The sequence below is a fragment of the Paeniglutamicibacter sp. ORCA_105 genome (genome assembly GCF_045798545.1).
Taxonomy (GTDB): Bacteria; Actinomycetota; Actinomycetes; order Actinomycetales; family Micrococcaceae; genus Paeniglutamicibacter; species Paeniglutamicibacter sulfureus.
In genome coordinates this window covers 1-47,161 of record NZ_JBIXLM010000034.1, presented here as the reverse complement: position 1 = coordinate 47,161, position 47,161 = coordinate 1, and the positions used below count along the sequence as shown (strand labels likewise).

41 protein-coding genes and 3 tRNA genes are annotated in these 47,161 nt (G+C 60.1%); 7 read left to right on the top strand and 37 right to left on the bottom strand.

Annotated elements, in window-relative coordinates:
* Positions 1-41: 41 nt before the first annotated feature.
* From rpmF to ACIPUB_RS15470, 4 genes are all read right to left on the bottom strand, one after another.
* Positions 42-245 carry a 50S ribosomal protein L32 gene (gene rpmF, locus ACIPUB_RS15485; protein WP_007273166.1) on the bottom strand — a complete coding sequence of 68 codons (204 nt, stop codon included), beginning with the start codon at positions 243-245 and terminating at the stop codon, positions 42-44.
* Between the two features lie 2 nt (positions 246-247).
* Entirely contained in the window at positions 248-811 is a 564-nt protein-coding gene (locus tag ACIPUB_RS15480; protein ID WP_217390510.1) for a DUF177 domain-containing protein, read from the bottom strand.
* A 92-nt stretch (positions 812-903) separates the two neighbouring features.
* Entirely contained in the window at positions 904-4,419 is a 3,516-nt protein-coding gene (locus tag ACIPUB_RS15475; protein WP_407608175.1) for a CDP-glycerol glycerophosphotransferase family protein, read from the bottom strand.
* Positions 4,420-4,554: 135 nt separating this feature from the next.
* The gene (locus tag ACIPUB_RS15470) at positions 4,555-5,961 is read right to left on the bottom strand and encodes a stealth conserved region 3 domain-containing protein (RefSeq protein ID WP_407608174.1); all 1,407 of its coding nucleotides are present in this window, start codon (positions 5,959-5,961) and stop codon (positions 4,555-4,557) included.
* 131 nt (positions 5,962-6,092) lie between these two features.
* Here ACIPUB_RS15470 and ACIPUB_RS15465 point away from each other — a divergent pair, with 131 nt between their 5' ends.
* On the top strand, positions 6,093-7,316 hold the full coding sequence (locus ACIPUB_RS15465) for a CDP-glycerol glycerophosphotransferase family protein (protein WP_407608173.1): 1,224 nt from the start codon (positions 6,093-6,095) through the stop codon (positions 7,314-7,316).
* 145 nt (positions 7,317-7,461) lie between these two features.
* Here the strand turns inward: ACIPUB_RS15465 and ACIPUB_RS15460 are convergent, their stop codons facing one another.
* The 10 genes from ACIPUB_RS15460 to coaD all read right to left on the bottom strand — a co-directional run bounded on the left by ACIPUB_RS15460 (position 7,462) and on the right by coaD (position 17,525).
* Complete coding sequence (locus ACIPUB_RS15460; RefSeq protein ID WP_407608172.1) at positions 7,462-9,525, bottom strand: acyltransferase family protein; 2,064 nt, start codon at positions 9,523-9,525, stop codon at positions 7,462-7,464.
* Positions 9,526-9,801: 276 nt separating this feature from the next.
* A complete protein-coding gene (locus ACIPUB_RS15455; RefSeq protein ID WP_264269776.1) occupies positions 9,802-10,263 on the bottom strand; it encodes an adenylyltransferase/cytidyltransferase family protein in 462 nt (153 codons plus the stop codon).
* Between the two features lie 53 nt (positions 10,264-10,316).
* Entirely contained in the window at positions 10,317-11,159 is an 843-nt protein-coding gene (locus ACIPUB_RS15450; protein ID WP_407608177.1) for a glycosyltransferase family 2 protein, read from the bottom strand.
* Positions 11,160-11,214: 55 nt separating this feature from the next.
* Positions 11,215-12,036, bottom strand: a complete 822-nt coding sequence (locus ACIPUB_RS15445) for a CDP-alcohol phosphatidyltransferase family protein (RefSeq protein WP_407608171.1) — start codon at positions 12,034-12,036, stop codon at positions 11,215-11,217.
* Positions 12,033-13,082: a glycosyltransferase family 2 protein gene (locus tag ACIPUB_RS15440; protein ID WP_407608170.1), complete on the bottom strand. Its 1,050-nt coding sequence runs from the start codon at positions 13,080-13,082 to the stop codon at positions 12,033-12,035. Before ACIPUB_RS15440 ends, ACIPUB_RS15445 begins: the two co-directional genes overlap by 4 nt.
* Positions 13,079-13,942: an ABC transporter ATP-binding protein gene (locus ACIPUB_RS15435; protein ID WP_407608169.1), complete on the bottom strand. Its 864-nt coding sequence runs from the start codon at positions 13,940-13,942 to the stop codon at positions 13,079-13,081. The genes ACIPUB_RS15440 and ACIPUB_RS15435 overlap by 4 nt, the downstream gene beginning before the upstream one ends.
* On the bottom strand, positions 13,926-14,798 hold the full coding sequence (locus ACIPUB_RS15430) for an ABC transporter permease (protein WP_407608168.1): 873 nt from the start codon (positions 14,796-14,798) through the stop codon (positions 13,926-13,928). The genes ACIPUB_RS15435 and ACIPUB_RS15430 overlap by 17 nt, the downstream gene beginning before the upstream one ends.
* A 110-nt stretch (positions 14,799-14,908) precedes the next feature.
* A complete protein-coding gene (locus ACIPUB_RS15425) occupies positions 14,909-15,886 on the bottom strand; it encodes an LCP family protein (protein ID WP_407608167.1) in 978 nt (325 codons plus the stop codon).
* Between the two features lie 217 nt (positions 15,887-16,103).
* A complete protein-coding gene (gene galU, locus ACIPUB_RS15420) occupies positions 16,104-17,000 on the bottom strand; it encodes a UTP--glucose-1-phosphate uridylyltransferase GalU (protein ID WP_302265917.1) in 897 nt (298 codons plus the stop codon).
* A 42-nt stretch (positions 17,001-17,042) separates the two neighbouring features.
* The gene (gene coaD / locus ACIPUB_RS15415) at positions 17,043-17,525 is read right to left on the bottom strand and encodes a pantetheine-phosphate adenylyltransferase (RefSeq protein ID WP_407608166.1); all 483 of its coding nucleotides are present in this window, start codon (positions 17,523-17,525) and stop codon (positions 17,043-17,045) included.
* Between the two features lie 114 nt (positions 17,526-17,639).
* Between coaD and ACIPUB_RS15410 the strand changes: the two genes are divergently transcribed.
* Both ACIPUB_RS15410 and ACIPUB_RS15405 read left to right on the top strand, forming a co-directional pair.
* Positions 17,640-18,851: an aminotransferase class I/II-fold pyridoxal phosphate-dependent enzyme gene (locus tag ACIPUB_RS15410; RefSeq protein WP_407608165.1), complete on the top strand. Its 1,212-nt coding sequence runs from the start codon at positions 17,640-17,642 to the stop codon at positions 18,849-18,851.
* Positions 18,852-18,853: 2 nt separating this feature from the next.
* Positions 18,854-19,633 carry a spermidine synthase gene (locus ACIPUB_RS15405; protein WP_407608164.1) on the top strand — a complete coding sequence of 260 codons (780 nt, stop codon included), beginning with the start codon at positions 18,854-18,856 and terminating at the stop codon, positions 19,631-19,633.
* Here ACIPUB_RS15405 and rsmD read toward each other — a convergent pair.
* Genes rsmD through ACIPUB_RS15385 form a run of 4 tightly spaced genes read right to left on the bottom strand, consistent with a single transcriptional unit; the run spans position 19,595 to position 24,435 of the window.
* Positions 19,595-20,194, bottom strand: a complete 600-nt coding sequence (rsmD, locus tag ACIPUB_RS15400; protein ID WP_407608163.1) for a 16S rRNA (guanine(966)-N(2))-methyltransferase RsmD — start codon at positions 20,192-20,194, stop codon at positions 19,595-19,597. The genes ACIPUB_RS15405 and rsmD overlap by 39 nt on opposite strands.
* Before the next feature lie 6 nt (positions 20,195-20,200).
* Positions 20,201-22,414, bottom strand: coding sequence for an ATP-dependent DNA helicase RecG (locus ACIPUB_RS15395; protein ID WP_407608162.1), 2,214 nt, complete (start codon positions 22,412-22,414; stop codon positions 20,201-20,203).
* Positions 22,404-23,366 carry a DAK2 domain-containing protein gene (locus ACIPUB_RS15390; RefSeq protein WP_407608161.1) on the bottom strand — a complete coding sequence of 321 codons (963 nt, stop codon included), beginning with the start codon at positions 23,364-23,366 and terminating at the stop codon, positions 22,404-22,406. The genes ACIPUB_RS15395 and ACIPUB_RS15390 overlap by 11 nt, the downstream gene beginning before the upstream one ends.
* 22 nt (positions 23,367-23,388) lie before the next feature.
* Entirely contained in the window at positions 23,389-24,435 is a 1,047-nt protein-coding gene (locus ACIPUB_RS15385; protein WP_407608160.1) for an LCP family protein, read from the bottom strand.
* 149 nt (positions 24,436-24,584) lie between these two features.
* On the opposite strand from ACIPUB_RS15385, the gene ACIPUB_RS15380 reads away from it, so the two are divergent.
* The gene (locus tag ACIPUB_RS15380; RefSeq protein WP_407608159.1) at positions 24,585-25,052 is read left to right on the top strand and encodes a DUF3515 domain-containing protein; all 468 of its coding nucleotides are present in this window, start codon (positions 24,585-24,587) and stop codon (positions 25,050-25,052) included.
* An 83-nt stretch (positions 25,053-25,135) separates the two neighbouring features.
* Here ACIPUB_RS15380 and ACIPUB_RS15375 read toward each other — a convergent pair whose 3' ends face one another.
* From ACIPUB_RS15375 to leuC, 6 genes are all read right to left on the bottom strand, one after another.
* Positions 25,136-26,260 (bottom strand): D-alanine--D-alanine ligase family protein, encoded by a 1,125-nt coding sequence (locus tag ACIPUB_RS15375; protein ID WP_407608158.1) that lies wholly within the window; start codon positions 26,258-26,260, stop codon positions 25,136-25,138.
* On the bottom strand, positions 26,257-27,288 hold the full coding sequence (locus ACIPUB_RS15370; RefSeq protein WP_407608157.1) for an NAD(P)H-dependent glycerol-3-phosphate dehydrogenase: 1,032 nt from the start codon (positions 27,286-27,288) through the stop codon (positions 26,257-26,259). Before ACIPUB_RS15370 ends, ACIPUB_RS15375 begins: the two co-directional genes overlap by 4 nt.
* Positions 27,285-28,058 carry a lysophospholipid acyltransferase family protein gene (locus tag ACIPUB_RS15365; RefSeq protein WP_407608156.1) on the bottom strand — a complete coding sequence of 258 codons (774 nt, stop codon included), beginning with the start codon at positions 28,056-28,058 and terminating at the stop codon, positions 27,285-27,287. Before ACIPUB_RS15365 ends, ACIPUB_RS15370 begins: the two co-directional genes overlap by 4 nt.
* Positions 28,059-28,077: 19 nt before the next feature.
* Positions 28,078-29,406: a UDP-N-acetylglucosamine 1-carboxyvinyltransferase gene (murA, locus tag ACIPUB_RS15360; RefSeq protein ID WP_407608155.1), complete on the bottom strand. Its 1,329-nt coding sequence runs from the start codon at positions 29,404-29,406 to the stop codon at positions 28,078-28,080.
* Positions 29,407-29,615: 209 nt separating this feature from the next.
* A complete protein-coding gene (gene leuD / locus ACIPUB_RS15355; RefSeq protein ID WP_407608154.1) occupies positions 29,616-30,218 on the bottom strand; it encodes a 3-isopropylmalate dehydratase small subunit in 603 nt (200 codons plus the stop codon).
* Positions 30,219-30,227: 9 nt separating this feature from the next.
* Complete coding sequence (leuC, locus tag ACIPUB_RS15350; protein WP_407608153.1) at positions 30,228-31,685, bottom strand: 3-isopropylmalate dehydratase large subunit; 1,458 nt, start codon at positions 31,683-31,685, stop codon at positions 30,228-30,230.
* Between the two features lie 112 nt (positions 31,686-31,797).
* Between leuC and ACIPUB_RS15345 the strand changes: the two genes are divergently transcribed.
* Complete coding sequence (locus ACIPUB_RS15345) at positions 31,798-32,517, top strand: IclR family transcriptional regulator (protein WP_407608152.1); 720 nt, start codon at positions 31,798-31,800, stop codon at positions 32,515-32,517.
* A 75-nt stretch (positions 32,518-32,592) separates the two neighbouring features.
* Here ACIPUB_RS15345 and thiL read toward each other — a convergent pair whose 3' ends face one another.
* From thiL to ACIPUB_RS15285, 12 genes are all read right to left on the bottom strand, one after another.
* The gene (thiL, locus tag ACIPUB_RS15340; protein WP_407608176.1) at positions 32,593-33,594 is read right to left on the bottom strand and encodes a thiamine-phosphate kinase; all 1,002 of its coding nucleotides are present in this window, start codon (positions 33,592-33,594) and stop codon (positions 32,593-32,595) included.
* Between the two features lie 4 nt (positions 33,595-33,598).
* Positions 33,599-35,239 carry a GTPase gene (locus ACIPUB_RS15335; RefSeq protein WP_407608151.1) on the bottom strand — a complete coding sequence of 547 codons (1,641 nt, stop codon included), beginning with the start codon at positions 35,237-35,239 and terminating at the stop codon, positions 33,599-33,601.
* Positions 35,236-36,975: a dynamin family protein gene (locus tag ACIPUB_RS15330; RefSeq protein ID WP_407608150.1), complete on the bottom strand. Its 1,740-nt coding sequence runs from the start codon at positions 36,973-36,975 to the stop codon at positions 35,236-35,238. The genes ACIPUB_RS15335 and ACIPUB_RS15330 overlap by 4 nt, the downstream gene beginning before the upstream one ends.
* Before the next feature lie 184 nt (positions 36,976-37,159).
* Positions 37,160-37,235: transfer RNA gene (locus ACIPUB_RS15325), tRNA-Glu, on the bottom strand.
* 49 nt (positions 37,236-37,284) lie between these two features.
* Positions 37,285-37,357, bottom strand: a tRNA-Glu gene (locus ACIPUB_RS15320).
* Between the two features lie 67 nt (positions 37,358-37,424).
* Positions 37,425-37,496, bottom strand: a tRNA-Gln gene (locus tag ACIPUB_RS15315).
* A 113-nt stretch (positions 37,497-37,609) separates the two neighbouring features.
* Positions 37,610-38,380, bottom strand: coding sequence for an HAD family hydrolase (locus ACIPUB_RS15310; protein ID WP_407608149.1), 771 nt, complete (start codon positions 38,378-38,380; stop codon positions 37,610-37,612).
* A 19-nt stretch (positions 38,381-38,399) separates the two neighbouring features.
* Positions 38,400-39,905, bottom strand: coding sequence for a glutamate--tRNA ligase (gltX, locus tag ACIPUB_RS15305; RefSeq protein WP_407608148.1), 1,506 nt, complete (start codon positions 39,903-39,905; stop codon positions 38,400-38,402).
* 131 nt (positions 39,906-40,036) lie between these two features.
* A complete protein-coding gene (locus tag ACIPUB_RS15300; protein WP_407608147.1) occupies positions 40,037-40,798 on the bottom strand; it encodes a fumarylacetoacetate hydrolase family protein in 762 nt (253 codons plus the stop codon).
* A 3-nt stretch (positions 40,799-40,801) separates the two neighbouring features.
* Complete coding sequence (gene galE / locus ACIPUB_RS15295; RefSeq protein ID WP_407608146.1) at positions 40,802-41,917, bottom strand: UDP-glucose 4-epimerase GalE; 1,116 nt, start codon at positions 41,915-41,917, stop codon at positions 40,802-40,804.
* Positions 41,918-42,016: 99 nt separating this feature from the next.
* Positions 42,017-43,111, bottom strand: a complete 1,095-nt coding sequence (locus ACIPUB_RS15290; RefSeq protein ID WP_407608145.1) for a branched-chain amino acid aminotransferase — start codon at positions 43,109-43,111, stop codon at positions 42,017-42,019.
* 99 nt (positions 43,112-43,210) lie between these two features.
* The gene (locus tag ACIPUB_RS15285) at positions 43,211-44,269 is read right to left on the bottom strand and encodes a 3-isopropylmalate dehydrogenase (protein ID WP_407608144.1); all 1,059 of its coding nucleotides are present in this window, start codon (positions 44,267-44,269) and stop codon (positions 43,211-43,213) included.
* Between the two features lie 129 nt (positions 44,270-44,398).
* Between ACIPUB_RS15285 and ACIPUB_RS15280 the strand changes: the two genes are divergently transcribed.
* Together ACIPUB_RS15280 and ACIPUB_RS15275 are read left to right on the top strand one after the other, a co-directional pair.
* Complete coding sequence (locus tag ACIPUB_RS15280; RefSeq protein WP_407608143.1) at positions 44,399-45,622, top strand: histidine kinase; 1,224 nt, start codon at positions 44,399-44,401, stop codon at positions 45,620-45,622.
* A 5-nt stretch (positions 45,623-45,627) separates the two neighbouring features.
* Positions 45,628-46,317 (top strand): response regulator, encoded by a 690-nt coding sequence (locus ACIPUB_RS15275; RefSeq protein ID WP_407608142.1) that lies wholly within the window; start codon positions 45,628-45,630, stop codon positions 46,315-46,317.
* A gap of 81 nt (positions 46,318-46,398) precedes the next feature.
* On the opposite strand, the gene wecB is transcribed toward ACIPUB_RS15275, so the two are convergent.
* Positions 46,399-47,161, bottom strand: a 763-nt coding sequence (gene wecB / locus ACIPUB_RS15270) for a non-hydrolyzing UDP-N-acetylglucosamine 2-epimerase (RefSeq protein WP_407608141.1), incomplete at its 5' end; no start/stop codon positions are given.

Below are 47,161 nucleotides of genomic sequence, written 5' to 3'. Positions count from 1 at the left end.
CCACGCTTCAAAAGCTCTTCTGTTGAAGGCATCAGACAGACTTACGCGTCTGCGACCTTGCGACCCTTGTATTCAAGGAACAACTCGGTGCCTGCGGAATCCGTAACGACCTTTGCCTGGTGCGGCAAGCTGTAGGTGACGCGACCGTTTTCCATGGTCTTCACCAGGGTAGGCGCGGTTGCCTTCCACTGGGCGCGACGGGCGCGAGTGTTTGAGCGGGACATCTTCCTCTTCGGGACAGCCACGGCTACTTCTCTTCTCTCTCGACTGAATGTGTACTCTGTGTCGCGTCCTCTGCGACGATGTCGGTCAGCCCGGCAAGCGCTGCCCAACGAGGATCCAAGACCTCATGGTGATGCTCAGGATCCTCATTCAGGCTTTTTCCACATTCGGAGCAAAGCCCTGCACAGTCTTCCCGGCATACCGGTTGGAACGGCAGCGCGGTCACCACTGCATTCCGGAGCACCGGTTCGAGATCAATACGATCATCTACAACCTGGTACTGGTCAAGCTCTTCTTCTTCGGTGAACTCGTGTAAGCCCTCGTAGTAGAAGAGTTCTTGAATGTCGGCATCGAAGTCGTACGCCATGGCTTCCAAGCACCGTCCGCATTCACCGCTGATTTCAACAGTGGCGGTTCCGGAGACCAGAATGCCCTCGTGCACGGCTTCGAATCGCAGATCCAGATCAACTTCCGATCCTTCACGGACTCCGATGAGTGCCACACCGATTTCAGCGGGTGCGGCGACCACCTCATCAAGGGTCGTCATGTTTCCTGGGCTTCGCCCAAGATCCTTGGTTAAGAAAACCAGGGGCGAACTGCGATCGATGCCGTGTGACGACGAACGATCTGAACGCTTTTCGCTAATGATGACTCCTGTAGAACATAGACCGACATTACATCCTAGCGCGGTTTGCGACGGGAGCCAAAACCATTGAGGAACGCGCGTTGCGTCACAGGCTGGCCCGGGCCGAATAATTCATCGACTACCCTGCCGGCAGATTCTCCGTCGTCATGGGGAGCAAACCTGGAGATGAATTCTTCGCTGGGACCGGTCTGCCCCAGTTCTCCGTCCAGTGCACTCCCGAGTGCCGCCCACAGCTGGTCCTCGTCGGTGACGATGGGCCCCGGGAGTTCCTTTTCGTAGTCCAAGTAGAAGCCGCGCAGGTTGTCGCGGTAGTTCTCAAGATCGTACGCGAAGAAGAGGATCGGCCTGCGCAGGAGGGCGAAATCAAAGAAGACCGAGGAGTAATCGGTTATCAGGACATCGCTGGCAAGGTAAAGGTCCTGGATCTCGGGGTAGGCCGAAGCGTTGATGATTCTCCCCCGGAGCTCCTCGGGAATCCGCAGCCCTGAACTGACCAAGACGTGCATGCGTAGCAGCAGCACAGTGTCTTCCCCAAACCGCTCATTGAACGCCTCGAGGTCGAATGGAAGCTCAAACGTGAACCGGCCCTTGCCGTTGCTGGCATCGTCCCTGAACGTTGGTGCGTAAAGGACGACCTTGTGGCCTTCGGGGATGCCCAGGGCGGCCTTTATCTCTTGTGCCCTCACGCTCGACTCCGGCCGCAGCAAGGGGTCGTTTCGCGGGTAGCCGAGCTCCAGGATCGGTCCCTTGTAGGCGAAGGCACTTCTCATCGCCTCCGTTGCGTATGGACTTGGCGACAGAAGGTGGGTCCACTGGCCAATGGCACGGGTCACACGGTCCAGATATCCTTCATCTCGGCCGTGGATGTCTTCAATGTCGTTGAGCATGCGCTTCAACGGTGTTCCGTGCCAGGTCTGGATGTAGACGCCGTTTTTGCGCCGCGTCATGTAGAACGGCAGGTTCTGGTTCACCACCCAGAACTTCGCGCGCGCCAGATACCAGAAGTAGGCCGGCGAAAGCCGCTTCACGGTGGTGGTGTTCGGGTCTGTGAACTTGTGCGGACCGTCGTAGATCCATACCTTTTTGCGTGAATCCCCGCGCCGCAGCAATTCCTCATAGATGTAACGCGGCGAATCCGCATACTGTTTCCCGAGGCCGGATTCGAAAACGACCAACTCCCGGTCCATGGGCAGGCGACGCGCAACTGCCTGCATGCGCTTCATGAGCGGGAAGTAGCGGCCACTGTGGCGGAAGCGATTCAGGGCACGTTCCGGCAACTCGTTCTGACCCAACTTTTTCAGGTCGATCTTGGGCTGGCGCATGTCCCAGACTGCCTGGAAGACGCGTGAGGCGTGTGAGCGGTCGCGAGCCACGATGAACTTGGAGGCACGGTCGCGGTACGTGGATTCCATTTTCATGTCTCGCTTCACCGTCGCATCAAGTGAAACGATCAATGATTCGCGGGTAAAGGCTATTCGTCCTGGCAGTTCGCGGTCCAGGTCGAGATGGGAGCCAGGTTTTCCCAGGAATCGATCACGGTCGAACTGGAAATAGTGGACGGGTTTGTCAAGGAAGCTGAAGTCGAAGCCGACGCTTGAATAATCGGTGATCATGGCAGCGCTCTGCTTCATCAGGAACTGGACGTCAACCTCGCCCTGTCGGACGACCCGCACCGGTGCACCGGCAAAGTACGAACGGAGGTGCTGCATGTTTGGGTGCAGGCAAAAGATCAGATCCAGTTGGTTGTCGCCAACCAGCTTGGCCAGCGCCGGATCATGAAGGAAGTCGTTCCATTGCTGGAAATAGTCGGAGTCGACAAATCCTTCGTCGTTTTGGAGCCAGTCGCGCCACGTTGGAATGATGAGGACTTGCCGGGGTTCCACCGCAACATCGTTGTCAAACAACGCGTCGAATCGGGGCAGGCCCGTCACAACCACTTCGCCGGGATCGTAGCCGAAGTCCTTGACGATATAGGACTTTTCACGGTCGGATGAAACGCAGAAGAGGTCCGTCTCAAATCCGGCGGATTTCTTTCCGTAGTTCGGGACCATCCATTTGGTTCCCATGACGCCGTGCTGAAGGAAGACCTTCCCGGCACGGGACTTGGCCAGGAATGCCGGATGTCTGGTCGGATAGAGGTAGTCGGGGTGATGCGAGCCGATGATCCTGTCGGCAGCAAGCGCCAACTCGAAGTGCTCCTTCGACTGGTACCCGACAACGTTCCCGAGTGGACGCACGTTCTCGTATTCGGGCGACGCAAGATCCACGACGTAATAGGCGTCGACCTCGGGATGGTTTTGACGGACGTACCTGAAGAAGTGGAAGCCGTTGTCCTGGGCCTTGTACGGCAGTTCCCCAATCAGCCAGATCGGTTTGCGTCCACGGCTTCCCAGGCGGTGTTTGGAGGGACTGAAGTCCCTGAGGGCCTTGAAGGAATCCTCGTCGACAACCTCAAGCAACAGGGACGTGGCCTTGCGCTTGAAGGTGTAATAGGGATTGATGATCAATGTCTTGCCGTTGCGGGTAATGTCTCCCGCCCGCGTGGTGGCCCGAATGGCGTATGGGGTCCTGGCCACGCGCACTCGCTTCGGCTCCTCAACACCTTCGAAGTCGACGTCGAGGTAAAGGTCGAAATTGTCCGTGGTCGGGATTTCGTCCCAGTCCACGCCCCAAAAATCGATTTCGGCATCCCAGGCGTATCGGCCGAATCCATACCGCTGACGGGTCTGTTCCTGCAGCAGCTTCAGATCCACCGTGCCGCTGAATTCCTGGCCGCTTCGTCGCCCGAGAACCACGAGGCGTGCGGAAACCAAGCGTGAACTCTTGCTGTAGGCAATACCGGAGAGCCGCAGATTGCCCGCAACAACCGAAATTGCGTCGGTACGCAGCGTGAGGCTGTGCTGGATCTCGCGGTTCAGTGCAATGGCCAGCTCGCCACGCTTGTTGATGTAGGGGCGTGCGAGCCCCGCGGCCGATTCATGATCCGCGAGTGCTTCCAGGTCCGTACGTGCGGCTCGCCCGACGACGCGATGGAAACGAAGCGGAGCCCCAACTTCGACGGAGCCGGATGCCACCGCATCATTGAGCTCGGCGCGAGTCAGAGTCCCTTCGGTGGCAGCCAGCTCGATGGCGGCAACCCCTAGCGGGAGTTGGCCAACTTCACCTGCATATTCCATGCAGACACGCACGGTGCCCTCGAGCGCGTCTGCCGCGTCGTCGGATCCCCCCACGATGGCCGGCGCAACCGCGTTCCACTGCTCGCCCAGCACGGCGAGGTCGATGACACCGGTCGAAGCATGGGCGTCGGCATCAAGCTGGTCCACGGAGTCAAGCGCGATGCTTGCGATGACGTTCTTTCCATGCAGGACGCTCAAGGCCAGCGGCACATGGCCTGTCACTGCACGAATACGAAGGAATCGTCCTTCTTGGCCGACGTGGAGGGAGGCCGCTCCCGTGAGCGTCCGGGTCTTCCTGTTGGCATCCCTGCGGTGCAGTCTTTTGCCGTACAGGTCCTGGACCATGCCCGCCACGTTCGTGGGTTTTTGCTTCACAAAGCAACCTTTCAATCAGGAAAATTCTCTGGGGTGGGAGCTCGCGCTGGTCGCCGACCGGCGATTCGTCAGCGGCGGCCAAGAACCGGCAGCGCGCCCTGTGCGTCATGGTGGGAGCATGGACCCGGACAGTCTTCAACCATGGGGAACCGCCGGCGGCATGTGGTTTTCGGAGGATTCAAAGGACGATGGCCAAGGGAAGACATGCCGCAGGAACTCCTGGACGGTAAAGGTGCGATCCACGCGTTCGTGCTGACGGGTACTGACTTCGTTCAGGCAAAACATCTGTGGACGCTTCTGCAGGAATAGACGCGACAATTTGAGGTGCACCTGCTCCGAGGAAAGATCAATGTAGCGGTAGTCGATCTCACCGGGGAACGCCACTCCCATGGCACAGCCGTAGTAGTGCGCCAGCGAGGAGGGTATCGAAAGATCGCTCTCGCTTCGAAACCTTGCCCTGGCAGTCTGCCGGGTCTCCTCGGGATGCTTCTGGGCGATCGTACTCAAAGTGGTCCTGAGTTGGGCGTGGGCCACATGTTTGAATTTGTGGGCTGCCGATTTCCCAAAAGTTGCTTGCAGGAGTCGATTGTTGTTCAGGGCAGCGACATTCACCGGGAGGTTCTGGGTCTCTTCTAGGTCGAAGCGCCCGTCGGATAGCGCGAATTTCGGGTATCCGGTCGGCGTGTAAAAAACGTGCTGCCCCAGCAAACGTCCAAAGAACACGTCGTCATTGACGTAGAGGAAACGCTCGGCCAGGTCCGGGATCCTGTGAAGCTGGGATTCGATGGCGTGGGAATTAAAGGTCGGGAGCACGTCACGGTCCTCGAAGATCTCCTCGTGGTCAATCAACGAGATCTTCGGATGGGCCTCGTTGAGCCATCCCGGTCGCTGCCCCGCCGTCACCACGTAAATGTGGTTGACCCAGGGAAGGAACGCCTCGGCCGAGCGCAGGGAGTATCTCAGTTCGTCATGGGAGGTGTACCGCGCCGGATCGTCTGCGGTTGGCAGAAGATGGCCGGTAACCTTCGCCTGGGTTTCCCTCCGCCGCCGTTGCCAGGCTTCGTCGGCCCCGTCAACCCAGGTGTAGACGAGATCGATGGGTTCGGAAACCTCCAGGACGCTGGTCAAGGCCGGAGCCTTGCCACCAGGTACCACCAGCAGTCGTACACCGATCGCTTCGACCAAGTCACCGCGGCGACCCGTCTGGGACTTTGTCGCACAGCTCCAGCCGGACATTGCCCCCGGGTCCAGGGCATCCTCGGCCATCGGCACGAGCGAAAAGCCTCGGGCCCTCAACTCGGAACACAGCTTCGGTGCTGCACGAGGGTCTACGTAGACCAACGCCAAGTCCCCTTGCCATTGCACACGGTATGCGGAACCCGGAGAGGAGCTTTCGAACGCCTCGACCTGCAAGCGACGCTGGTCGGCAATCGAAGAAGCCGATGCAGGTGTCTTGTTGTCCATGATCTCGATGGCACGGCGCCAATAGCCGGGGGGAATCATGGCACCAACACGGCCTTTCCAACCGGACTCAAGACTCATATGTACATCCTTCGAGGTATCACGTTCAACGCCCACTGGTAGGTTTAGCGCCCAACCAGTCTATTCATTTTCCGTCGACGGTTCCGACATCCGCTCGTCCGCGCCCTGTCGGGCCCACATAGGATGGTTTCGTGACTACCTTCGATGCCCTGTTGCGGCAGTCCCAACTCATGTCCAAAAAAGTCCACGCCATGGCGGTGGAAAAGAGCGTCCGCGGCACTTTGCGCGATTCCGAGCCTTCGCCCGCCGATGCCGTTGATTTTGTGGTCTTCTTTGCTGATGGGCCAGGTCAAAGCTACCAACTGGAGCAATGGACGGCGCCCTTCGAAGCCCTCCAGGATCGCGGATACGGTGTATGCCTGGTGGTCATGAACGCGCTCAGCGCCCGCCTTTTGGCCCAGCGGACACGACTTCCGATTTATCTATCGCGTTCAATGGAACGCATCGAGGCAGCGCTGGCGTCCTGGGGTACTTCCGGTATTTTCTATGTGAACAACTCACAGGTCAATTTCACGATGTTGCGGATCAGTGGTCCGGCCCATGTGCACCTGAGCCACGGCGAGAGCGAAAAATCGTCGATGGTTTCCAACCAGCTCAAGGCCTACGACTATGCCTTCATTGCCGGCCAAGCCGCACAGTGCCGAATCATGGAGAGCATCCCCCGCATTGATCCTTCCGCCTTGGTTCAGATCGGCAGGCCCCAGCTTGACATCGCCGTACCCGGAGCCGCTGCACGACCTCCCGGTCCACGCACCAAGGTGCTCTACGCACCGACGTGGGAGGGAGATGGCAAGAACATGGCCTACACGTCCGTGATCTCGGTTGGAGCCAAACTGGTCGAGGCATTGCTGGCCGATGAACGCTTCACCGTGGTGTTTCGTCCGCATCCCAAGACCGGAAGCTGGTCCGCGAAGGCGCGACACGAACTCGCGCACATTCAAAGGGCCATCGGGACGGCCGCCACCAAGGAACCGCATGCCGGTCACCGCGTGGAGGTGTCGGGTGATTCATCACGCAGCATCCTCGACGCAGACGTTGTGCTGTGTGACATCTCGGCAATGGCAATGGATGCCATCGGATTGGACAGGCCGTTGCTGCTGCTCCACAGCGCCGACACCAAGATGATCCGCGAGCTGGCCCCGGAGCAGTCGCTGTCCCTGGAACAGGCGGGAACGCTCCTGCGGGGACGGGGTCAAGAATTGCTCGACACCATCGCGAGCCTGGGCCGGACCCGGCCATCCGGCCAGCAGCGGTCGCTACGTGCAAAGGTCTTTGGCGATCCCGCGTTGGGCAGTGCGACGGAGCGGTTCATCGCCGCTGCAATCGCGGTCACCGGTCCCGACGGACGGAGCTAGTTCCAGACAGGCGGCAGCCACGAAGGGGACACATCTGCCGATGGCCCGCTCCCGGCAACGGGGCATGCATTGGTGGCGTCCGGAATGCCAAACAGAACACCAAGAGCGCTGCAGGAAACGACGGGACCCGACTGCGGCGCCAGGGCTAGGAAATCTCTTGTAGGGCCTTCTCCAAGTCCTTTTCCAGGAATGGAGTCAGGGTTTCTGCGTAGGTTGCAGTGATGTGTGATGCGTCGAAGTACACGACGACGCCGCCGATGACCGCCGGGCAAGTTCCGTCCTGGCAAAAGTATCGAGTGGGATCGATGACTGCGACGTTGTCGTGCTGGCCCTCTGCCGCCACATCGGCCAGCGGATCCATCCACGTCCATTTGTCGGTGCTCCCCGAACACTCTTTATTGGCGTCTTTCGCCGTGGCCACGCAATCGGGAATGTTTGGCACTGTGGCGCCGGGGAACGGAGTGTCGCGGATGACGACGATCGGGGTCTCGGAGTCCGTCCATCGCTCCAGGTACTTCTCGTACCCGCGCCGCGCTGGGGCCTCGGTCGTTGCAAAGGAGTGGTCCACGACCGGGACGGACTGCCGTTCGGACGTGATGATGAGATCAAACTGGCCGTCAGCGGTCTGGTCAATGACCCAGTTGCCGTAGTCGAAACAGCCCTGGGACTTGACCTCCGCGTCAAACTTCAACTTGGCATCCGTGGGATTGCACCTGGATACAAGGAAGGTGGTGATGGTCCAGTCTTTTTCTGCAGCCATCTTTTCAAGTGCCGGAAGCCAATGCCCTGCATGCGAATTGCCGACCAGCGCGACCTTTGTCTTGCCGCTGCCGTAAGTGCACGTGGGCTTCTTCTCATATGGTTCGCTGGACCAACATCCGTCGGCATAGGCAGCGGATTTGTCGTCCTTCGCGAGGGCTGGCGACAGGATCAGCTCTTTGTCGGCCTCGTATTGGCAGGCGCCGCTTTTGTCGGTGAGCGCCGACGCGCCGAAGCACGGAACAGATCCCTGGACGGCGGCCTGGAGCGAAACGTTGGCAACCTCCTGCCGCTTTTGGGCATCCACGGCGACACCGGAAGCCAACAACGCCACGGAAGCCGTTGCGACCACCAAGAATCGGACCGGGGTCACGAGCGGTGAGACATCGAGCGTCCTGCGGAATGCGTCTTCGACATATTTCTTGGTGATCATCGACAGCAGGATGGTCGCCGCGGCAGCGGCCGCCAGGTCCAATGCGCCCAGCTTGCCGGAAACAAACGGCAGCAGGACAATAATCGGCCAGTGCCAGAGGTAGATCGAGTACGAATGATCCCCGAGGAAGAGGAAGGGCCTTGAACCGAGCAATGGGGTTGGCGAGAAACGTGAGGTGGCAGCAACCCAGATCACCATTGCCGTCCCCACGACCGGCAGTGCCGCCTGGTAACCGGGGAAAGGAGTGGCCGAATCGTAGGCGAATCCGGCGCCGATGATCCCGGCAATTCCGGCCCATGCGATCACGGCACCAGCGGGCGAGGAACTGAAACGTGACCTGGGCGCGGGGACCAGTGCCACCACGGCTCCCAATGCAAGCTCCCATGCCCTGGTGAAGGTGGAGAAGTATGCAACTGCCGGTTCGACGGAGGTGAGGTAAATGGAGTAGGCGCAGGAAAGTGCGACGATCAGTGACACACCGACAAGCACAAATCGCTTTGCCAGCAGTCTCTTCTTGACGGCAAACCACCAAAGTGCAGCGATTACCAGGGGCCACAAGAGGTAAAATTGTTCCTCAACCGCCAGCGACCAATAATGTTGGACGGCAGTGGGAGCGTTGTCCTCGGCCAGGTAGTCCACACTGGTGGCCAGTAGGAACCAGTTCTGCGAGTAGAACGCAGACGCGATGGCCTGGAACGTATTGTCCCGCCAAAATGATTCCGGTGTCAGCATTCGAACCGCAATGACGGTGGCGAACAGGACCAGCATTGAAGCCGGAATGAGTCGTTTGATCCGACGGAGCCAGAAGGTGCCAAATTCCTTGGCTTTGCGGGGTGGATGCTTTATCAGGTGCGAGGTAATCAGGTAGCCGGAGATCACGAAGAATACATCGACGCCGACGAAGCCACCGGTGATACTCTGCGGCAGAAGGTGGTAGATGACGACGAGTCCGACGGCAATGGCGCGCAGGCCTTGAATATCGGGCCTGAATTGTGTTCGCGTAGTCGTGTTGCTCATGGTCTCTCGTTGGCTAATTCTGGAATCATTCGTGTGCTGCGCGGCACCGGCCTGGTGAATTGGTCGACACGACCAATTCACCACATGGCAAGCCGCCGCGAGGCTGGGCCCCGATGGCAGAAGCATAATGCTCGACTGCGCCCCTTACCACATGACCGACGAACCTGGGATGGGGATCGGGCCGCCGCTAGTGGAATTTCCGGCAACGGGCTTCAGGGAACCAAGCGGGCGGACGCGGGAAACGTTGCGCGCTCCGATCGGTGCAGGATCTAAGGTCTAGCTCAGTTCCTTGACAATCTGGCTCAAGCTGTCGAGGGTGTCCTTCAGCTTGGCGACATGGCGTTCGTCGAAGGCGCTCAGCACCCGCTTCAATTCCGTGGTGGAGATGCCCGAGGTGCGGGGAAGATATACGACCTCGACTTTGTCGCCCAAGTCGTCGAACTTGCCCTTCCAGTCCTCTCCGATGCCGAAGACATCGACATCGTACTTGGCAATGTCCAGACGCTTCTGCTCCCAGTTGTCTTCCGGGATGGCCTCGTCGACGTACTGGATTGCCCTGACGATCTCGATGCGCTGATCGAAGGGAACGATCGGCTTCTTGCCCTTGATGGCGTTGAATTCATCGGTGGATACTCCGACGATCAATCGGTCACCTTTTTCCTTCAGACGCTTGAGGATGTTCAGATGTCCGATGTGGAAAAGATCAAACGTGCCATAGGTGAGGACTGTTTTTGCCATGTTCAACTCCATTTACTTCTTGGTTGCGTGTAAGGACGCAGTGATCGAAGGTCTCAGATTATGGGTGGTCGGCCTGCCAGCAGCATCCGTAGATGGGTCGACCATTTGAGTTTGGGCCGGGGTGTTGAATACCAAGGGATCTCCCGCCACCCGGCAAGCCAACCGCTGAAATATTGCCGCACCGCATCGGGATTCTTGCGCAGGCGGGTTGCTTCCACCAATGCCCAACTGGACACGTACATCCAGCTAAAAGGCCAGCGCAGGTTCCGTTTGGCCAGCCATACCCGGTTTCGTGCATTCAGCCGGTAAAACTCGTCATGTCGTCGTTGATCGACAACCGGGTGGCCGATCCTCATGTCACCGGCGTACCAGACGTGATGCCCGGTGTCCCAAACACGCCAGGCGAGTTCAATTCCCTCGTGTGCGTACCAGAAACCGCCGGCCCAGCCACCGGTCTCGTCAAAGATGTGCCGGGGCATCAGCAGGCAGGTTTCGCCCACGTGAAAGACGCGGCTTGATTCGACGGCCGTGCGTTTGTTGAGGCGCGGGATCCACCGGGTGGGGTCGTCATCGCGTGTCGGGTCGGTGATCCGCGGCTGGAGAAGACCCATCCGGGGGTGGCTCTCGAACCTGGATATCGCCTCTTCGAGGAAGTCTGTGTCCAGGAACCAGGAATCATCGTCCAGGAAGCAGAGGTATTCCCCCTTGACCAACGGGACACCGGCATTGCGTCCGGCCGGGATACCGAGGTTGTGTTCAAGAAAATGGCCACGCACGCTGGCCGGAAGCCCGACAGGATCCCAACCGTTGCCCACCACGACCACGTCGAGTTCGACTTCTCGTTGGGCCAAGAGACTCGTCAAGGCACGGTTCAATTCCTCAGGTCGGTTGCCCATGGTCAGGACGACGACTCCGACCGTGGGGAGGTTCCCCTCTGGAATGCTCAAGGGATCACCGCAACCGGGATGAAGCCATTGTGGAAACAAAGTGCCCGATGTTCACCAGGACAACTGCCGGCAGCAGGATCCAAAGCATCCATTTCTCGGCGATGCCGGGGACGCCAACGGCGGCAGAGACTATCGACAGGACCAGGATGACGAGGCTAAGTTCCACTGCATGAAGCATCTTGTGAAAGGGCAGGAAGCGGGCTGCGGATCGCAGCTTCCCGACAAAGCTGGTCTGCGAAACCGCACGGGCCTCGGCCGTATCCGGGAGCTTTCCCAGTCCGGCCATCCCACGGGCGGCATGCACCATGAGGCTCTGGGAACGGTTCAATACAAGGAGAACCGACAGCACTGCGGAGATGAAAAGTGTCGGCCATGCCTGGGCGGCATCGGCCCCCTGGGTCTGAAGCTCAAGGAACACGCGATAGCCCAAGGCGATGGGAATCAAGGCCTCGGTGGTGTGGTGTCCCACCATGTCAATGAAGATCCCGCGTGGCGACTGGGTGCCGCGCCAGCGTGCCACTTCCCCGTCGCTGCAATCGAAGTAGAGCTGGACCTGTGAGAGGACGACCGCCAATAGCGGGCCCCACACACCAGGGATCAGCAGGGCTGCCGACATGAGCCAGCCGGCAAGGATCATGAGTCCGGTGACACCGTTGGCGCTGATGCGCGTGCGCACCAGCACCGCGGTCAGGTAGATCGAGATGTGCCGCAGGTAAAGTTCCGCGGTCCAGTGCTCGGCGTTTCGCCGTGCCCGGACTTCCGGGGGCTGGCACACCGCACGCAGCTGTTCGAGAGTCGGGTTGCTCGGTCGAATGGTTTCATTCATGAACGTACCCGCCCCCTGTCCAGGGTTCCCTGGGCACCGCGTACACGGCCCTTGACAAAGCCAACGGCCCACGGGAAGTGGATGGATGGAAAAACACCGAACATCAAAAGCTTCTCCTTGAAGGTCGTGGTGCGCTTGCCGGTCAATGTCGCAAAGACGACCAGTCCGGCATACCCCACCGGAGCGAGCTTCAACAGGTTCAGTGCGATCCGCACGGCCCCTGGTGCCTCGGAAGTCAGCCAGGGGTCGATCACCCAGGCAATCGCGCCCAGGCTGGACCCGACCAGCATCAGCGGCGGCAGATCGTGGCGCATCGACTTGCCATCGGGATATCGCCGAGACAATTCGCCGCGCCAGACTCCCGAAGCATAGGACTGTGCAGAGAGGGCCTTGTAGGTGTCCCGGGGGTAGTACGCGGTTTCGAGTTCCGGGTCGAACCACACCTTGTATCCGGCCTGGCGAATTCGCAGGCAGAGTTCCCAGTCCTGGGCGCGGTGCAGCGACTCGTCGTAGTAGCCGACCTCGTCAAATACCTGGCGGCGAAAAATGCCCAAGTAGGCAGACTCGGCGGGGCCTTCCGGCGCACCGCTGTGGTAGGCGGCACCACCTAGGCCCCAAGGGGAATGGTAGGCGGCGGCAATGGCACGCTGGAGGGGGTTCTTCCCGCGGGCATCCATGAGTCCGCCGACATCGTGTGCATCGACCCGGAACATGGTCTCCACGCCGCGGGCCGTGTAGGTGGGTGCCAATTCGCTGTGGGCATCCACGCGCACCACGATCGGATATTGCGAGGCCCTAATGGCAAGGTTCAGCCCGATCGGCGTGCGTCCCTGGGGATTGTGGACCAGCTTGACCCTGTCGTCCTCGATGGCAAGCTCGGCCGCAACTTCGTCGGTGGCGTCGGTGCTCGGCCCAAGGGCCAGGACAATTTCCTTGTCCCCGGCGTAGTCCTGGCCAAGGACACTGGCCACTGCGTCACGGAGATATCCGGCCTCGTTGAGCACGGGCATGACATAGGAAACACCCAGGGTCTGCGCAGCAGTCACTTCTTTTTGGCCTTGTACGCGTCGACAACCGTCTTCGCGTCCCCGTCCATCATCAGGACGCCCTTCTCAATCCAGATCACCCGGTTACAGGTTTCCAGGATCGATCCCATCGAGTGGGAGACGTGAAAGATGGTGCCGGCGTTTTCGCGGATCTCGCGGATTTTTGCCTCACTGCGCTTGCGGAACCGCGCATCGCCGACGGCCAAGGCTTCGTCGACAATGAGGATGTCATGTTGTTTCGAAGCGGCGATGGCAAACTTAAGGCGCGCAGCCATGCCGGAGCTGTAGGTACGCATGGGAAGGTCGATGAACTCCTCCAGTTCAGCGAACTTCGTGATGTCTTCGCGCATGGCGTTGATTTCCTGGCGGTTGTATCCAAGTGCCAGGCCGCCGAGCATGATGTTCTTTTCACCCGAAAGGTCCGGAATCAGCGCGGCTCCGACACCCAGCATATTCGGGCGAGACGAGGCGAAGACGGAACCCGCCGCAGGGCTGGTGAGGCCCGTGATCGTGCGCATAAGCGTCGACTTACCCGAACCATTCGAACCGATCACGCCAATCGACTCGTTCTCATAGGCGACGAACGAGACGCCCTTGACTGCGTGGACTTCCCGAATGCCGCGCGTCGAGGTCTGCAGCAGCCGCTTGGCCCCAGCTGCACCAACCGACTTGCCACTGGAATACACCTGGTACTTGACGTGGAGATCATCGACTATCACCACAGGCGTCCGCGTCTCATCCACCTCAACCGACGTGTTTGCCGATCTGCTGTCAGGTTCAATATCGAAGACCGGCTTAGGCTGAAACTTGCCGTGATTTCGCGGATTGATCAGATCATCAAAATTAGTCAACTCGACCATAACGCTCCTCCGCAGCCCAGAAATAGACGGTGCCGCCAATCAGGGCAGCAAGAGCCCAGACAGATAAAACAACCCAGTAGAACGAAGGGTATTCCACGCCGTTCATGATCGAACCGCGGGCAATCTGCAACGCCTGGTAGATCGGGTGGAAGTCGAACATGAGGACCAGTACGGGAAAGGCGTTCAGAATACGGTCAACACCAAACAAGACTCCGGAGGTGTAAAACAGGATTCTGGTGATCAACGGCAGAATCTGAGTAAAGTCCCGAATGTGAACCGTCAATCTGGCGCACACCAAGGCCATGCCCGTATTGAACATCGTGAACAGCACCAGCAACGGAAGCACCATGAGCCAGCTCCACTTTGGCGTGGTGCCAAGGATCATGCAGTAAACGAACATGACTCCGAGCATGGGCACCAACGTGAGGAACTGCTGCACCACGGCAGCGATGGGGAGGGTGATGCGCGGGAATGCCAAGGATTGAACCAAAGCGGCGCTTCCGGTGATGGATTTAGCGCCGGAGTTCACCGACCCCGTGAAGAACTCGAAAAGGAACACACCGATGACGACGAATGCCGGGAAGTCCTGAGGCTTGTTTCCACCCTGCAGGATTCCGAAGATGAACCCGTACATCAGGGCATTCATGGTCGGCTTGATAACAACCCACAGCATGCCCAGGCGGTTTCGTTGGTTGGTCGCTTGCAGCCGGCTTCTGGCCAGTTCAAACGCAAAATCGCGCCTGGCCCACGCCTGTTTCAGATAGCTCACCAGGTCCGGACGAGCACCGACCCTGTGCAGGCCGTACTGCGCCGCATATTCGGCAGCTGTCATAATTCTCGTTACCTCGTTGATCACGGTTTACTCGCCTGCTGTCGCTGACGAACCTTATGAAGTCTAGTAGATACGCATCCCCATGAGCGGTTTGCATCCGTCGACAGGGCGATGTGTGATCTATGTATCAGTTGTTACTGGTCCAAATTTGCACTGTCCAGGTAGGTCTTAAGATTGTCCGTGCGAAGTGCTTGGCCGATATCGAGGATGGCCTGTTCGTCCCGCAGAACGATGGATTGCCCGTCCGGCGAGGTGCCAAGCCCTGCGGTCGGCAACGTGAACATCTCTATGTTCGATGGGCGGAGGTCCTTCAGCTGCAACCCAATCCCAGCGGCGGTGGCTGCATCCAGTCCATCGTCAAGGGCGAGGTAAGGCGAGACCTTATCAATAACCTCAAAGATCGTTGCCGGGTTGGTCAAAGTGTCCTTGGACAGCATCTCGTTCATAACAGCCTTGATGAACTTCTGCTGGTTGCGTACTCGCTGATAGTCCCCGTCGACAAACGGCTTGCGTTCACGAACGAACCGCAACGCCCGATCTCCTTCGAGTTCGATGTTGCCGACGGGAAACTCATACTTCTTGTTATCGGTCGACGTGAACTCGATGTCGTTCTTTACCGTGACACCGCCAAGTGCCGTCGTCAGCTCCTTGAATCCGTCGAAGTCGACCATGGCCACGTGGTCGATCTTGGTATCGAACATCCCTTCAACGGTTTGGACGACCAACGGCACACCGCCAAGCGACATGGCGGCATTGACCTTCTGCGTGCCATGGCCGGGAATATCCGTGTAGAGGTCTCGCATGATCGACATCACGTAGACGCCTTTCCGGTCCTCCGGGATGTGCATCATCATCATCGAGTCGGAACGCTGGTCGGTTCCGCCGGCCTGAAGCAGGTTGGTCGTCTCTGTGTCGTCCGCCCCATGATCGACGCCTAGCAACAGGAAATTCAAGGATCCATCATCGGGGTTCTTGACCGGACGGACCTGTTCCTCAGGAAAGGCTTGGCCAATTTCCCGGGTCTTCGTATTGAACGTCTGGGCAAGATTGGCAACGTATGTACTGGCGACAATCGCCGCCACAAGGACCAGCGCTATCGTGCCCAGCAGCACGAGGAGGCCCTTTCGCTTCCTGGGCCGAGCTAGGCGACGAGGTATGTATTCGCCTGGGAATTTCTTTACTTTAGTCAATCAACGTCTCCATAAGACCAGAACGAGAAGTCTCGGACGACTCGAGGCAATGTTACGGTCGACAACTTTCGCACAAACTAAAGCAAGGCTAATCAGTCACCCTGTGAAGACGCTGAATCAGCCTTGCCATCCAAAAATCCTAGCGCGTTGAAACGAAGTCCTTAAGCCACGGCAGGAGGTCCGGACCGAGGTCCGCGCGTTCGCAAGCCAAAGATATAACGGCTTGGATGTAACTCAGCTTGTCACCGGTGTCGTAGCGCCGCCCACGGAAAACAACGGCGTGGACGCCGCTGCCCGGGCCATCGGCCGCAGCCAACGTTTCCAGGGCATCGGTCAACTGGATTTCATCCCCTCGACCGGGCTTGGTTTCTTCCAGCACTTCAAAGACCCTTGGGTGCAGGACATAACGGCCGATAACTGCCAAATTCGAAGGTGCATCTTCGACGGCAGGTTTTTCCACGAGCCCGTTGACCTTGACGTAGTTTTCACCGTCAACGGTAGAGACATCGGCGCAGCCATATGCACTGATCTGCTCCGGTTCAACTTCCATCAAAGCAATGACCGAGCCACCGGTCTTTTCCTGGACGTCGATCATGATCGAAAGCAATTCATCCCGCTCATCGATCAGGTCGTCACCGAGCAAAACGGCGAATGCCTCGTTGCCCACGTGCTGCTTCGCGCAAAGGACGGCGTGTCCAAGGCCCTTGGGATCGCGCTGGCGAATGTAGTGGATTTCGCCGAGATCTGTAGCTTCCTGGACCCGACGCAGTTTTTCGCTGTCACCCTTGGCTTCGAGGGTGGCTTCCATGGACGGCACGCGGTCAAAGTGGTCTTCCAAGGCACGCTTGCTGCGGCCCGTGATCATCAAGACATCCGTAAGCCCTGCCTTCGATGCCTCGGCCACTACGTATTGGATGGCGGGCTGGTCGACAACCGGAAGCATTTCCTTGGGCATCGCCTTTGTCGCTGGCAGGAATCGGGTTCCCAGACCAGCGGCAGGGATAACGGCTTTAATTACGCGCCTACTTTGAGTCATGGCTTGACTTTACGTCATGGAATGCACAAATCCCGAACCCGATTACGGCTCTTGCGAGGCGTTTCTTAATCTTTTGAGTACGGTTCGAGGCAGGTAGTCGGCCACGTCCCCCCCGAGGGACTGGACTTCCTTTAGCAGGGAAGAAGAGAGGTGCGTATAGCGGTTATCGGCCGCGAGGAACACGGTTTCAACCCCTGTGAGATGGCGGTTCATCACAGCCATCGGGGTTTCGTACTGGTAGTCGACCGTGGAACGCAGGCCCTTGACGATGGCGTCTGCGCCATGCAGTTTGCAGAAATCGGCCAGCAGGCCGACGCCCATGGGTTCGACGCTGACGCCTCGCAGTCCCCCAATCGTTTCCCTCACCATTTCCAGTCGTTCATCCGGCTCAAATCGATATTTTTTGGCGTAGTTCGTTGACACGGCCACAATGACTTCGTCAAAGAGGTTGCTGGCACGGGCAATGATCTCGACATGACCATTATGGATGGGGTCAAAGGACCCGGGGCAGACGGCTCGACGCATACTCTGCAATCTATCAAGTCAGCTTCAGGTCGACCTCTTCGTTCGCCTTGATGACTCATCGTGTCTTTTTCGTTGCGTTGGCCATCGAATCACCGACTCACGGGATAATGGACCATGTCTTCAATTGATTTTCCATGGCAGCGCATGGCTGCCGGTGCCAATTTACTGTCCGCCAATGGTGATCTCGGCGTCACCATCTTCGAGGAAATCACCACACTTGCCGTGAAGCACCGGGCGATCAACCTTGGGCAGGGTTTCCCGGACACCGACGGCCCGAAATTCTTCAAGGACGTGGCCGCCCAGGGAATCTCCGGGGATCTCAATCAGTATGCGCCTGGCGCGGGAATCCTTCCGTTGCGCAGGGCCATTGCGGATCACCAGAAGCGTTTCTATGGCCTGGACGTAAATCCGGAGAATGAAGTGGTTGTGACCACCGGTGCCACCGAGGCCATCGCCGCGGCCATCCTCGCGTTCATCGGAACCGGGGACGAAGTCATTACCTTCGAACCGTTCTATGATTCCTACGGGGCAAACATCGCGTTGGCCGGCGGCATCCACCGAACCGTGGCCTTGAATGCGCCGGATTTCCAGCCGGATGTCAACGAGCTACGTGCAGCGTTCAATGAGCGCACGCGCATGGTCGTGCTCAACAACCCGCACAACCCCACGGGCAGCATCTTCGGCAAGGAAGTCCTGGCGGAAATCGTTTCGCTGGCGGCCAAGCACGATTGCATCATTGTCTCCGACGAGGTCTATGAACACCTCACATTCGGCGTCGCCCACACGCCAATTGCCACGCTGCCCGGCGCATGGGAGCGAACCCTGACCATATCCTCGGCAGGCAAGACCTTTTCGTTTACGGGCTGGAAGGTCGGATGGGCCACTGGACCGGCCCATCTCGTGTCTGCCGTCCGCACGGTCAAGCAGTTCCTGAGTTACTCCTCGGGAACTGCTTTTCAGCCGGCCGTCGCGGAGGCCTTGCGGTCCGAGAACGCATTCTATGCCGAGTTTGCCAGTGATCTCGGCAAACGCAGCGACGTCCTGGCCAAGGGGCTTGAGGCGGCCGGAATGACGGTCTACCGGCCGCAAGGCACCTACTTCATCGTCGCCGACGTGGCCCCCCTTGGTTTCGACAATGCCCTGGATCTGGCCCGTCGGATGCCTGAAGCAATCGGAGTCGCCGGCATTCCGTTATCTGTCTTCTGCCATGCCGAGGGGGCCGAACGCACCAGAAGCCTGATGCGTTTTGCCTTCTGCAAGAGACCGGAGTTGCTAAGCGAGGCAGCCAACCGTTTGTCCCGTTTGTCTGCATCGGTGGGTGGCTGATCGTGGTCAAACGTGCCAGCCGGTGGCTGAGCAATCTTGGAGCCCACGCCACGCTCGAGGAAGACGCCTTTGTACCCGGTGCCTGGGTCTTGCAGCTGGGAGGCGCCGAGCAATCACATGTGAATGTGGATCATCCGGAAGAGATCTTCTACGAGTACCTGCGACGTCTTGCAAACCATGTCGACGAACACGGTGAACCTGGAAAACCGCTACACGTCCTGCACCTCGGAGCCGGGGCTTTGACCCTGGCACGATATATCCAGCGCAAGAGACCCGGAAGCGTTCAGGTCGCCGTGGACTTGGAGCGCGAACTGCTCGATTTTGTCTTCGACGCCCTGCCCATGGAAAATCCAAGGAATCTCCGGACGATCATTGGGGATGCCAGACAGGTGCTGACGCATGAATTGGCGGGAGAGAAATTCGACATCATCGTCTTGGATATCTTCAGTGGCGCCGGAGCGCCCGAGCACCTGACGGTCCCGGCATTCTACGCGGAAATGAACTCCCTATTGCGTCCCGAGGGTCTGGTCCTTGTCAACGTCGGTGACGATCCTCCATTTACCTTCGCGGACAGCCAAATCAAGGCGATGTCCGAAATTTTTGCCACAGTCATGGCCAGCGCCCCCACCGAGATCTTCTCCAGAAAGTTTCCGGGAAACATGGTCGTGGCCGGGACCCAGTCGCGGCTCGACCTCGCCATGGTGGATCGGTTGCGGGCCTCCGGGCCACACCCGGGAACCGTGCTATTCGGCTCCGACCTTGACGGGTTCGGCAAACCATAGACGGGTCTCGCCGTATTTCTTTTCGGCAAATCTTTCCAGCCCCACGGGCCACGTGGGCTCGGCCGAACGCGAGGATCGTTCCACCACAATGGTCGCGCCATCCTCGAGGACCAAGGCGACCTTCTCCAAGGTCTTGGCCAGTTCCTCTTCCGTGAGTGGATAGGGCGGGTCCATGAACACGACGTCCCAGGTTTTCCCGCCGCTTTCACCTTGGACGGGAGCAAATGAATCCAGGACGGAGTCCACTGAGCCACGGCGAACACTGACCACGTCGTTGCGCAGCGCCTTGTTGACGATGCCTGCATTGGCTTGGCATACCGACACGGCCTTGGGTGCCAGTTCCACCAACAGCACCGACCGCGCGCCGCGACTGGCGGCTTCGAGGCCTAAGGATCCCGCGCCGGCATACAGGTCCAGGACCCGGGCGCTGCCGAGCACGTCATAGCTTTCGAGCCTCGAAAACAAGGCTTCCTTGACTCTGTCGGTGGTGGGTCGGGTGGAGTCCCCGGGAACGCTCTTCAGCGGAAGTCCTCCGGCGGCGCCAGCAACGATTCGACTCATTGGGATCTATCCCCTTTCCAGGAATGCTTGCATATCTTCGTCTACCCATTCCTCAACCGCGGCCTGCAGGCCGGGATAAGTCTGCAGTCCGTGGTCACCGTCAATAATTGACTCGGCCGCTTCCCTGGCCCGGGCAATGAGTTTGGCATCTTTCATCACGCGCAAGACCTTGAGCGTGGACCTGGAACCAGATTGGCTTGCCCCCAGGATGTCGCCTTCCCGGCGTTCATTGAGATCCGATTCTGCCAGCAAGAATCCGTCGGTGGTTGATTCCACGGCTTTCAGCCGCATCACCGACGGGTGCTCCGCGTCGAGCCACGTGGTCATGAGGCATGTGCCGGGCAGCCCACCACGACCGATACGACCACGCAACTGGTGTAACTGGGATATCCCAAAGTTCTCGGCATCAATAATGACCATCAGCGTGGCGTTGTGTACGTCGACACCGACTTCGATCACTGTGGTGGAAACAAGGATGGAAGCCCTTCCCGAGTCAAAGGCCATCATGGCCTCCGCCTTTTCCTCACTGCGCATGCCGCCATGCAAGGCCCTGATCTCCGTGCTGGCGAAGATTTCCATGGATCCAAGCAATTCCAGCATCTTTTCAACTGTCATCGTGGCCGGTTTCGCTGCGCCGTCACTGGCAGTCGCATCGGGTGTGGGCTCGATGGGCATAGGCAGGAAGTCGTCTTCTACCGCCTTTTCGCTAATGCGGGGGCACACCACGTATACCTGGTGTCCCTTGGCAGTTTCCTCGGCCATGCGGGCAAAGAGTCGCTGCTGCATCGCGGGCAACTGAAGCGGCACAATGTGCGTGGCAATGGGGGCACGCCCTGGAGGCAAAGTCCTCATGAGGCTTACCTCCAGGTCTCCAAAGACGGTCATTGCCACGGTGCGTGGGATCGGTGTCGCGGTCATGACAAGCATGTGCGGGGGCATATCGGCCTTTGACCGCAGGGCATCTCGCTGTTCAACACCGAAACGGTGTTGCTCGTCCACGACCACCAGACCGAGGTCCACGAAACGGACCATGTCCGACAACAGGGAATGTGTTCCCACCAGAATGCCGGTTTCCCCCGAGGCGGCGCCAAGGAGGACTCGTTTGCGCTCGGCGGTCCCTGCTGAACCAGTCAGCAGATCCACGCGGGTGGCGCGCGGGTCTGAGCCAAGCTCTCCCCCGGTCCCGAGCGAGCCGAGGTGTTTCTTGATGGACTGGTAATGCTGTTGGGCGAGGACCTCGGTGGGGGCAAGGAGCGCCGTCTGCCCTCCTGAGTCAATGACCTGGAGCATGGCGCGCAAGGCCACCAAGGTCTTGCCCGAACCAACCTCGCCTTGCAGCAGCCGGTTCATGGGATGTCCGCGGACCAGGTCATCGGCAATTTCCCTGCCGGCGATCAACTGGCCTTCTGTGAGCGTGAACGGAAGGGTCTTATCGAAAGCCGCCAACAGTCCATCGGCATTGCCTGACCGGGCAGTGGCCGGCTGTTTCATGCGGTGGGCACGTCGCTGGGCAAGGGCGAGCTGAAGCAGGAAAGCTTCCTCAAAGGCAAAGCGCTTTCTTGCCGCGTATCCTTGGGCAACGGTTTGGGGCCGATGGATATGTTCATAGGACACAACCCGGCCGGGGATGCGATGGGATTCCAAGACTGGATCGGGAATGAACTCCGGGAATCCGGTGGTCCCGATTCCTGCCAGGACAAGCTCCATGACTTCCCGGATCTTCTTGTTGGGAAATTTTGCGGTGGCCGGGTAGATGGGAATGGGCCGCGGGTCCGCTTCCTCGGCCGCATCGAGCAACGAATACTCCGGGTGGGTGAGCTCCAGGTGGTTGCGGTAGATGGTGACCTTGCCGCTGAACATTGCCGTAGAGCCCACCTGCAGGTCCCGCTTGGCTTCATAGCCGTTGAAGAAGGTCATGCGAAGCGTTGACTGCTCTGGACCGAGCGCGTCGCTGACAAGCACCTCCAGCAGAAAACCGGAGCGCGAATGCATGCGCCGCTGATTCACCGATTTAACCTCGGCAACGATCGTCACGTCCTCCCCCACAGGTAGCTCCGAAATCTTGGAGAGCTCCCCGATTTCCATGTACCGGCGCGGGAAGTGCGAGAGCATTTCGCCCACAGTCGAATATCCAAACGCCGTTTCCACCTTGCGTGCCGAAGCCGCGCCAAGGACGCTGTCGAGTGGCGTTTCGTTGGTAAATTCTGCGCTAGCCGTCATGGGTGCATAGATCGGTCACTGAGATGTTGACCGGGGACCCGATGCCTCGAATGACGCTCATGGCACTTTCGGCCTCGGGGACATGTACGTGTACTCGCCAGCGGTATCCGTCCTCGGTCGGGTTGACCGGGCTCATGATGACGGAGTCGCCGATGGTGTCCAGCTGTCCCCGCAAGGTTGCAGCTCCCAAGGCATCGAGGCTGATGGTGCACATAACCTCGACACCCGAGTCATGCACGACGTCGTGGTGGATATGCGGATCCTGGATGCCATACCCATGAAGTTGGGAGTATTCGTCAGGGTCAATGACCTGTCCCAGAAGTGCACCACGGAGTTCGTCCAGGATGATCAACATGCCCACGGCGCCGGCATCGACGATTTTGGCTTCGTGTAATTGTCCGAGTTCGTTCTCCGTGGCGATCACGGCTTTCTCCGCGGCAATGCACAAGGCATCCAGAAGCTCAACGAGTGCTGCCTTGCTCTCCGGCTCAAGTTCGCTGGCGCGGTGCGTTGCGCGGGCGGTGTTGGCAACGACCTCCATGACGGAGAGCATTGTCCCGGAGACCGGGTCGCTGAGAGCCGACCATGCCCTGACCTTGCCACGCTCCAAAGCGGTGGCTAGAACTGGGGCCGTCATCCGCTCCACGCCGCACAGTGGTTCGGCCAAGCCCGCCATGAACACGGCAAGCAAGGTGCCCGAGTTGCCACGTGCCGATTCCATTGCAGCGCGCGACGCCATCGTCAGAAGCTCGCCGATGTTTTCCGTTTCAAGCTTGGAAATCGCGTCGTGCGCGCTGCGTGCGGTGAGGTAGAGGTTGCTGCCGGTGTCCCCGTCAGCAACAGGGAAGATATTGATCGCGTTGAGGCGGTCGCTATGGTTTCCCAGGCTCTTGACCATCCGCTCAAGCCACGTGGACATGGCCTTGGAATTGGCGTGGATTTTTTGGTTCATGGTGTGAGTGATCACTCGATCCTTAGAGACCGTTATCCTCTATAAATTGTCCCACGTTGTCTTGCTTCAGGGCCTCGGCGAATTCGGAAACCACGGCCATGTCGGGAATGACAATCGACTGGCCGTCCGCTGAGCGGCCGGTGCCGTTGTTGGGAAGCGTGAAGAAGGTCATGTCGCTGGAACGGACGTTGGCCATGGAGCTGCCCAGCGTTGCGACCTTCATCGCGTCGAGGGTTTCGTCCACTGCGACGTATGGCGCGAACTCCTGGACGGTATCCGATATCTTTCCCGGATCCGTCAGGGTTTCCTTGGACATCATGGTGCTCATGATGGCCTTGACGAAAAGCTGTTGATTCCGGACCCGCTGGTAGTCACCGTCAGTGAACGCATAGCGCTCGCGAACGAAGGCCAGGGCTTCTTCGCCGTCCAGTGTCTGCACCCCCTTGGGGAATGCGTAACCGTTCGCGAGGTTCTGCTTGAATGCGATGGGGTTGTTGATCTCCACCCCTCCGAGTGCGTTGGTCAGGCCCTTGAAGCCTTCAAAGTCAATGGACGCAACGTGGTCGATGCGCGTGTCCAGCAAACCCTCAAGCGTCTGGACGGTCAGCGGAACTCCACCCAACGCAAATGCAGCATTGATTTTCGCCTTGCCGTGGCCGGGAATATCCAGCCAGGTATCCCTCATGATGGAGGTGACGTAGACGCCTTCGCGATTCGCCGGAATGTGCACCAACATCATGGTGTCCGAACGGCCGCCGTCCGGCAGCTCGGCAAATTCTTCGCCGCCTTGGTTCGTGGCGCGTGTGTCACTGCCAAGAAGCAGGATGTTCGTGGCGTCCTTGGCGGTTTCGGCCTTCTCCGGCCGCAACGTCTCTTCAGGGAACGCATCCGTCAACTTCGTGGTCCCGCTGTCGAAGCTGCGCGCCAGCGACAACAGGTACCCTCCGGCCACGAGCAACGCGATCAACACCAGCGATACTGCACCCAGCAATATCATTAGTCCGGTGCGTTTCTTCTTTTTCGGCTCTTCGTAGCCGGTGTCCTCGAAGGACCCGTTCATATGTGTCATTTATGCCTCTCAAGCAAATACTCCTTTACATCCTAGTCATGTCGCGCGACCGGTAGGCTGTTTAAGTGCCCAGATTGATTTTTACCAGCTCAGATTCCCCGAACTCACAGTCCCTTATCAGGAACGCATCCCCTCGAAGGGTGCGCGGCGTGAAATTCGCCACGGCAATCGCCGCGTCCCTGACCGGCCTGTTCGTGCTCTCGGGCTGCTCCCCCATCGCAAATGTCCAGCCGGCGGATGACGCGGGCAATCCCTTGTGTGCTGAGATGATGGTCTTGCTTCCTCCGGAAATCTCGGAGCAGCAGAAGCGCCAGACCAATAGCCAGGCCACGGCCGTCTGGGGAGACCCGGCGCAATTGGTGCTTCGTTGCGGGGTCACGGCCCCTCCTCCGTCCACTGATCCATGCGTCAGCGTGAACGGGGTTGATTGGCTGGCGAAGGAGGGCGAGGAAGCCTGGACACTCACCACCTATGGCCGGACGCCGGCCACGGAATTGGTCTTTGACCCGAATGTGATTCCGTCCAGCACCATCCTGGCCACCCTGTCTTCCGCTGCCTCGAAGATTCCCGCACAGCGCACTTGCACCACGGTCAGCAAGACCGTGGACGTGCCCTAAACAAGTCGTGGAAATGAAGGTGGGGGTCCCTCAGCGAAGCGAAGCTTGCTGAAGGACCCCCACCTGGATGCGCGAGGCGGTTTTTAGCGCAGACCGGTCTTGCGGCTGAGTCCCAGATGGATCAGTTCGTCAATGAGGTCGGCATAGTCAAGTCCGGTCTTGGACCACATGTGCGGGTACATGCTTGAGGGCGTAAACCCGGGCATGGTGTTGATCTCGTTGATGATCCACTTGCCCTCGGGCGTGTAGAAGAAGTCAACGCGTGACAGCCCTTCGGCGTTCACCGCGTCAAAGGCCTCGGCTGCCAGCCGGCGCACTTCATCCGTGGCCGCGGTCTCTAGTTCGGCCGGGCAGCTGAGCTGGGCTGCAGCCCCGTCGACATACTTGGCGTCAAAGTCGTAGAACGTGTGTCCGGCGTCTTCGACCACGATTTCTCCGGGCATGGAAGCCCTGGGTGGCAGCGAACCGCGGCCTTCCAGGACACCGCATTCGATTTCGCGCCCAACGATGCCTTGTTCCACGATCACCTTGGGGTCGTGGATGCGGGCGGCCTCGATGGCCGCCGGAAGTGCGTCCGGGGTGTCCACGCGGGAGATGCCCACCGAGGAGCCGGCACGGGCGGGCTTGACGAAGAGCGGGTATTGCAGACCGTCAACGGATTTCAGGCATGCCGCCTGGTCTCGTTCCCAGTGCTTGTCCGGAATGACAACGTAGGGCCCGACTTCGAATCCGGCGGCTTCGAAGACCACCTTCATGAAGTGCTTGTCCATGCCGATGGCGCTTGCTGCAATGCCCGAACCCACGTACGGCACATCCACCATTTCCAGCATTCCCTGCAATGAGCCGTCCTCGCCGAACGGACCGTGCAGCAACGGGAACACCAGGTCGATGTCACCCAGGCTGCGCACGGCGTGGCTGTCATTGGAGGCAAGAAGCTCATGGCTGCCCGGCTCCCCGGTCAGGCGCAGGATCTCGGACCCGGCGGTCACTTCGGGCTTTTGGCTGTTGGACAGTGACCAGGCGGTAACGTCCTGGTCCACCAGGGTCCATGCTCCGTCACGGGTGATTCCCACGGGAACAACCTCGTACTTTTCGCGGTCAATTGCCTCGAGCACCCCAGCAGCAGTGACACAGCTGACGGGGTGCTCGGAGGAGCGGCCGCCGAAGAGCAGCATGACCCGGGGCTTGTGTGCATTCACTTGACTCATTTGAGCTCACCTTCAGACTTTAATTGACGCCCCAACAGACGTGCTCCCATGTTCTCCACGCTCAGCGTGCCTTCCAGAACCATGACTACTGCCTCGGTAATGGGTACTTCTACATTGTGGCGAGTGGCCAGGTCCAAGACTGCCCTGCCCGACTTGATGCCCTCGGCCGTCTGGGACATGCGGTCATTGACCTCATCCAGGTACAGGCCCTGGCCCAGCAGGCGACCGGCGGTGTTGTTGCGGGAAAGCGAGGAAGAGCACGTGGCCACGAGGTCTCCCAGGCCGGCAAGACCCGAAAGCGTTTCGTAGCTTCCACCCAGTGCCAGCGCAAGACGAGTGGTCTCGGCAAGGCCACGGGTGATGATCGATGACTTCGTGTTGTCCCCCATGCCCAGGCCGTCGCAGATTCCCACGGCCAGGGCAATGACGTTCTTGGCAATGCCGCCGATTTCAACTCCAATGACGTCCGTGTTGGTGTAGGGACGGAAGTAGTCGGTGGAGCACAGGGAAGCGATCCAGGTGGCGGTGTCAATATCCGTGCAAGCCACCACCGACGCAGTGGGCTGCTTGCGGGCTATTTCCATGGCCAGGTTGGGTCCGGACAGCACGGCAATGCGTTCGGCCGGTATTTCGACTTCGGCCGAGATCACTTCACTCATGCGGGCATCGGTGTCCCGCTCCAGGCCCTTCATCAGGGACATCAGGACAGCGTTTGGATCCAGGAATTCCTTGAAGGAATGCAGTTGTTCGCGCAGGCTTTGGGCCGGCACGGCCAGGACAACCAACTCGGCTCCCGCAAGGACCTCGGCGGTTTTCGATGACGAGGTGATATTGGAGGGCAACACCGTTTCGCGCAGGTAGCGCGAGTTGGTGTGGCGAGTGTTGATCTCAACTGCCACCTCGTCGCGGCGTGCCCAGACCATGACCTCTGTCCCGGCCTCGGCGCCCGAGTCGGCCAGGACCTTGGCAAATGTTGTGCCCCAGCTACCGGCACCCATCACTGCAATTTTCCTCGGAGCGGGCCTCATGAATCGTTTTCCTTCGTTTGCTTCGATGGCGAACCGTTCTCGAAATTTCGGCCCTGGGTTGCCTGGCCGTGGTGCGCCGGATCCCACAGGACCTTGGGCGCTTCCTGCCCACGCAGTCGGGCCACGTCCTTGGCCACGGCGCGCATGATGCGTTCGGTGGCCTCCGCGAGAACGGTCCTTGTCAAGGGGACATCACGCAGGTCATCGAGGTCCACAGGGTCTCCGGCTATGACCGTCACGTGGCGGCGCGGGAAGAGCTTGATTCCCTTGGCATAGCGCGGAAACAAGTCCTGGGCCCCCCAATGTGCCATGGGAATGACCGGGGCGCCGGTTTGCAGCGCCAGGCGAGCGGCACCGGTGTGGCCGCGCATCGGCCACAGGTCAGGGTCCCTGGTCAAGGTGCCCTCGGGGTAAATAATGATGACACCGTTGGCGTCCAGTACCTCGCGGGCCGTTTTGAGTGACCGCGATGCCCCGGTGGAGGTGCGTGCAACGGGAACCTGTCCTGTCTGGCGCAGCATGGTGCCCAGCACCGGGACCTTGAACAAGGATTCCTTGGCCAGGTAGCGCGGGTAGCGCTTGCTGCTGTAGATAGCGTGGCCGACAACCAAGGGATCAATTTCCGTCACGTGGTTGGGACACAGGATGAACCCGCCGCTGGGCAGCTTCTCGAAGTCCTGCCACGTTCGTCCGATCATGAGGTTCATGATCGGACGAACGATTCCGGCCGCTATTGCAAACGCGGTTTTTGTACCGCGGGATTCTTTCATGCAGGTCAGCCTATGCGGATCAGGCGATTTCGTTCATCTCGACGCGCGCACCCAAGTCAGTGAGCTTGTCCATGAACTTCTCGTAGCCACGGTTGATCAGTTCGATCCCGGTCACGTGGCTGGTGCCCTCGGCGGCGAGAGCCGCGATCAGGTGGGAGAATCCTCCGCGCAGGTCCGGGATGTCGATGTCCGCACCGATCAGCGGGGTGGGTCCGGTGATGACGGCGGAATGCTGGAAGTTGCGCTGGCCAAAGCGGCACGGGATGGCTCCCAGGCATTCGCTGTGGAGCTGGACCTTGGCTCCCATTTCCACCAGGGCATTGGTGAAACCGAAACGGTTTTCATACACGGTTTCGTGGATGATGGATACGCCGGAAGCCTGGGTCAATGCAACGACCAGGGGCTGCTGCCAGTCGGTCATGAATCCGGGGTGGACGTCTGTTTCAAGGATCAATGGCTTGAGCTCCCCGCCCGGGTGGAAGAAGCGGATTCCCCCGTCGGTGACCTCAAACTCGCCGCCGATTTGGCGGTAGGTGTGAAGGAAGGCAGTCAGGTCGCGCTGGGCTGCGCCCTCGACGTAGATGTCTCCATTGGTGACCAGGGCGGCGGACGCCCAGGATGCGGATTCGTTGCGGTCCGGCAACGCCTTGTGGTTGTAGCCGTTCAGGCGGTCGACACCGATGATGCGAATGACCCGGTCACGGCCAACCGTGATGATGGCACCCATTTTTTGAAGCAGGGAAATAAGATCGAGGATTTCGGGCTCGATGGCAGCGTTCTCGACCTCGGTGGTGCCCTTGGCGCGCACGGCGGTCAGCAGCACCTGCTCGGTGGCGCCAACACTCGGGTAGGGCAGGGAAATCTTGGCACCGGTCAGGCCGTGGGGTGCGCGAATGCTGGTCCCGAGGGGTCCGGCCTTGTCGATTACGGCACCGAAGTGGCGCAGCACGTCCAAGTGGAAATCAATCGGGCGGTCACCGATCTTGCAACCGCCAAGGTTCGGAATCAGGGCCTCGCCCAAGCTGTGAAGCAGGGGGCCGCAAAAGAGGATGGGGATGCGTGAGTCGCCGGCGTGCGTATCGATCTCATTGCTGGTGGCCGTCTTGGTGCCACTGGGGTCCATGGTCAGGTCGCCGGTGGCTTCGTCTTTGGTGACGGTGACGCCGTGGATCTTCAGCAGGCTGGTGACAACTGCGACGTCCTTGATCTCCGGGACGTTGCGCAAGACAGAGGGCGAATCACCCAGAAGAGCCGCAACCATGGCCTTGGGAACCAGGTTCTTGGCACCCCTGACGGTCACTTTTCCCTTGAGTGGCACGCCACCATGAATCGTTAGGACTTTCGCCATGAACTTGAGTACCTCACCAGAAATTGTTTGGCCTTCGAATCCGAAGGGAAGACTAAGCAAGCATACAGCCCCCGGCATTGCCGAGGGCTGTATCGAAAGTGTAACGCTGGTCGCGCCGCCAGGCACCTCGGTCGTTGAATCCCCCGGAATCCCGGGGTGAGCAGCAGTAACCGAGGAGCTGGGCAGCGGCGTTAAGCGGTCAGCTAAGGCTAGGAATAGCGGGCCGGAAGCGTAGTGGGCTTGAAGGCCGGCCACTGTGATTCATAAGCCGTGATGTCCTCCTCGTGCTGGAGGGTCAATCCGATGTCATCAAGCCCTTCCATGAGGCGCCAGCGCGTGTAGTCATCAATCTCGAACGGCGCAATGATGGATCCGCACGTGACGGTCCGGGCTTCGAGGTCCACTGTCACTTCCGTGCCGGGGTGGTTCTCGATTTCCTTCCAGATCAACTCAATATCGCTCTGTGCCACTTCGGCGGCAACCAGGCCCTGCTTGCCCGAGTTGCCACGGAAGATGTCGGCAAAACGGGAGGAAAGGACTGCCTTGAAACCGTAATCCTTCAGGGCCCAGACAGCATGTTCGCGCGAGGAACCGGTACCGAAGTCGGGTCCCGCCACCAGGACCGAGCCCTTGGAGAACGGCTCCTGGTTAAGGATGAAGTCCTTGCTCTTGCGCCATCCCGCAAAGAGGGCATCCTCGAACCCGGTGCGTGTGATGCGCTTGAGGTAGACGGCCGGGATGATCTGGTCGGTGTCCACGTTGCTTTGGCGCAGCGGAACGCCGATTCCGGTATGGGTGTTTATTTTCTCCATGATGAATCCTTAGGCTACTTTTGCGGCGGAGGAAGAGGTCGCGAGATCCGAGGGCGAGGAAAGGGTCCCGCGAATCGCGGTTGCTGCGGCAACCAATGGCGAGACCAGGTGGGTGCGGCCACCCTTGCCCTGGCGTCCCTCAAAGTTGCGGTTCGAGGTGGAGGCACAGCGCTCGCCCTCTGCAAGTTGGTCCGGGTTCATGCCCAGGCACATGGAGCAGCCGGCGAATCGCCATTCGGCACCAAAGTCCTTGAAGATCTTGTCCAGCCCTTCGGCTTCGGCTTCCAAGCGGACCCGGGCAGAACCCGGAACCACGATCATGCGGATATCCGGATTCTTTTCCTGCCCCTGGATGATGCTGGCGGCGGCGCGCAGGTCTTCCATGCGGCTATTGGTGCAGGAACCCAGGAATACCGTGTCGACGCGGATGTCCTTCATGGGCGTTCCGGCCTTCAGGTCCATGTAGTCCAGGGCTCGTTCGCACGCGGCGCGCGCATTTTCGTCTTCGAAATCCTCAGGTGCCGGGACCCTGCTGGAAAGCGAAACGCCTTGTCCGGGGTTGGTGCCCCAGGTGACGAAGGGCTCCAAGTCGTTCGCATCGAGGAACACTTCGGCGTCGAAGGTTGCACCCTCATCCGTGGCGAGCGTGTCCCATTCGGCAACGGCCGCATCCCAGTCGGCACCCTGTGGTGCGTGCGGACGCCCATTGATGTATTCGTAGGTGATTGCATCCGGTGCAATCATGCCGGCACGGGCACCGGCCTCGATCGACATGTTGCAGATGGTCATGCGGGCATCCATGGACAGCGAACGGATTGCCGAGCCACGGTATTCCAGCACGTAGCCCTGTCCGCCGCCGGTGCCGATCTTGGCAATGACCGCAAGGATGATGTCCTTTGCCGTCACACCCGGCTTCAGGGTGCCCTCGACGTTGATGGCCATGGTCTTGAATGGCTTCAAGGAAAGAGACTGCGTCGCCATGACGTGCTCGACCTCGGAGGTACCGATGCCGAAGGCCAAAGCGCCGAATGCTCCATGGGTCGAGGTGTGGGAATCACCACAAACCACGGTCATGCCCGGCTGGGTCAGGCCAAGCTGCGGGCCGACCACGTGGACAATTCCCTGCTCTTTGTCGCCCAGCGAGTGCAGGCGAACTCCGAACTCGGCGCAGTTCTTGCGCAGGGTCTCGATCTGCGTGCGGCTGGTCAGATCCGCAATCGGCTTGTCGATTTCCAGCGTCGGGGTGTTGTGGTCCTCGGTGGCAATCGTCAGGTCGGGGCGGCGCAGGGGCCGTCCCGCCAATCGGAGACCCTCGAAGGCCTGCGGGGATGTCACCTCATGGATCAGGTGCAGGTCAATGTAGATCAGGTCCGGCTGGCGCGCACCGCCTGCTCCCTCGCCCTTGCGAACGACGTGTGCGTTCCATACTTTTTCGGCCAGCGTCTGTGCTGCCTGGTGTGCGGCCATAACCGACTCCCTCACTTGATAAAAGTCCTATGTCTTAACTGTTCCACCCACGCACACGTAATATCCAGTAAGCGGATTTGCATCTCAAATAGTGAGATAGCAATATCAAACTATGGACACATCAAGTGGCGTTGGCGTCATCGACAAAGCGGCCCTCATCCTCAATGCCCTTGAGGCCGGGCCAACCTCCCTTGCCCAGTTGGTCTCCCTGACCAAGATCTCACGGCCAACAGTGCACCGTCTGGCCCAGGCACTCGTGCACCATCGTCTTGTCGGCAAGGACATCCATGGACGATTCGTCCTGGGCGGCCGCCTCGTGGAACTCGCCTCTGCGGCGGGCGAAGACCGACTCATAGCCGCAGCTGGTCCGCTGCTGATCCAATTGCGGGATTCCACCGGGGAAAGCACCCAGGTGTTTCGTCGGCAGGGCGACTACCGCGTGTGCGTGGCCTCCGCCGAAAGGCCGGTGGGCCTCCGCGACACGATTCCTGTCGGAACCCAGCTGTCGATGAAGGCAGGTTCGGCCGCACAGGTCCTTTTGGCATGGGAAGACCACGAACGGCTGTTGGATGGCCTGCACAGCGCACGCTTCACTCCCACCATCCTGGCGGGAGTCAGGCGACGGGGCTGGGCCCAAAGCCTGGGCGAACGCGAACCCGGGGTTGCCTCGGTATCTGCTCCCGTGCGTGGACCTTCCGGACGTGTCATCGCGGCAGTGTCAATGTCGGGGCCCATTGAACGTCTCTCACGACAGCCGGGCAAGGCCCACCAGGAAGTCGTCGTGCAAACCGCCAATGCCCTGACCGAGGCACTGCGGAAGACCGGGGACTAAGGGAAGATCATTTTCACTGAACGCTACGGCACCGCGGTTTGGTGAGTTAACGGTGAACATCGGATGAGCGCCGCCCTAACCTTCGAAGTGGTCAAATCCCTTGGCGGAGTCCGCTCTCCTGCCGTCCACGAGAACTTCCCCGCCCGGCTCGCCGCCAATGGATTTCCTGACCATGCCCACGGCACGGAAACCTTCGGGCAAATCCTCAACCTTCGGGAACGTGGCCAATAGCCCGTGGTCTTCCCCGCCTCCGAGGACCCAGTCCATCGCATCCCTGCCCAGCCTCGCGGCAGCCCGGGACAGCCGTAGCGCGTCGGCCTCCAGGGAACGGGTATCGAAATCAATGGCAACTCCACTGGCAATGGCCATGCGACGACCATCCTTGAGCAACCCGTCGGAAAGGTCCATCATGGCCGAAGCTCCGGCGCGGGCAGCACCGGGCCCAGCCGCCAGTGGCGGGGTAGGCCGCCGTTGGCCGAGGACAAGAACCTTCTCATCTTCAGTCCATTCCGAGTGCGAAACCGATGAGTCCATGAGTGCCAGACCGGCCGCAGCTACGCCCAGGACGCCGCCAACCGCCACCACATCCCCGGGCCTCGCACCGCTGCGAAGGACCGCACGGTCTGTGGCAAGGGCGCCGGTGACTGCCGCCGTAATGGACAGCTCGCTTCCCCGGCCCAGGTCTCCCCCGCCAATGGCGCACTCGGAGGCTCCCAGTTCACGCACGGCGGAACTGAATCCATCGGCCAAATCCTCCACCCAAGATATGGGGGTGGAGTGTGGCAGCGTCAGCGAAATCACTGCCGACGTCGCAATGGCACCCATTGCATTGACGTCGGAAAGGTTTTGGGCGGCGGACTTCCATCCGACGTCGAACCCGCTGCTCCGAAATCCACTGGGCCACCTCAACCTGAAGTCCTGATTTTCCACGAGCGTGTCCACGGTGATGACAAACTTTCCACCGGGGGCGGCAATCAAGGCCGCATCGTCACCCGGGCCGAGCAACGCCGGAGCCCCCTGCAGCCGCGGCAGGATCCTTTCCAGAAGCCCGCTCTCTCCAAGGTTTCCTACGGTCATGAGATCAGCTGCGGGCACGTTGCAAGGCTCCAATGAAATGGTTGTGTCTGGTGATTTCCGCGCCCACCGGCTCAATGACCGAGCGCTCCGCGACGGCACCGACCGAAGCATGCAGCGCACGTCGGGCCTTGCGGGCGCGGCCTGCAGCCCCGATGCGGGCGATCAGTCCTGTGGCCAGCCCCAAGACAATGCCCAATAATATGCCAATGACGAGCATCAATGTGGGGACAGGGAAGCCTTCGACCTTTGGAACCTCGGGCAAGGTGAATTGTAGGTACTGCGCACCGAACAGGGCGCCAAGCCAGAGCGCGCCCGCAAGGGCCGTGACCAATGATATCCACTGGATGACGGAGACGATCGGCCACCACCAGGACCCCTTGGTGGCACCGATTCCGGTGTTGGCTATGGACTGGTCCAATTCGTCGGGAAGCTTGGCCTCACCGGCGCGCGCCGCCCGGCGGATCGATCCCTGCCACGCCTCGGGTGCTCCGGCGCTTGCCTCGTCCGCGTATCGCCGAACTGCGGAATCGGCTTGTGCCCTCTGCGCGGCACCTGGGGCCGGAAGGGACGTGCGATTGAGCTTGGGGTTTACATCCGCGCTCTTGAGGTTGAGCCGGCGCAAAGGGTCGGGTCGGACCTTGGCCAGCCATCGGGTCAGTGGCCAGCCGGTCTTCTTGTGGGCGTCCATCCGATAGGAGGTGCGCACTGCATCCACCACCGTATTTACGCCCGCGGCCGCGGCCAGCTCCACGGTCAATGCCTTCTTGGCAGGCTCCCCCGGCAGCTTGAGTTCCTCGTGCCGAGATCCCTCCGCCATCCGGCCCGCGATGGTGGCGACGTCGGCGGTAAGTCGATTTGTCGCGGCACCACGTTCGGTGACCACCCGGGCGATCTCCTGTCGCAGGGCATCCAGTCCCTCGCCGGTAAGCGCCGAGACGCCAAGTATGCGTGGACTTGCCAGGCCGTCTGCCAGAAGGATGGAGCGCAACGAATCCATCACGGGCTCCCGCTGGTTTTCCTTCAGCTTGTCAATTTGGTTCAGGACCACCAAGGTGACCGAACCATGGGTAGCCAGAGGCCTGATGAAATCATGGTGGACAGCCGCGTCCGCATACTTTTGGGGGTCAAGCACCCAAATCAAGACGTCGACCTGGCCGGCGAGCTTGGTGGCGATCTCGCGATTGGCTGCAACGGTGGAGTCAAAGTCCGGTAGGTCCAAAAGGATCAGACCGCTGGCTTCCTTCTCCGAACCAAAGAGGCCCTTCTTTTCCAGTCGCAAGGGCGTGTCAAGGAGGTGGCGTTCCTGCACGCCCAGCCAATCAAGCAACGGTTCGGATCCTGGGCCTCCCCAGACTCCTGCCATTGGCTGACTGGTGGTCGGCCGGGTTGCGGCGGTCCGTGCGAGGTCCTGTCTCACGATCGCATTGAACAAGGAGGACTTTCCACTGCCCGTCGCTCCGAAAAATCCGACCACCGTATGCTCCGCGGAGAGTGTTCTGCGGGTTGAAGCCCGCTCCAGCACTTGCCACGAAGCATCGCTCACCGCAGGCTCAAGGCGGTCGGTACCCAGTTCGGTGGCTAGCTTGAGCGCTTCAAGCCGAAGTTCGAGCGGGCTCACGGTGGTGGTTTGACGTCGGCGGCTCATGCACCTTGCTCCCGGGCCAGTCGGCGGATGGCTGCCGAATTCTGTTTCATGACATTGGCATCCTGTGCGGTGGGGATGTTTTCCAGGCGGGAGATGAATCGCTGCTTTTCCGTCTCCAACAGGGCCGTGCACCGGTCGGCAAGGGAATCCTTTGCCTGCTTGGTGAGCCTGCGCACAGCGTCTTCGCCGAAGATCGCCTCGAGCAGCTTCTGCCCGACCACGGCCGATCCGCCGGCGATTCCGACTTCAAGTCCCGTCAATCCGGCGGTGGAGGCGAAGACGACCACCATCAGTGCCACGGCGACTCCGTTGACGCCGAAGGACACCATGCGTGCGGTCATGCGTTTGTTGGCGCCCTCGGTGCGGATGATTTCCATCAGGTCCCCTTGCCAGGCGCGCACCTGCTCTGCCACCTGGTCGGAGAATCCGGGAGACAGTGAACCGAGATTGGCGGTGCCCACCAGGGCCTTGCCTGCCGGGTCGGCCCGCCAGCGCTCTTCTGTGGTTTCACTGGCCTTCGCGGCTTGGTCGACGACCACGGCATGCAGACCGCTTTCTATGGCCTCTTCCACATGGTCCACGGGTTTGGGCTTGCCGGTAAAAAAGGCACCGATCCGATCCCGAAGCCGGCCTATGCCGGATTCAAGGGAGCGGAAGAATTCTCCGGTGCCTACGAAGTCCTGCCACCGTGCCAAGACCTCGCCACGCAACAGCGTTCCGTCCTGCACGCTGGACAGAATTCCCTCGTGCGCCTGGTCAAAAGCCTCATCGGCGTATTGGGCCAGGCGGCTGCCGCTGGTCCCCTGCTCCCCCATGGCCACGGCAATGACATCGCTGCGATCCGCGAGCTGGCCAAGCACCCCGGCCAGCGTTTGGCGGGCAATCGATGCCCGTGATTCGGCATTGGCAGCCAGCTCACCCAGCCAGTCCTTGAGCGGATCAACGGCTTTTGCGGGCAGCATGTCCATCTCGTCGAGGTCGAATTCCGGAACCACGAAAAGCTCGGCGCCGCCCAGCCCTTCGCGCAGGAGCATACCGCGCAAGTCGGTGGCGATCTCATCCTCGAGGCCTGCCGGCACGCGGTCCAGAACGACTGCCAACGTGATATTCCGCCCGGCAGCCTCGGAGAGAAGTTTCCAGGGTACGGCGTCCGCGTAACGGTTGGCGGTCGTGACAAAGATCCAGAGGTCGGCAGCAGACAACAGCTGGCCGGCCAGACGGCGGTTTTCATCCGAGATTGAATCCACGTCGGGAGCATCAAGAATGGCCAAGCCACGTGGGACTGCGTCATCTTGCAACAGGATGATCGAGTCGGTCAGCGCGGCGTCCGGCGTGGCACCCACTCGTGCCGCAGGAATGTGTTGGTCTCGGCTGACTGCGGTTCCAGTGATGCGCCGCAGGCCGGGGAGGATCCTGTCGTTTTCCAGCCATGCCCGGTCCAGCTCGTGGTGGAGGAGGATTGGTTGGCGGGTGGTGGGTCGAATGGCCCCGGCGCGGGTGACAGGGTGTCCCACCAGGGCATTGACCAGGGTGGACTTCCCCGCTCCGGTTGAGCCGCCCACCACGGCCAACAGCGGTGCATCCAGGCTGCGGTATCGCGGCAGGATGTAGTCGTCGAGTTGTTCCACTGCGCTACGCGCGTTTTCGCGTGCCTGGGCAACGCCTGCAATTTCAAGAGGCAGGATGCTGTCCGCAAGATTCGTTCGAACGCCGGTGAGCAGGTTGATGGCTTCCATGTCGGCTGGCACGGCCGAGAGTGGTGGAGAACCTAGGGGTTCAGAGCCATTGCTAGTAGTCACCACTACATCATGCCAAACACTTTGGATTTTTATTCGTAAGCTAGCCGAAGAATTCAAGGGACCTTGGGAAAACCCGCCTCAACGACAAATGGTCCCAAACCGAAGTTTGGAACCATTGTGCTGGTGACCCCAGCGGGATTCGAACCCGCGTTACCGCCGTGAGAGGGCAGCGTACTAGGCCGCTATACGATGGGGCCGTATAGCTGCAACGTTTTAGGACTGTTACCGTCCGATTCCAATGAATCGTGACCCCAGCGGGATTCGAACCCGCGTTACCGCCGTGAGAGGGCAGCGTACTAGGCCGCTATACGATGGGGCCGTATGCTCTGCGTGGGGACTTTCGTCCCCCACGCAGACCGGTCCTCGCTTTCGCGAAGACCGTGACGCTGGGGTACCAGGACTCGAACCTAGAATGTTGGTACCAGAAACCAGTGTGTTGCCAATTACACCATACCCCACAGCGTTGATTCGCTCTCCGGCTTTCTCTTCGAAAGCTTTCGTGCGCCTCAGCACGAGAAATAACTATACCGGCGGATCTGCGGAAAGTACAAATCGGGGGCCCACTAGGATCCTAATGGGCCAAAAACCCCGAGTTTCCGGTGATTATGGCGGCCAATGAACCAAGATTTTGGAGGATTTCGGTCGATCGGGTTTTGTGATCTGGCGCACGATCCAGCAGGATTCCCTGCAGTCCCGCGTCGATGGCGCCCTGCACATCGTTGACCGGGTTGTCCCCAACGTAGAGGGTCGCGGCGCGGGTGGTGCCGAGCAACCGGCAACCTGCATGGAACGGCCGGGGATCCGGCTTCGGCGCCCCGGCGGTATCCGAGCCCACGAGAACTTCGATCCGCCCAAGCCCCGAGAGTTCCAGTTTGCGGCGCTGGTAGTCTTCCACGTTATTGCTGACGGCCCCGTAGGGAATGGAAAGGGCGTCCAGGGCATCAAGGCAGTCGTGCACGTCGGGGAATGGCACCCACATACCCTGAACCACGTCTTCGTAGCGCGCACTCCACACCCCCAGGGCCTCGGCCGGCGGGGCATCCAATCCGACAAGTCCATAGGCGCGCCGGATTCGTTCGGCGCGCTGGCCCAGGAATGTCAGTTCCCCGGCCATGTAGCGCTCATACGCCCCAGCACCGTCATCGGCATAGTCCCGCGCCGCATGCTCCCTCAGGCTTTCGGGAACGTCCCTGAAGTCTTCGGAGGTGAGGAAGTGAAATCCCCTGACTGCGGCGGCGTTGAGATCCACCAGCGTGTCGTCAATGTCAAAGAGAACGCCCTCAACCCGGGCCACGGAACGTGCACCGTGAATTGGGTTGAGGGCGCTGGTCGCGTTGTCCACGATTCTCGCTTGCTCCAGGTTACCGGGTGGCCCGGAACGCGCGTACGCGGTTGAGCGAGGATTCCTTGCCCAGAATCACCATCGACTCAAACAGCGGCGGGGAGATCCGCTTGCCGGACACGGCAGTGCGAATGGGCCCAAATGCATGGCGCGGCTTGATGCCCAGCCCTTCGACCAAGGAGGACTTCAAGACGTCCTGGATGGTCTCGGCGTCCCACTGCGTTGCTGCCTCGAGCGCGGCCAGGCCGGCGTCCAGGACTTCGACGGTGTTCTCCGGTAGTCCCTTCAAGGCATCGGCGGCAGGCTCAATGGCCGAGTCCTCGGTGAAGAGGAATTCAAGCATGTCGGGCGCCTCACCCAGCAGGGTGATCCGCTCCTGGACCAGCGGAGCGGCCTCGGTCAGGATCTCGTTCTGGCGTTCCGTCAGCTGCTCCCCCACCAGGCCCTGGAACCTGAGGTAGGGAATCAGGCGTTCGCGGAAGTCCGCGGCATCCAGCATGCGCACGTGGGTGCCGTTGATGGCTTCTGCCTTCTTGATGTCAAAGCGTGCCGGGTTGGAGAGCACGTCGTGGACGTCGAAAGCCTCGATGAGCTGGTCCCGGGTGAAGATGTCTTCATCGGCGCTCAAGGACCAGCCAAGCAATGACAGGTAGTTCAGCAGTCCCTCGGGAATGAAACCGCGGTCCCGGTGCAGGAAAAGGCTCGATTCGGGGTCGCGCTTCGAAAGCTTCTTGTTCCCCTGGCCCATCACGTAGGGCAAATGGCCAAAGAGAGGCATGTACTGGGCGACACCGATTTCAATCAAGGCGCGGTACAAGGCGATCTGGCGGGGGGTCGAGGATAGGAGGTCCTCGCCGCGCAGCACGTGGGTGATGCCCATCAGCGCATCGTCGACAGGGTTGACCAGCGTGTAGAGCGGCTGGCCGTTGGCGCGAACCACCACGAAGTCCGGGACGGAGCCGGCCTTGAAGGTGATCTCCCCGCGTACCAGGTCGGTGAAGGTCAGGTCCTCTTCCGGCATGCGCACGCGCAACACCGGCTCGCGGCCTTCGGCACGGTAGGCGGCAATCTGCTCTTCGCTGAGGTTCCGGTCGAAGCCGTCATAGCCCAGCTTCGGATCCCGGCCGGCGGCCTTGTGGCGATCTTCGACTTCCTCGGGGGTGGAGAATGACTCGTAGACATGCCCACCGGCACGGAGCTTGGCAATGACGTCCTGGTAGATGTCGCCGCGCTGGGACTGGCGGTACGGTTCGTGCGGTCCGCCGACGTTGACCCCCTCATCCCAGGTGATCCCGAGCCAGTCCAGGGCGTCCAGCAACTGGTGGTAGCTTTCCTCGGAGTCGCGCTTGGCGTCGGTGTCTTCGATACGGAAGATCATCTTTCCGCCGGTGTGGCGCGCATAGGCCCAGTTGAACAAGGCGGTGCGAATCAGGCCTACGTGCGGGGTGCCGGTCGGAGACGGGCAGAAGCGTACGCGGACGGGGGTTTCATCGGTCACAGTGGGAATGAGGGATACATCAGTCATGATGTGACCATTCTATGTCCCCACACCTGGTCAACCCGCCAGCACGGTGCTGTCGGGCGCAGTCAGGGAGCTTAACTTCGGTTGGCCCCGGAAACCGGGGCCAACCGTGTTGCAAGGGTCCAACCGGGAATTTAGCGGCGGAACGGATTGCTCAAGGTGCCGATTCCCTCGATCTCCACGTCCACACGCTGTCCCTCGGTCACCAAACCGACGCCGGCCGGGGTGCCGGTAAGGATGACGTCACCCGGTAGCAGGGTGAAGGCTTGGGACGCATAGGCAATCAGGTCGTTGATACCCCAGACCATTTCGGAGGTGTTGCCGTCCTGGACGACCTTTCCGTCGAGCCGGGTGGTCAGCTGGGTGTCCTCGTGGTCCAGCTCGGTCTGGATCCATGGTCCCAGCGGGCATGAGCCATCCCAACCCTTGGCACGCGCCCATTGTCCGTCGGTCCGCTGGGCATCGCGTGCGGTCAGGTCATTGGCGACGGTGTAGCCGAAGATCACGTCTTGGGCCTTTTCGGCGGGAACGTCCTTGCAGATTCTCCCGATGACAACCGCGAGCTCTCCCTCGTAGGAGATTTCCTCGGAGAAGGATGGCAAGGTGATCGGGTCACCCGAGCCGACAACGGAAGTGTTTGGCTTCAGGAACATCAGGGGTTCTGCCGGCACTTCGTTGCCAAGTTCGGCGGCATGGTCGGCGTAGGTACGACCGAAGCACACCACCTTGGAACGGGGAATGATGGGGGCGAGCAACCGGACATCCTCAAGCTTGTGCTTGACGCCGGTTGGCTTGATTCCTTGGAAGAAGGGGTCGCCGGAAATGACGATGACCTCGTCCTCTTCCACGACGCCGTACATGGGGTCACTGTCAACGACAAAACGAGCAATACGCATGGTTTATAGCTTAGTGGCTTCGTCGGAGTCGGGTGCGCGTTTCTGCTTCGGTCGCTTGACCACGTCTTCCTCGGGTTGATCCACGTCACCCAGGTCGGCGGGTTCGTCTTCGGGATAGCCGGTGGGATTGTTTGACTGCCACCGCCACATGTCCTCGACCATTTGCTCGAGGCCGCGTTCGGCTTTCCAACCGATTTCTTCACGGGCCAACGTTGGATCGGCGTAGCTCGCCGCCACGTCACCTGGTCGGCGGTCCACGACCTCGTAGCGTATCTCCCGTTCAGCAGTACGGGCGAATGCCTGGATGACCTCGAGCACCGAGGAGCCGTGTCCGGTTCCCAGGTTCCAGGCGTGCAATCCGCCATGGTCGTGGAGATATTCAAGTGCAGCGAGATGCCCGGCACCAAGATCCACAACATGGATGTAGTCTCGCACGCCTGTTCCGTCCGGCGTCGGGTAGTCGCCCCCGAATACGTTGACTTGCTCGCGAACGCCTACAGCCACCTGTGCAATGTACGGCATCAAGTTGTTGGGGATGCCTTGAGGATCCTCGCCTATCCGGCCGGATTCATGTGAACCCACCGGGTTGAAATAGCGAAGCTTCGCAATGGACCAACGCGGGTCGGAACCTGCAAGGTCATCAAGCATTCCTTCAATGTAAAGCTTGGTCCGGCCATACGGGTTCGTGGCAGACAACGCCGTTGATTCAGTGATCGGCAGTTCGAGCGTTTCTCCGTAGACGGTGGCCGATGAGCTAAAGACCAACGTGCGAACGTCGCGGGCTTCCATGGCATCCAGCAGGTTGAGCGTGCCGGTGACGTTGTTGCGATAGTACTTCAGGGGTTCGGAAACGGACTCCCCCACTGCCTTGAGCCCGGCAAAATGGATAACTGCCTCCGGCCGTGCCGTTGCAAACACGTCCTTGAGCCGAGCTTCATCCAGCAGGTCGCCTACGTGCAAGTGGGCGTCATGGCCTGTGAGTTCCCCTACCCGCCGTAAGGCCTCTGGCGAGGAGTTGCTCAGGTTGTCGTAAACGTGGACCTCGTGGCCCTCTTCCAGAAGAAGTAGGACAGTGTGGGAGCCGATATAGCCGGCGCCGCCGGTGACCAAAATGCGCATGAATCCATCCTATTGATCATTGCCCTGCTTCACCCGATTAAAACCGTGATGGGGGTGGGATTCTTTTAGAATCCCACCCCCATCACCTGTGCTTCGCGCCTACGCGAGTCGTTCCAGCCAGCCGTGGCGATCTGCGACGGTACCGGTTTGGATACCCAGCAATTCCTCACGGAGGGCCATGGTCACTTCACCTGCAGGGGCATTCGGATCGCCGATGTGCTCCTCACCGTTCTTCAGCACGCCAATCGGGGTGATGACAGCTGCGGTGCCGCAGGCAAAGACTTCCTGGATCTCCCCGCTGGCAATTCCTTCGCGCCATTCACCCAGGGTGATCGTTCGTTCCTCAATCTCAAGCCCGCGGTCCTTGGCCAGTTGAATGATCGAGGAACGGGTGATGCCTTCAAGGATGGTACCGGTCAGGCGCGGGGTGACGAGCTTGCCACCCTTCATCACGAAGAAGACGTTCATGCCGCCGAGCTCTTCCACGGCTTCGTCGTTGAAAGGGTCTAGGAAGAGAACCTGCTTGCAGCCGTTTTGTTCGGCTTCCAACTGTGCAATCAGCGATGCTGCGTAGTTGCCGCCGCATTTGGCCGCACCTGTGCCGCCGCGTCCAGCGCGTGCGTAGTTGTGCGAGACCCAGATGCCCACCGGCTTCAGTTCACCACCGAAGTAGTTGCCAGCCGGGGAAGCAATGACCCGATAGGAAACCTTGCGAGCCGCGCGAACGCCCAGGAAGGCTTCGGTGGCAATCATGAAAGGACGAAGGTAGAGCGCTTCACCGTCGCCACTGGGAACCCACTGGACGTCGGCCGTCACCAGGCGACGCAGCGATTCAACGAAGACTTCCTCATCAAGTTGCGGCAACGCCAACCTCGCTGCCGACCGATTCAGGCGGGCAGCATTTGCATGCGGACGGAAGCTCCAGACGCTTCCGTCTTCGTGGCGGTATGCCTTCAGGCCCTCAAAGATTTCCTGGCCGTAGTGCAAGACGGAGGCTGCCGGATCCATTTCAATGGGACCGTAGGGTTCGATGCGCGCATTGCTCCAGGTGCCCTGCGGGCCTTCACCATCGGCCGACCAGTCGATGACTGCGGTGTGGTCAGTGAAGAAATCCCCAAAACCTGGGTTGGCCAAAATGTCGGCGCGTTCCTGATCGCTTTTACGGTGAGTTGAGAGATCTTCAATGAATTCCATGATGCCGTCAGGCTTCCTCTTCGACAGGGTGTTGCGGTGGCAAGCCGACAACGGCTTGCCACCCTAAGATTTGGTTCCTAAATGAACCTAGTCACCAGCTTAAGCCAGTGCGGCAATGATTGCATCGCCGATCTCGGCAGTGGTCCGCGGATCGGTCATTTCATCGCGAGATGCGATATCACTTTCCACTGCTTCCTCGACCCGGCGGGCTGCTTCCGTAAGACCGACATGGTCGAGCAAAAGGGCAGCAGAGAGGATTGCTGCCGTCGGGTCAGCCTTTTGCTGGCCGGCAATGTCCGGGGCCGAACCGTGAACGGGTTCGAACATTGAGGGGGCAGTGCGGTCCATGTTGATATTCCCCGATGCCGCCAGGCCGATGCCGCCAGTGATGGCGCCAGCCTGATCGGTGAGGATATCGCCAAAAAGGTTGTCGGTGACGATAACGTCAAAGCGAGAGGGATTCGTGGTCATGAAGATGGTTGCGGCATCCACATGCAGGTAATCGTGGGTGACGTCCGGGAACTCGACGGCCACGGCCTCCACGGTCCGGCGCCACAGATGACCGGCGAAAACCAGCACGTTGTGCTTGTGAACCAGGGTCACGTGCTTACGGGGACGTTCACTGGCACGACGGAAAGCGTCTCGGACAACTCGCTCAACGCCGTGGGCAGTGTTGATGGAAACCTCGGTGGCGATTTCGTGAGGGGTGCCGGCACGCAGCACACCGCCGTTGCCCACGTATGGCCCTTCGGTGCCCTCGCGGACAACAATGAAGTCGACTTCCCCGGGCTCAGCCAACGGGCTCGGCACTCCCGGGTACAGCTTGGCCGGGCGCAGGTTCACGAAGTGATCCAAGCTGAAGCGCAACTTCAGCAGCAGCTCGCGTTCAATCAGGCCCGAAGGAATGCGGGTATCGCCCGGGGCTGCACCCACAGCGCCAAACAGGATGGCGTCATGCTTGCGAAGCGCTGCAAGGGTTTCCTCCGGAAGGGTCTCCCCCGTCTCCAGCCAGTGTTCGGCACCGAGCGTGTAATTGGTCAGCACCAAATGCACGTCCGTGGTTTCGGTTGCCTTCTTCAGGACCTTTACGGCCTCGGCAATTACTTCAGGACCAATGCCATCACCTGGAATGACGGCAATATTCAAGGATTCGCTCATGACAAACGAGTTTATCGACTCGTATCACTATGTGAGCAACCCGTCTCATATCGTGAACGTTCCGATGGCATTCGGCCAATCTCATGCCTGGGCATGATGTACGCCGCACTCCCACACCGTAGGCTATTTATGGAAGAAACCGCCCCGTTGCCACCGCAGGAATCAATGACGCCGCACCGCACCATAGACAAGTGGATTCGCGAGAATCCAAACAAGGTCGATCTCATTTTGGGCCTTGGAATCTGGCTCGTATTCGGTCTCGTTGCCGGCGTCAGTCTTGGTATTACGGGAAACGGCTGGGCATTGGCCATCCTGGGAACGGCACAGACCCTTCCGCTGATCTGGCGCCGAAGACAACCGGGGCTCGCCGCGGGAATCATCGTCCTCGCGCATCTCATCCAAGTTGGCGTCAGCTACGAATTGCTGCCGTCACAGATCTCCGTGCCCATCACGATATATACATTGGCGGCGTACGGCCGACGTTGGCAATCCTTCGCCGGCCTTGCCGCGGGCTTGGTTGGGGCCGTGCTTGCCAGTGTGCGCATAGGCGCTTGGGCGAGCGATAACTCGATCCAGGGCACGGCGCTCAATTTCATAGGACTTTCACTCTTGGTTCTGGTGGCGTGGACCTTTGGGGACTTGGCCAGGACCCGGCGACTCAGCTTACAGACACTCGAGGACCGGGCGCGGAGGCTGGAAACTGAACGAGAACAGGAACGTGCTTTGGCTGCCGCCGACGAACGCAGCCATATCGCGCGGGAGATGCATGACATAGTGGCCCATTCACTGTCCGTGATCATCACGCAATCTGATGGCGCACGCTATGCGAGTGAACATGACCCGGAAATTGCCAGGGAAACCCTGGCCACAATTGCCCAAACCGGGCGAAGTTCACTCCGAGAGATGCGCCGTCTACTCGGCGTGCTACGTAGCGATGAAGAGGCGTCCACGAGACCACTACCAACCCTTGACGATATTCCGGCGCTTCTTGAAGCGACGCGAATGAGCGGCTTGGCAATCGATTTTAGGCAGAACGGTACCGCACGACGCGATCTTCCAGCGGGAGCCGAGCTCACCGCCTACCGTGCCATGCAGGAAGCCCTGACCAACGTGCTCAAGCACGCCGGCCCAGAAGCCGCAACGACCGTGATGCTCGGCTGGGAGAACCGCGGACTGCAACTGATCGTGTCAGACGACGGTCGAGGTGCAGGCGCCCGGGACAACGCCGCATCTGGCCAAGGTCTGCGGGGCATGGCCGAACGTGTTGCCCTCTACGATGGTCGAGTCGAAGCCGAGCCCAAGGTCGGCGGAGGCTTCGGCGTATCCGTATTCATCCCCTACACCGAGGACTAGAAAACTTGTCAAAAGACAACCCCATCCACGTGGCACTCGTGGATGACCAACTGCTGGTTCGCAGCGGCTTCCGAATGCTTATCAATTCCCAAGCAGATCTGGAAGTCGTCGCCGAAGCGTCAAATGGCCGCGAAGCCATTGCCTCCCAGACCTTGGCGGCAGCGGATGTCATTCTCATGGACGTTCGCATGCCTGAAATGAATGGCATCGAAACGACTGAATACTTGCTCTCCAGGGAACTGGGCGATGCGCCCGGACCCAAAATCATCGTCCTGACAACCTTTGATCTTGATGAGTACGCACTTGCTGCCATTCAAGCCGGTGCCAGCGGCTTCCTGCTCAAGGATGCGCCACCGGAAGAACTACTGGATTCAATACGGACTGTCTACCGCGGGGACGCCGTCATTGCACCATCAACAACCCGGCGGCTCCTGGACCACGTCGCACCGATGCTTCGTCGCTCGTCTCTTCCGGACAGTGCCCACGTAAAGGCTGTCCGGTCACTGACCCCGCGCGAACGCGAAGTCTTTGGCCTGATCGCCAACGGCCGCTCCAATCCGGAAATTGCAGCTGGGCTGTTCCTGTCGGAGGCAACGGTGAAGACCCATGTGGGGCATATCCTCGCAAAACTCAATGCTCGTGATCGCGTGCAGGCGGTTGTCATCGCCTACGAGACTGGAGTGGTCTCACCGTAGTACTTATAAATGATCCGCAACGAAGAAAACCTACTCTCCAACGCGAAGTTGGGGAGTAGGTTTTCTGTTCCATTCGATCAGCTAGATGCTGGCTGCATTCACCAGGCTGGCTTCGGACGGCAAGTTGGAATCAAAGTCTTCCATGCGGGTGCCGACACCAAGAAGCTCGGCAATGGCGGCCACCGTGCGGATTGCCGCCTTGCCGTCACCATACGGGTTCGTCGCCAAGGCCATCTGCTTGTACGCAGCGGCATCATTGAGCAAGAGCTCCACGGATTCAAAGATCTTCTCTTCGTCCGTGCCGATGAGCCTTACCGTGCCCGCGACCACGGCTTCGGGACGCTCGGTGTTCTCGCGCATCACGAGTACCGGCTTGGCGAGGCTCGGCGCCTCTTCCTGTACTCCGCCGGAGTCGGTCAACACGATGTTCGCCGCCGCGATGAGCCGCGTGAACTCGCCGTAGGCCAGCGGTTCGGTCAGGGTGATGTTCGTGCGTCCCTCGATTTCCGGCAGCAAGGCTTCACGCACGGCCGGGTTGCGGTGCAGCGGGAGGATGAACTCGACCTCGGGCTCGGCGGCCGAGAGGCGGGCGAGTGCGCGGCCAATCCCGCGCATGGGCTCGCCCTGGTTTTCGCGGCGGTGCGTCGTGACCAGGACGATCTTGCGGCCGGAGGCCACCAGTGCTTCCAGAACCGGATCGCTGAAGGGGATGTTCTTCTCCACCACCTTGAACAGCGCATCGATCACGGTGTTGCCGGTGACCGTAATGGTCCGCGGATCAATGGTCTCGTTGACCAGGTTCAGCTGGCTCAGCGTGGTCGGAGCAAGGTGCAAACTGGCGATC

What these genes read in the sequence shown, in the direction of transcription:
- thiL (WP_407608176.1), bottom strand. Translation starts at nt 33,594, where the DNA reads ATGACCGTAGGAAACCTTGGAGAGAGCGGGCTTCTGGAAAGGATCCTG.
- ACIPUB_RS15460 (WP_407608172.1), bottom strand. Translation starts at nt 9,525, where the DNA reads ATGAGCAACACGACTACGCGAACACAATTCAGGCCCGATATTCAAGGC.
- ACIPUB_RS15335 (WP_407608151.1), bottom strand. Translation starts at nt 35,239, where the DNA reads ATGAGCCGCCGACGTCAAACCACCACCGTGAGCCCGCTCGAACTTCGG.
- leuD (WP_407608154.1), bottom strand. Translation starts at nt 30,218, where the DNA reads ATGGAGAAAATAAACACCCATACCGGAATCGGCGTTCCGCTGCGCCAA.
- ACIPUB_RS15345 (WP_407608152.1), top strand. Translation starts at nt 31,798, where the DNA reads ATGGACACATCAAGTGGCGTTGGCGTCATCGACAAAGCGGCCCTCATC.
- ACIPUB_RS15390 (WP_407608161.1), bottom strand. Translation starts at nt 23,366, where the DNA reads ATGAACCAAAAAATCCACGCCAATTCCAAGGCCATGTCCACGTGGCTT.
- ACIPUB_RS15300 (WP_407608147.1), bottom strand. Translation starts at nt 40,798, where the DNA reads ATGCGTATTGCTCGTTTTGTCGTTGACAGTGACCCCATGTACGGCGTC.
- ACIPUB_RS15395 (WP_407608162.1), bottom strand. Translation starts at nt 22,414, where the DNA reads ATGACGGCTAGCGCAGAATTTACCAACGAAACGCCACTCGACAGCGTC.
- ACIPUB_RS15450 (WP_407608177.1), bottom strand. Translation starts at nt 11,159, where the DNA reads ATGGGCAACCGACCTGAGGAATTGAACCGTGCCTTGACGAGTCTCTTG.
- ACIPUB_RS15365 (WP_407608156.1), bottom strand. Translation starts at nt 28,058, where the DNA reads ATGAAAGAATCCCGCGGTACAAAAACCGCGTTTGCAATAGCGGCCGGA.
- leuC (WP_407608153.1), bottom strand. Translation starts at nt 31,685, where the DNA reads ATGGCCGCACACCAGGCAGCACAGACGCTGGCCGAAAAAGTATGGAAC.
- ACIPUB_RS15280 (WP_407608143.1), top strand. Translation starts at nt 44,399, where the DNA reads ATGGAAGAAACCGCCCCGTTGCCACCGCAGGAATCAATGACGCCGCAC.
- galU (WP_302265917.1), bottom strand. Translation starts at nt 17,000, where the DNA reads ATGACTCAAAGTAGGCGCGTAATTAAAGCCGTTATCCCTGCCGCTGGT.
- ACIPUB_RS15285 (WP_407608144.1), bottom strand. Translation starts at nt 44,269, where the DNA reads ATGAGCGAATCCTTGAATATTGCCGTCATTCCAGGTGATGGCATTGGT.
- rsmD (WP_407608163.1), bottom strand. Translation starts at nt 20,194, where the DNA reads ATGAGTCGAATCGTTGCTGGCGCCGCCGGAGGACTTCCGCTGAAGAGC.
- ACIPUB_RS15435 (WP_407608169.1), bottom strand. Translation starts at nt 13,942, where the DNA reads ATGGTCGAGTTGACTAATTTTGATGATCTGATCAATCCGCGAAATCAC.
- gltX (WP_407608148.1), bottom strand. Translation starts at nt 39,905, where the DNA reads ATGACTGATGTATCCCTCATTCCCACTGTGACCGATGAAACCCCCGTC.
- ACIPUB_RS15375 (WP_407608158.1), bottom strand. Translation starts at nt 26,260, where the DNA reads ATGAGTCAAGTGAATGCACACAAGCCCCGGGTCATGCTGCTCTTCGGC.
- ACIPUB_RS15455 (WP_264269776.1), bottom strand. Translation starts at nt 10,263, where the DNA reads ATGGCAAAAACAGTCCTCACCTATGGCACGTTTGATCTTTTCCACATC.
- ACIPUB_RS15290 (WP_407608145.1), bottom strand. Translation starts at nt 43,111, where the DNA reads ATGGAATTCATTGAAGATCTCTCAACTCACCGTAAAAGCGATCAGGAA.
- murA (WP_407608155.1), bottom strand. Translation starts at nt 29,406, where the DNA reads ATGGCGAAAGTCCTAACGATTCATGGTGGCGTGCCACTCAAGGGAAAA.
- galE (WP_407608146.1), bottom strand. Translation starts at nt 41,917, where the DNA reads ATGCGCATTTTGGTCACCGGCGGCGCCGGCTATATCGGCTCCCACACT.
- ACIPUB_RS15410 (WP_407608165.1), top strand. Translation starts at nt 17,640, where the DNA reads ATGTCTTCAATTGATTTTCCATGGCAGCGCATGGCTGCCGGTGCCAAT.
- ACIPUB_RS15330 (WP_407608150.1), bottom strand. Translation starts at nt 36,975, where the DNA reads ATGGAAGCCATCAACCTGCTCACCGGCGTTCGAACGAATCTTGCGGAC.
- ACIPUB_RS15445 (WP_407608171.1), bottom strand. Translation starts at nt 12,036, where the DNA reads ATGAATGAAACCATTCGACCGAGCAACCCGACTCTCGAACAGCTGCGT.
- coaD (WP_407608166.1), bottom strand. Translation starts at nt 17,525, where the DNA reads ATGCGTCGAGCCGTCTGCCCCGGGTCCTTTGACCCCATCCATAATGGT.
- ACIPUB_RS15370 (WP_407608157.1), bottom strand. Translation starts at nt 27,288, where the DNA reads ATGAGGCCCGCTCCGAGGAAAATTGCAGTGATGGGTGCCGGTAGCTGG.
- ACIPUB_RS15385 (WP_407608160.1), bottom strand. Translation starts at nt 24,435, where the DNA reads ATGACACATATGAACGGGTCCTTCGAGGACACCGGCTACGAAGAGCCG.
- ACIPUB_RS15470 (WP_407608174.1), bottom strand. Translation starts at nt 5,961, where the DNA reads ATGAGTCTTGAGTCCGGTTGGAAAGGCCGTGTTGGTGCCATGATTCCC.